Source organism: Kocuria sp. LHG3120, assembly GCF_049897445.1.
In the GTDB taxonomy this organism is placed as follows: domain Bacteria; phylum Actinomycetota; class Actinomycetes; order Actinomycetales; family Micrococcaceae; genus Kocuria; species Kocuria rosea.
The window spans coordinates 1-54,579 of record NZ_JAFCWG010000011.1 but is presented as its reverse complement, the minus strand read 5'-3'; the positions used below and the strand labels follow the sequence as shown (position 1 = coordinate 54,579).

Annotated in this window: 51 protein-coding genes and 1 tRNA gene (1 of these 52 only partly in view); 30 read left to right on the top strand and 22 right to left on the bottom strand. The window is 73.6% G+C overall.

Annotated elements, in window-relative coordinates; genetic code table 11:
• Both ACP7CD_RS17520 and ACP7CD_RS17515 read left to right on the top strand, forming a co-directional pair.
• Positions 1-1,399, top strand: the 3' portion of a protein-coding gene (locus ACP7CD_RS17520; RefSeq protein WP_109243694.1) for an MFS transporter. Its footprint begins 44 nt before the window's first position; 1,399 of the gene's 1,443 nt are visible here — the last part of the coding sequence; the start codon falls outside the window, past its left edge; its stop codon occupies positions 1,397-1,399.
• Positions 1,399-3,264, top strand: coding sequence for a bifunctional sugar phosphate isomerase/epimerase/4-hydroxyphenylpyruvate dioxygenase family protein (locus ACP7CD_RS17515; RefSeq protein WP_426120783.1), 1,866 nt, complete (start codon positions 1,399-1,401; stop codon positions 3,262-3,264). Before ACP7CD_RS17520 ends, ACP7CD_RS17515 begins: the two co-directional genes overlap by 1 nt.
• A 24-nt stretch (positions 3,265-3,288) precedes the next feature.
• Here the strand turns inward: ACP7CD_RS17515 and ACP7CD_RS17510 are convergent, their stop codons facing one another.
• A complete protein-coding gene (locus ACP7CD_RS17510) occupies positions 3,289-3,762 on the bottom strand; it encodes an acyl-CoA thioesterase (protein ID WP_109222271.1) in 474 nt (157 codons plus the stop codon).
• 211 nt (positions 3,763-3,973) lie between these two features.
• Here ACP7CD_RS17510 and ACP7CD_RS17505 point away from each other — a divergent pair, with 211 nt between their 5' ends.
• On the top strand, positions 3,974-4,621 hold the full coding sequence (locus tag ACP7CD_RS17505; RefSeq protein ID WP_115162264.1) for a YdcF family protein: 648 nt from the start codon (positions 3,974-3,976) through the stop codon (positions 4,619-4,621).
• A gap of 77 nt (positions 4,622-4,698) precedes the next feature.
• Positions 4,699-4,986: a hypothetical protein gene (locus ACP7CD_RS17500; RefSeq protein ID WP_035925795.1), complete on the top strand. Its 288-nt coding sequence runs from the start codon at positions 4,699-4,701 to the stop codon at positions 4,984-4,986.
• Positions 4,987-5,011: 25 nt separating this feature from the next.
• Here the strand turns inward: ACP7CD_RS17500 and ACP7CD_RS17495 are convergent, their stop codons facing one another.
• The gene (locus ACP7CD_RS17495; RefSeq protein ID WP_109268591.1) at positions 5,012-5,602 is read right to left on the bottom strand and encodes an alpha/beta fold hydrolase; all 591 of its coding nucleotides are present in this window, start codon (positions 5,600-5,602) and stop codon (positions 5,012-5,014) included.
• A 180-nt stretch (positions 5,603-5,782) separates the two neighbouring features.
• Here ACP7CD_RS17495 and ACP7CD_RS17490 point away from each other — a divergent pair, with 180 nt between their 5' ends.
• Positions 5,783-6,565, top strand: a complete 783-nt coding sequence (locus ACP7CD_RS17490) for a metal-dependent hydrolase (RefSeq protein WP_017834072.1) — start codon at positions 5,783-5,785, stop codon at positions 6,563-6,565.
• Between the two features lie 3 nt (positions 6,566-6,568).
• Here the strand turns inward: ACP7CD_RS17490 and ACP7CD_RS17485 are convergent, their stop codons facing one another.
• Positions 6,569-7,426, bottom strand: coding sequence for a formate/nitrite transporter family protein (locus ACP7CD_RS17485; protein ID WP_426120782.1), 858 nt, complete (start codon positions 7,424-7,426; stop codon positions 6,569-6,571).
• 147 nt (positions 7,427-7,573) lie between these two features.
• Here ACP7CD_RS17485 and ACP7CD_RS17480 point away from each other — a divergent pair.
• Positions 7,574-7,660, top strand: a tRNA-Leu gene (locus ACP7CD_RS17480).
• Positions 7,661-7,751: 91 nt separating this feature from the next.
• On the opposite strand, the gene ACP7CD_RS17475 is transcribed toward ACP7CD_RS17480, so the two are convergent.
• Positions 7,752-8,942: a M14 family zinc carboxypeptidase gene (locus ACP7CD_RS17475; protein WP_368828375.1), complete on the bottom strand. Its 1,191-nt coding sequence runs from the start codon at positions 8,940-8,942 to the stop codon at positions 7,752-7,754.
• A gap of 273 nt (positions 8,943-9,215) precedes the next feature.
• On the opposite strand from ACP7CD_RS17475, the gene serA reads away from it, so the two are divergent.
• The 3 genes from serA to ACP7CD_RS17460 all read left to right on the top strand — a co-directional run bounded on the left by serA (position 9,216) and on the right by ACP7CD_RS17460 (position 14,501).
• Positions 9,216-10,412 carry a phosphoglycerate dehydrogenase gene (gene serA, locus ACP7CD_RS17470; protein ID WP_095651311.1) on the top strand — a complete coding sequence of 399 codons (1,197 nt, stop codon included), beginning with the start codon at positions 9,216-9,218 and terminating at the stop codon, positions 10,410-10,412.
• A gap of 50 nt (positions 10,413-10,462) precedes the next feature.
• On the top strand, positions 10,463-13,456 hold the full coding sequence (locus ACP7CD_RS17465) for a glycosyl hydrolase family 65 protein (RefSeq protein WP_426120781.1): 2,994 nt from the start codon (positions 10,463-10,465) through the stop codon (positions 13,454-13,456).
• Positions 13,457-13,613: 157 nt separating this feature from the next.
• Positions 13,614-14,501 (top strand): endonuclease/exonuclease/phosphatase family protein, encoded by an 888-nt coding sequence (locus ACP7CD_RS17460; RefSeq protein ID WP_109268588.1) that lies wholly within the window; start codon positions 13,614-13,616, stop codon positions 14,499-14,501.
• Between the two features lie 3 nt (positions 14,502-14,504).
• Here ACP7CD_RS17460 and ACP7CD_RS17455 read toward each other — a convergent pair whose 3' ends face one another.
• Both ACP7CD_RS17455 and ACP7CD_RS17450 read right to left on the bottom strand, forming a co-directional pair.
• Positions 14,505-15,704, bottom strand: a complete 1,200-nt coding sequence (locus ACP7CD_RS17455; RefSeq protein ID WP_426120780.1) for a CapA family protein — start codon at positions 15,702-15,704, stop codon at positions 14,505-14,507.
• A 47-nt stretch (positions 15,705-15,751) separates the two neighbouring features.
• Positions 15,752-16,477, bottom strand: a complete 726-nt coding sequence (locus ACP7CD_RS17450) for a DUF1028 domain-containing protein (RefSeq protein ID WP_017834079.1) — start codon at positions 16,475-16,477, stop codon at positions 15,752-15,754.
• Positions 16,478-16,719: 242 nt separating this feature from the next.
• Between ACP7CD_RS17450 and ACP7CD_RS17445 the strand changes: the two genes are divergently transcribed.
• From ACP7CD_RS17445 to ACP7CD_RS17420, 6 genes are read left to right on the top strand one after another with little or no spacing between them, the layout of a single operon-like run.
• Positions 16,720-18,258 carry an ABC transporter substrate-binding protein gene (locus tag ACP7CD_RS17445; protein WP_426120779.1) on the top strand — a complete coding sequence of 513 codons (1,539 nt, stop codon included), beginning with the start codon at positions 16,720-16,722 and terminating at the stop codon, positions 18,256-18,258.
• A complete protein-coding gene (locus ACP7CD_RS17440) occupies positions 18,255-19,211 on the top strand; it encodes an ABC transporter permease (RefSeq protein WP_426120778.1) in 957 nt (318 codons plus the stop codon). Before ACP7CD_RS17445 ends, ACP7CD_RS17440 begins: the two co-directional genes overlap by 4 nt.
• On the top strand, positions 19,208-20,176 hold the full coding sequence (locus ACP7CD_RS17435) for an ABC transporter permease (protein ID WP_368828370.1): 969 nt from the start codon (positions 19,208-19,210) through the stop codon (positions 20,174-20,176). The genes ACP7CD_RS17440 and ACP7CD_RS17435 overlap by 4 nt, the downstream gene beginning before the upstream one ends.
• Positions 20,176-21,228 (top strand): ABC transporter ATP-binding protein, encoded by a 1,053-nt coding sequence (locus ACP7CD_RS17430; RefSeq protein WP_368828369.1) that lies wholly within the window; start codon positions 20,176-20,178, stop codon positions 21,226-21,228. The genes ACP7CD_RS17435 and ACP7CD_RS17430 overlap by 1 nt, the downstream gene beginning before the upstream one ends.
• Entirely contained in the window at positions 21,225-22,352 is a 1,128-nt protein-coding gene (locus ACP7CD_RS17425) for an ABC transporter ATP-binding protein (RefSeq protein WP_426120777.1), read from the top strand. The genes ACP7CD_RS17430 and ACP7CD_RS17425 overlap by 4 nt, the downstream gene beginning before the upstream one ends.
• A gap of 39 nt (positions 22,353-22,391) precedes the next feature.
• Positions 22,392-24,038, top strand: a complete 1,647-nt coding sequence (locus ACP7CD_RS17420) for an SLC13 family permease (RefSeq protein ID WP_426120776.1) — start codon at positions 22,392-22,394, stop codon at positions 24,036-24,038.
• A gap of 40 nt (positions 24,039-24,078) precedes the next feature.
• Here the strand turns inward: ACP7CD_RS17420 and ACP7CD_RS17415 are convergent, their stop codons facing one another.
• Entirely contained in the window at positions 24,079-24,846 is a 768-nt protein-coding gene (locus ACP7CD_RS17415) for an endonuclease/exonuclease/phosphatase family protein (RefSeq protein WP_426120775.1), read from the bottom strand.
• A gap of 83 nt (positions 24,847-24,929) precedes the next feature.
• Positions 24,930-25,493 (bottom strand): Dps family protein, encoded by a 564-nt coding sequence (locus tag ACP7CD_RS17410; protein WP_109243685.1) that lies wholly within the window; start codon positions 25,491-25,493, stop codon positions 24,930-24,932.
• A gap of 224 nt (positions 25,494-25,717) precedes the next feature.
• On the opposite strand from ACP7CD_RS17410, the gene ACP7CD_RS17405 reads away from it, so the two are divergent.
• From ACP7CD_RS17405 to ACP7CD_RS17390, 4 genes are all read left to right on the top strand, one after another.
• Positions 25,718-25,942, top strand: a complete 225-nt coding sequence (locus tag ACP7CD_RS17405; RefSeq protein ID WP_136341536.1) for a hypothetical protein — start codon at positions 25,718-25,720, stop codon at positions 25,940-25,942.
• Between the two features lie 29 nt (positions 25,943-25,971).
• On the top strand, positions 25,972-26,520 hold the full coding sequence (locus tag ACP7CD_RS17400; RefSeq protein ID WP_368828365.1) for a hypothetical protein: 549 nt from the start codon (positions 25,972-25,974) through the stop codon (positions 26,518-26,520).
• Between the two features lie 72 nt (positions 26,521-26,592).
• Complete coding sequence (locus ACP7CD_RS17395) at positions 26,593-28,629, top strand: FAD-dependent oxidoreductase (protein ID WP_426120774.1); 2,037 nt, start codon at positions 26,593-26,595, stop codon at positions 28,627-28,629.
• A gap of 128 nt (positions 28,630-28,757) precedes the next feature.
• Positions 28,758-30,386 (top strand): amidohydrolase, encoded by a 1,629-nt coding sequence (locus ACP7CD_RS17390; RefSeq protein ID WP_426120773.1) that lies wholly within the window; start codon positions 28,758-28,760, stop codon positions 30,384-30,386.
• Positions 30,387-30,412: 26 nt separating this feature from the next.
• Here ACP7CD_RS17390 and rraA read toward each other — a convergent pair whose 3' ends face one another.
• From rraA to ACP7CD_RS17375, 3 genes are read right to left on the bottom strand one after another with little or no spacing between them, the layout of a single operon-like run.
• Complete coding sequence (gene rraA / locus ACP7CD_RS17385; protein ID WP_426120772.1) at positions 30,413-30,892, bottom strand: ribonuclease E activity regulator RraA; 480 nt, start codon at positions 30,890-30,892, stop codon at positions 30,413-30,415.
• A 41-nt stretch (positions 30,893-30,933) separates the two neighbouring features.
• Positions 30,934-32,496 carry an MDR family MFS transporter gene (locus tag ACP7CD_RS17380; RefSeq protein ID WP_426120771.1) on the bottom strand — a complete coding sequence of 521 codons (1,563 nt, stop codon included), beginning with the start codon at positions 32,494-32,496 and terminating at the stop codon, positions 30,934-30,936.
• A gap of 4 nt (positions 32,497-32,500) precedes the next feature.
• The gene (locus ACP7CD_RS17375) at positions 32,501-33,193 is read right to left on the bottom strand and encodes a PepSY domain-containing protein (protein ID WP_426120770.1); all 693 of its coding nucleotides are present in this window, start codon (positions 33,191-33,193) and stop codon (positions 32,501-32,503) included.
• A gap of 172 nt (positions 33,194-33,365) precedes the next feature.
• Here ACP7CD_RS17375 and ACP7CD_RS17370 point away from each other — a divergent pair, with 172 nt between their 5' ends.
• Genes ACP7CD_RS17370 through pknB form a run of 7 tightly spaced genes read left to right on the top strand, consistent with a single transcriptional unit; the run spans position 33,366 to position 43,130 of the window.
• A complete protein-coding gene (locus tag ACP7CD_RS17370) occupies positions 33,366-34,142 on the top strand; it encodes an FhaA domain-containing protein (protein ID WP_095651319.1) in 777 nt (258 codons plus the stop codon).
• A complete protein-coding gene (locus tag ACP7CD_RS17365) occupies positions 34,143-34,640 on the top strand; it encodes an FHA domain-containing protein FhaB/FipA (protein ID WP_426120769.1) in 498 nt (165 codons plus the stop codon).
• Between the two features lie 3 nt (positions 34,641-34,643).
• Positions 34,644-36,140, top strand: a complete 1,497-nt coding sequence (locus ACP7CD_RS17360; RefSeq protein ID WP_017834091.1) for a PP2C family protein-serine/threonine phosphatase — start codon at positions 34,644-34,646, stop codon at positions 36,138-36,140.
• The gene (locus ACP7CD_RS17355; RefSeq protein ID WP_109243679.1) at positions 36,137-37,897 is read left to right on the top strand and encodes an FtsW/RodA/SpoVE family cell cycle protein; all 1,761 of its coding nucleotides are present in this window, start codon (positions 36,137-36,139) and stop codon (positions 37,895-37,897) included. Before ACP7CD_RS17360 ends, ACP7CD_RS17355 begins: the two co-directional genes overlap by 4 nt.
• Entirely contained in the window at positions 37,894-39,339 is a 1,446-nt protein-coding gene (locus tag ACP7CD_RS17350; RefSeq protein WP_126349812.1) for a peptidoglycan D,D-transpeptidase FtsI family protein, read from the top strand. The genes ACP7CD_RS17355 and ACP7CD_RS17350 overlap by 4 nt, the downstream gene beginning before the upstream one ends.
• The gene (locus ACP7CD_RS17345) at positions 39,336-41,081 is read left to right on the top strand and encodes a protein kinase domain-containing protein (protein WP_109222289.1); all 1,746 of its coding nucleotides are present in this window, start codon (positions 39,336-39,338) and stop codon (positions 41,079-41,081) included. Before ACP7CD_RS17350 ends, ACP7CD_RS17345 begins: the two co-directional genes overlap by 4 nt.
• Positions 41,082-41,084: 3 nt before the next feature.
• The gene (gene pknB, locus ACP7CD_RS17340; RefSeq protein WP_426120768.1) at positions 41,085-43,130 is read left to right on the top strand and encodes a Stk1 family PASTA domain-containing Ser/Thr kinase; all 2,046 of its coding nucleotides are present in this window, start codon (positions 41,085-41,087) and stop codon (positions 43,128-43,130) included.
• A gap of 22 nt (positions 43,131-43,152) precedes the next feature.
• Here the strand turns inward: pknB and ACP7CD_RS17335 are convergent, their stop codons facing one another.
• Positions 43,153-43,791, bottom strand: a complete 639-nt coding sequence (locus ACP7CD_RS17335; protein ID WP_017834096.1) for an anthranilate synthase component II — start codon at positions 43,789-43,791, stop codon at positions 43,153-43,155.
• A gap of 142 nt (positions 43,792-43,933) precedes the next feature.
• On the opposite strand from ACP7CD_RS17335, the gene ACP7CD_RS17330 reads away from it, so the two are divergent.
• Together ACP7CD_RS17330 and ACP7CD_RS17325 are read left to right on the top strand one after the other, a co-directional pair.
• Entirely contained in the window at positions 43,934-44,335 is a 402-nt protein-coding gene (locus ACP7CD_RS17330) for a cell division protein CrgA (protein WP_017834097.1), read from the top strand.
• Positions 44,332-44,562 carry a hypothetical protein gene (locus tag ACP7CD_RS17325; protein ID WP_126346562.1) on the top strand — a complete coding sequence of 77 codons (231 nt, stop codon included), beginning with the start codon at positions 44,332-44,334 and terminating at the stop codon, positions 44,560-44,562. Before ACP7CD_RS17330 ends, ACP7CD_RS17325 begins: the two co-directional genes overlap by 4 nt.
• A 93-nt stretch (positions 44,563-44,655) precedes the next feature.
• Here ACP7CD_RS17325 and ACP7CD_RS17320 read toward each other — a convergent pair whose 3' ends face one another.
• From ACP7CD_RS17320 to ACP7CD_RS17305, 4 genes are all read right to left on the bottom strand, one after another.
• Complete coding sequence (locus ACP7CD_RS17320; RefSeq protein ID WP_017834099.1) at positions 44,656-45,252, bottom strand: YceI family protein; 597 nt, start codon at positions 45,250-45,252, stop codon at positions 44,656-44,658.
• 127 nt (positions 45,253-45,379) lie between these two features.
• A complete protein-coding gene (locus ACP7CD_RS17315; RefSeq protein WP_017834100.1) occupies positions 45,380-46,096 on the bottom strand; it encodes a flavin reductase family protein in 717 nt (238 codons plus the stop codon).
• Between the two features lie 170 nt (positions 46,097-46,266).
• Positions 46,267-46,818 (bottom strand): flavin reductase family protein, encoded by a 552-nt coding sequence (locus tag ACP7CD_RS17310; protein ID WP_035930494.1) that lies wholly within the window; start codon positions 46,816-46,818, stop codon positions 46,267-46,269.
• A 22-nt stretch (positions 46,819-46,840) separates the two neighbouring features.
• Positions 46,841-47,536, bottom strand: coding sequence for an alpha-ketoglutarate-dependent dioxygenase AlkB family protein (locus ACP7CD_RS17305; protein WP_109222291.1), 696 nt, complete (start codon positions 47,534-47,536; stop codon positions 46,841-46,843).
• A 137-nt stretch (positions 47,537-47,673) separates the two neighbouring features.
• On the opposite strand from ACP7CD_RS17305, the gene ACP7CD_RS17300 reads away from it, so the two are divergent.
• Positions 47,674-48,693 carry an LLM class flavin-dependent oxidoreductase gene (locus ACP7CD_RS17300; protein ID WP_109222292.1) on the top strand — a complete coding sequence of 340 codons (1,020 nt, stop codon included), beginning with the start codon at positions 47,674-47,676 and terminating at the stop codon, positions 48,691-48,693.
• Between the two features lie 76 nt (positions 48,694-48,769).
• Positions 48,770-49,609 carry a GDSL-type esterase/lipase family protein gene (locus tag ACP7CD_RS17295; protein ID WP_109222293.1) on the top strand — a complete coding sequence of 280 codons (840 nt, stop codon included), beginning with the start codon at positions 48,770-48,772 and terminating at the stop codon, positions 49,607-49,609.
• A 100-nt stretch (positions 49,610-49,709) separates the two neighbouring features.
• Here ACP7CD_RS17295 and ACP7CD_RS17290 read toward each other — a convergent pair whose 3' ends face one another.
• The 6 genes from ACP7CD_RS17290 to ACP7CD_RS17265 form a co-directional block, all read right to left on the bottom strand.
• Positions 49,710-50,357: a DUF3618 domain-containing protein gene (locus tag ACP7CD_RS17290; RefSeq protein ID WP_017834105.1), complete on the bottom strand. Its 648-nt coding sequence runs from the start codon at positions 50,355-50,357 to the stop codon at positions 49,710-49,712.
• Positions 50,354-50,827, bottom strand: coding sequence for a phage holin family protein (locus tag ACP7CD_RS17285; RefSeq protein ID WP_017834106.1), 474 nt, complete (start codon positions 50,825-50,827; stop codon positions 50,354-50,356). Before ACP7CD_RS17285 ends, ACP7CD_RS17290 begins: the two co-directional genes overlap by 4 nt.
• On the bottom strand, positions 50,824-51,633 hold the full coding sequence (locus ACP7CD_RS17280; protein WP_126346566.1) for a hypothetical protein: 810 nt from the start codon (positions 51,631-51,633) through the stop codon (positions 50,824-50,826). The genes ACP7CD_RS17285 and ACP7CD_RS17280 overlap by 4 nt, the downstream gene beginning before the upstream one ends.
• A gap of 107 nt (positions 51,634-51,740) precedes the next feature.
• Entirely contained in the window at positions 51,741-52,679 is a 939-nt protein-coding gene (locus ACP7CD_RS17275; protein WP_017834107.1) for an SDR family oxidoreductase, read from the bottom strand.
• Positions 52,680-52,842: 163 nt separating this feature from the next.
• Positions 52,843-53,655: an alpha/beta fold hydrolase gene (locus ACP7CD_RS17270; RefSeq protein ID WP_115163523.1), complete on the bottom strand. Its 813-nt coding sequence runs from the start codon at positions 53,653-53,655 to the stop codon at positions 52,843-52,845.
• A gap of 102 nt (positions 53,656-53,757) precedes the next feature.
• Positions 53,758-54,354 carry a superoxide dismutase family protein gene (locus ACP7CD_RS17265; protein WP_244915847.1) on the bottom strand — a complete coding sequence of 199 codons (597 nt, stop codon included), beginning with the start codon at positions 54,352-54,354 and terminating at the stop codon, positions 53,758-53,760.
• Between the last annotated feature and the right edge of the window lie 225 nt (positions 54,355-54,579).

Below are 54,579 nucleotides of genomic sequence, written 5' to 3'. Positions count from 1 at the left end.
CTCCGGCCGGACGCCCCGCAAGGCCGCGCTGGCCAGCTGGATCGGCAGCGCCCTCGAGTACTACGACTTCGCGGTCTACGGCACCGCCGCCGCCCTGGTGCTCAACCACCTCTTCTTCCCCGCCGAGACGTCCCCCGGCGTGGCCATCCTCTTCGCCATGGGCACCGTGGGCGTGGCGTACGTCGTCCGCCCGCTGGGGGCCCTGGTCATGGGTCCGCTGGCCGACCGGTTCGGCCGCAAGTTCGTGCTCATGCTGACCCTGTTCATGATCGGCGGGGCGACCTTCGCCGTCGGCTGCCTCCCGACCTACGACCAGGTGGGGATGCTGGCCCCGGTGCTGCTCGTGCTGTGCCGCGTGGTCCAGGGGCTGTCCGCCGCGGGCGAGCAGGCCAGCGCCATCTCCATGTCGCTCGAGCACTCCGACGAGGACCGCCGCGCGTACACCACCAGCTGGACCCTGCAGGGCACCCAGTTCGGGACCCTGCTCGCCACCGCCGTGTTCATCCCGTTCACCCTCCTGCCGGAGGAGGCGCTGTTCAGCTGGGGCTGGCGCGTGCCGTTCTGGCTCTCCGCCGTCGTCGTGGTGGTGGCCTACCTGATCCGCCGCCACCTGGAGGAGCCCCCGGCCTTCCGGGAGGCCCGCGCCGAGACCCCCGCCGAGCAGCCGGAGTCCCCGCTGCGCGTGCTCCTGCGGCACCACCGGGCCGCCGTGGTCCGGATCGCCGCTGCCGCCATGATCAACACCGTCAACGTGGTGTTCACGGTGTGGTCGCTCTCCTTCGCCACCTCCGTGGTCGGCCTCGAGCGCTCCACCATGCTGTGGGTCTCCGTGCTGGCCAACGCCGTCGCCCTGTTCGTGATCCCGGTCGTGGCCGTGCTCGCCGACCGCATCGGCCGCAAGCCCGTCTTCCTCGCGGGGGTCCTCGGCCCCGCCGTGCTGATGTACCCCTACCTCTCGGCGGTCCACGCCGGGAACTGGCCGCTCATCTTCGTGCTCGGCGCCGTCATGTCCGGGTGCTTCTACTCGATGGCCAACAGCATCTGGCCCTCGTTCTACGCCGAGATGCTGCCGCTGCGGGTCCGGGTCACCGGCCTGGCCCTGGGCACCCAGATCGGCTTCGCCGTCTCGGGCGGCTTCGCGCCCGTCCTCGCCTCCGCCGTGGCCGGTCCCGCCGGCGACAACTGGCTGGGCGTGGCCGTGTTCGTCACGGTCGCGTGCCTGATCTCCGGCGGCGCCGCGCTCACCGCGAAGGAGACGGCGCGGAAGTCCCTCGACGAGATCGACGCGCTGCACACCTCGCGCACCGAGGCCGCCGAGCTGCGCGCCCTCGAGGCCCGGGGCCGGGGCGCCGAGAACGAGGGCGCCGCGGAGCCGGCCGCCGCCGGGGCGGCACGCTGATGCGCACCTCGATCGCCACGGTCTGCCTCTCGGGCACCCTCGAGGAGAAGATGCACGCCGCCGCGGCCGCCGGGTTCGACGGGATCGAGGTCTTCGAGCAGGACCTGGTCGTCTCCCCCTCCTCCCCCGAGCAGATCCGGGAGCTCGCCGCGCAGCTGGGCCTGAGCCTGGACCTCTACCAGCCCTTCCGGGACTTCGACGCTGTGGGCCCCGAGCGGCTGGCCGCGAACCTGCGGCGCGCCGAGGCCAAGTTCCGGCTGATGGACCGGCTCGGCACGCAGACCCTGCTCGTGTGCTCCAACGTGGCCACGGCCGAGATCGACGACGACGAGGTCATGGCGGGGCAGCTGCACCGGCTCGGCGAGCTCGCCGCGCGCCACGGCGTGCGCCTGGCCTACGAGGCACTGGCCTGGGGGAGGTTCGTCAACGACTTCGAGCGCGCCCAGCGGATCGTGGACCTCGCCGACCACCCGAGCGTGGGGACCTGCCTCGACAGCTTCCACATCCTCTCCCGCGCCTGGAACCCGGCCCCGATCGAGGACATCGCGGCGGAGAAGATCTTCTTCGTGCAGCTGGCCGACGCCCCGCTCCTGCACCTGGACGTCCTGTCCTGGTCCCGCCACCACCGGGTGTTCCCCGGGCAGGGCGACTTCGACATGGTCGGCTTCATGTCCCACCTGGTCCGCGCCGGCTACGACGGCCCCGTGTCCCTGGAGATCTTCAACGACGCCTTCCGCCAGGCCGACGTCAACCGCACGGCGGTGGACGGGCTGCGCTCCCTGCGCTGGCTCGAGGACCAGACCCGACGGGCCCTGGCCGGGGAGCGGACCCGGGACACGCTCGAGCTCCAGCCGCTGCCCGCGGTCGAGGAGCCGGCCGGCCACGACTTCGTGGAGATCCGCACCGGGCGGCTCGGCGAGACCACCCGGCTCCTGCACCAGCTCGGCTTCGCCCTGGGCGGGCACCACCAGTCCAAGGAGAACGTGCAGGTGTGGGTGCAGGGACCGGTGCGGGTCGTCGTCAACGACGCGGTCCCGGACGGCTCCCCCACCGAGGTCGCCGCGCTCGGCTTCGACGTCGCCGACCCGGACGCCGCCGTCGACCGGGCCGCCCGGCTCAAGGCCCTGCCCGTGCCCCGCTCCCAGCGCGACGACGAGCAGGTCCTGCGCGGGGTGTTCGCCCCGGACGGCACGGAGATCTTCTTCTGCGAGCGCACGGCGGACGGGGTCCCGGGGTGGCTGGGCGAGTTCGGCGCGGACGAAGAGCTCGACACGGGGGCCCTGGTCACCGGGGTGGACCACGTCAACATGGCCCAGCCGTGGCAGCACTACGACGAGGCCGTGCTGTTCTACACCTCGGTGCTGGCGCTGGAGGCGCAGGCCGCCCAGGACGTCCCCGGCCCCTCGGGGCTGGTGCGCAGCCAGGTGATGCGCTCGGCCAACGGGGCGGTGCGGATGCCGCTCAACGTGGCCCCGGCCGCCGCGGAGCAGGGCTCCTTCGTGGGCGCGGCCTACCCCGAGCACGTGGCGCTGTCCTGCACGGACGTCTTCGCCGCGGCCCGGCGCGCCCGCCGGCGCGGGCTGCGGTTCCTGCCCGTGCCGCAGAACTACTACGAGGACCTCGACGCCCGCTTCGACCTCGACGCCGGGTTCCTGGCGTCCCTGCAGGAGCTGCACCTGCTCTACGACCGGGACGCCGAGGGCGAGTTCCTGCACTTCTACACGGAGACCCTGGGCACGGTGTTCTTCGAGGTGGTCGAGCGCCGCAACGGGTACTCCGGCTTCGGCGCGCCCAACGCCCCGGTCCGGCTCGCGGCGCAGTACCGGCGCTCGCAGGCGGCCCACCGGGCGCGCACGGAGGCCTGAGCACCCCGCCGCGGGGCGCGCGGGTCAGCGGAAGACGCGCGGGCCCGCGTGCGGGGCGAGGAGCTCCTGCTGCTCCGCCGAGATGCGCAGCACCGTCCCCGTGGCGGGCACGAAGAACGCCAGCTGGGTCTCGGCCCGCACGCACGCCCGGCGCGAGACCACGTCGGTGATCTCGAAGCCCAGCGTCAGCGACCCGCCGCGGGCGGAGACGACCCACACCCGGACCTCCACCGGCGTGTTGCGGTACTCGAGGGGGCGGAGGTACCTGATCCGGTTCTCGGTGATCAGCGCCTGGGTGCCCTCCGGCAGCGCGGAGAAGAACGGGATCAGCGGGGGCTCCACCTGGTCGCCGGTGCCCACGGGCACGCCCAGGGCCGCGATCCGCGACTCCTCGAGCAGCCGCACGACCTCCACGTTGTTCACGTGCCCGTACGGGTCCATGTCGCCCCAGCGCATGGGCACCCGGCACAGCACCCCGGTCTCGTCCTCCACCGTCATGCGGTCCGTCCTCCTCGGTCCTCGACCTGCCGTGCGCACGGCACGTCCGCGCGGCACGCCCGCGCGCACCGCACCGGCGTGCTACATCGTAGGCCCGCACCGGCCCGCCCGGGCGGTCTCGGCCCGTCACACGGCGGCCGCGCCCAGCGGCGGGTGCGACAATGTCGGCTGATCCGGACTCCGTCCCCACGACCGGCGAGGAGCGGCCCCGATGCCCCGCAGTGCCCGCACCACCCGCCGCCCCGTCCACTGCTCTGCCCGGGCGACCTGGGTGCTCGTCCCGGTGCTCGCGCTGCTCCTGGTCTGGCTGGTCGCCGGCTGGACGGCGTTCCAGCACCCCCGGACCGACGTCCCGGCGCGCTCGGACGCCCTGCTCGTGCTGGGCCCGCCGGACCGGACCCGCATGGCCGAGGCGCTGCGGCTCATGGACGCCGGGGTGGCGCCCGTGCTGGTCGTGGCGAACCCCGGCACCGGCGACCTCGGCGACGCCTCGGGCCGGGTGTACTACACGCGGGCCGCGCAGACCTGCGCGGGGGGCGGCGAGCAGGACTACGAGGTGATCTGCTTCCGCCCCGACCCCTCGACCACCCAGGGCGAGGCCATGGAGCTGCGCGCACTCAGCGAGCAGCGAGGGTGGGAGCACGTCAGCGCCCTCACCTACCGTCAGCACGTCGCCCGCTCCCGCCTGCTGCTGGAACGCTGCTACGCCGGGGAGCTGGACGTGCTCTCCTTCGACTACCCGGCCGTGCCGCGGGGTCACCTGCGGGAGTTCATCTACCAGTCCGGCGGCTTCGTGAAGGCCTGGCTCACCCCCGGCTGCGACCAGCAGCTGCCGTGGCGGCCCAAGTCCCTGGACTGAGCGGTCGGCCGGGACCGGTGGCCGTGCTCTGCGGCTCCCGCCTTCCCCCGCCGCGGCGCGAGGGGAAGACTAAGGTCATGACCGACCTGCAGTGCCCGGCCACGGCCGTCCTCCTCGACGACGCCGTCCCTCCCCCGCCGTGGACCGCGCGCCTGCGCGTGGCCGAGCGGTTCACGGCCCGCGGCGCCGAGGAGCTGGTCTCGCTCGTCGAGGACTCGGCCGACCTGTTCCGCGGCGAGACCTTCGTGGTCGCCGCCCCCGCGGGTGACATCGAGGCGGCGCTGCGGCGGCGGAGCGTGCGCGGCCGGGCACCCGTCGTCGTCGAGGTGGACTCCGCGGGGTGGCGGTCCGTGGCAGCCCCCTGACGCCCCGCTCCCCGACGAGGCCCGCTCAGGCAGAGCGCTCGAGCTCGTCGGCCACCCAGCCGTGCACGATGCCCGCGAAGGTGTGCGGGTCGGTGAGCACGCCCATGTGCGCGGTGTCCGTGACGATCCGCGTGACATGGCCCTCCTCCGGGTCGAGCGCGTCGATCGCGGGGTCGTCGTCCCCCTGGATGAGCAGCACCGGCAGCTCGGTGTGCTCGAGCAGCAGGGGTGTGCGGTCCGGCCGGTCCCGCATGGCCTCCAGGGCCCGGACCACGGCGTCCTCCGGCCAGTCCCGGGCCTGCCGGAGCGCGGCCTCGACGTCCTCCTCGCGGGCGTCCTCCCGGAACGTCCGGGGCATCTGCCGGTCCGCGTAGGCGGCGACGCCGTGCTCCCGCACGGCGTCGAGCACCTCGCACACCCGGTCCGCGTACGCCTCCAGGTCGGCGGCTCCCTCCGGGAGGTCGCCGCCGCCGACGCCCGGCAGGTCCACCGTGAGCACGTCGTGGAAGGCCTCGAGCAGCGGCCGCGCCCGGTCCCACAGCCGCTGGGTGCACAGCAGCCCCGGGAGCAGCAGCAGGGTGGGCGCCCCCGAACCGGAGCGATCGGATCGGAGCACGGCGCTGTCCTTCCGTCGGCGGAGTCCTGGCCGTCAGCCTACGGACCCGGGGGATCCGGTGTCACCGGGCGCCCATCGGGCAGTCCCCGGCGCTGTGCTGTCCGGCCGGGACCCTAGTGTTTCCGCTGGTGGGGCCGACCGGCTCCCCGCAACCGGGAATCCGAGGAGGACATCACTCTCATGATGGGACCGAGCCATGCGGCCTGCGGGGCGGCCGCGTGGGTGGCGCTGACCGCCGACTACCAGCTGCACCTCCAGGACCTCACCGTCCCGATCGGCTGGGGCGTCCTGGACGTCGGCGACGCCGGTGTGCTCACCGGGGCGCTCGTCACCGCCGGGGCGGCCCTGCTGCCGGACCTCGACCACCCGGACGGGACCGTGGCCCGGTCCCTGCGCCCGCTGTCCACCTGGCTGGCCCGCGGGATCTGCCGGCTCTCCGGCGGGCACCGGCGCGGCACCCACTCCGTGCTGGGCGTGGCGGTGTTCACCGGCCTGGCCGCCGCGGCGCAGAAGATCGGGATCCCGGTCGAGGGCCTCGGCTGGGTGTGGCCGCTCGCCGCGGTGATGTCCGTGCTCCTCATCGCCTTCGCGGTGCAGGTGCTCGCCTTCGTGCCGGACCGGGTCGCGAAGCTCAACTGGGTCGTGGGGATCGGGCTGGGCGTCCTGGTGGGGCTGCACCCGCCCGCCCACGAGTGGTGGTTCGCCGCGGCCGTGGCCACGGGGGTGGTCGCCCACCTGGCCGGGGACCTGGTGACCACGCGCGGGATCCACCTGCTCTACCCGCTGCGGATGCCGCTGCCCCTGCCCCGGTCGGTGTACAAGAACCGGTCCTTCCTCACGGTGCCGCTGATCGGCAACGCCGGCTCGGCCGCGGAGATCGCGCTGCTCGCCCCGATCACCCTCTTCGCCCTGACGGGCCTGTGGGGGGCCTTCGCCCTGACCACCGGGCTCGTGGTCGCCTGAGCCTCAGACCACCCGCCCGTCGGCGGCGTGCTCGCGCACCTGCTGCCCGCGCTCCTTCATGATCAGCTCGAGCGTGCGGATGAGCCGCGGCATCGTGATGATGACGAGCCCGCCCACCATGTTCAGCGGGATGACCCACAGCATCCACACCAGCCACTCCGTGTAGGAGATGTCGGCGCCCGTGTGCATCGCCCCGAAGATGACCGCCGAGTTCAGTGCGCCGTGCAGCATGCCCAGCCCGACGACCAGCAGGCCGTCGATGAGCGCGATGGCGGTGTGCACCACCTCGTTGCTGGATCCCTGGCTCATCCGCGTCCCGAGCGTGATGGTGCTGCCGGCCAGCAGCGCCAGAGCGGCCGACTCCACGGTGAGGCCCCCCTCGAGGTACTTGGTCGCCGACTCCTCAAGGACGTCGTGGAACTGCGGGAACCCCGCCACGATCAACCAGGTGAACAGCCATCCGCCCAGGAGGTTGGTCAGCAGGGTCACCGTCCAGAAGCGCGCCAGCTGCCACCAGGTGCTGTGCCGGGAGACGACGGCGTAGATGGGCACCAGGAAGTTCTCCGTGAACAGCTCCGAGTGGGCGAGCTGGAGCGCGAGCAGCCCGAAGCCGAACGCCGCGCCGGCCAGCAGGTCCGATCCGGTGGCCTCCTTGACCGCCAGGTAGGCGAGGATGCCCACCCCCACGTCGATGCCCCCGAAGAGTCCGGTGATGGTCATCGCCCGCCACGTGCGGGTCAGGCGTTCCGCGCCCTCGGTGACCGTGTTCTCGAACTCCTCGACCAGCTCGTCCTCGAGCGGCTCGTCCGTCCTGCCCAGCTCCTTGCGCTTCTCCTCGAGATTCTCCCTGTCGGGTTCCATCCGTGCCCCCTGTGTGCCCTCGTCGACCCCTGACCGGGATGCGGCAAGCCTACTGACAGCAGGCCGGAGACCACGATTGGCCAACAGGGGCGACTGTGGGTAGGATTGTCGTCGTTGCCCACAGCGGTCCGCCGCTGTGATCCATCAGCGCGAGTGGCGGAATAGGCAGACGCGCACGGTTCAGGTCCGTGTGCCCGAAAGGGCGTGGGGGTTCAACTCCCCCCTCGCGCACCACACAGGCGAAGCGGGACATCCGACGGATGTCCCGCTTCGCCTTTTTGATGCCCCCGGACCGGCCGGAGCAGCCGGGCCCCGGCGGCCGGGCTCAGCCGACCGGGATCACCCCGGCGTAGTCGGTCTGGTAGCCGGTGACCGGGGCGTGCGGGATCTCGTCCCAGCGCTCCGGGTCCTCCTGCTGGACCTCCCCGGTGGCCAGGCCGAGCAGCAGCTCCTTCACGGCGAGCACGTTCTGCCGCACGCTCTTGCCGCGGGCCTTCTGACCGAGGCTGCCGTCCGAGGAGTTGCCCGAGGTCTCGAAGAACACCACCGGGTGGGAGTGCCCCTCGGGGTTGAGCCCGCCGTGGTCCAGGCCGAGCATCATCGCCGAGACGACACCGCCCTTGATGTCGATCTCGTAGCTGCCGCCCACCTGGTAGCGGTCGATGTTGATGGAGCCGTACTTCGAGAGCTCGTCGTAGACGTGCACGTTCATCTGCCGGGTGAGCCGGTCGTAGGCGCCGCCCTCGAGCCCCGGCAGGGTCGGTCCGCCGGGAGCGAGGGAGATGCCCAGGGACAGGGTGACGTCGTCGCCGGTCCCGTACTGCGTCTTGAGGCCCTGGTGGTGGATGTCGACGCCCCAGGCCGGGTCGACCGTCGTCCAGTACTCGTAGAAGGCGCGGGACTCGTCGGCCGCGAAGCCCTCGGCCGTCCAGTCGCGGTTGAGGTCGATGCGCTGCGGCGTCCCGCCCTCCGGCGCGCCGGAGACCTGGTCCCACAGGACGGTGTGCCGGATGTTGGCCTCGGCGCCGTCCGGGTTGTACATGGGGATGATGTGGAAGGTGAACCTCGAGCGCAGCAGCTCGTACTCGGACGAGCCGTCGGTGCCGAGCTCCTTGAGCAGGCTCAGCAGGGCGTCGGTGCCGTAGGGCTCGTTGCCGTGGATCCGGCCCTGGAGCCACACGTGCTCCGGCCCCGAGCCGACGGTCGCGACCCACAGGTCCCGGCCCTGCTCGGAGGTGCTCACCTCCATGCCGGCCTCGGCGAGGGTGAAGGCGTCGACACCGTGGCGGCTGGTCCGCTCCAGCTTCTGCAGCTCCCGCTCCACGTCGTCGGGGGTCAGGATGCTCGAGATGCTGGTCCTCCCCTCCGTGGCGGGGAAGTTCGCGTCCGCGGCGGCAGGTGCGGCGGCACCGAGGGGAAGGGCGACGGCGAGCGCGAGCGCCGCCGCGGTCCGGCGCCGGCGGCGCGGGCGGTCCGAGGAGCGTGCGGTCGCAAGGTCGCGGTGCTGAGGGATCATGTGCTGGTCCTCCTGGGGGATGGGGCTGCCGGTGCGGCCCGGGGGGCCGCGCCTGAGGGGGTGCTCGCGATGCTATTCGCGATGGCACACGTCCGTCACCGGCCGGCCCGCAACAATGGAAGTACTGCTCGGTAGACCTGCGTCCGCCGGCGGAACGTCCACGGGCTCCGCGCGGGCCGGTCCCCCACGGAGCCCGGTGATCCGGGCCACATCGGCCGCGGGGTGACGCCCGGCGTCGCGCTCCCCTGCGCCGTAGCCATAGACTGGGCGACTGTGAAAGCACTGCTCCTGGAGAACGTCCACCCCGAGGCCGAACGCATCCTGTCCGAGAAGGGCATCGAGGTCGAGACCCGCAAGGGCGCCCTCGACACCGGAGAGCTCGTCGACGCCCTCGAGGGCGTCGAGCTGCTCGGCATCCGGTCGAAGACCCACGTGACCCGGGAGGTGTTCGAGGCCCACCCGCAGCTGCTGTCCGTGGGCGCCTTCTGCATCGGCACGAACCAGATCGACCTGGCGGCCGCCACCGAGCACGCCGTGACGTGCTTCAACGCCCCCTACTCCAACACCCGGTCCGTGGTGGAGCTCGCGATCGCCGAGATCATCTCGATGGCCCGGCACCTCACGGACAAGAACAAGGGCATGCACGAGGGCGTGTGGGACAAGTCCGCCGAGGGCGCCCACGAGGTCCGCGGCCGCACCCTCGGCATCGTGGGCTACGGCAACATCGGCTCCCAGCTGTCCGTGCTCGCCGAGACCCTCGGCATGCGGGTCTACTACTACGACGTGGTGGACCGCCTGCCCCTGGGCAACGCCCAGCGCTGCGACACGCTGGAGGAGCTGCTGGAACGGGTCGAGACCGTCTCGCTGCACGTGGACGGGCGCACCAGCAACAACAACCTCTTCGGCCGGGATCAGTTCGAGCGGATGCGCCCCCGGTCCCTGTTCCTGAACCTGTGCCGCGGCATGGTGGTCGACTACAACGCACTGCGCGACGCCCTGGTCAGCGGGCACATCGCCGGCGCCTCGGTGGACGTCTTCCCCAACGAGCCCAAGGTGGCCGGGGACCCGTTCACCTCGGTGCTGCAGGGCCTGCCCAACGTGATCCTCACCCCGCACATCGGCGGCTCCACGCAGGAGGCGCAGGTGGACATCGGACGGTTCGTGGCCGGGAAGCTCTCGTCCTTCGCGACCTCGGGCTCCACGACCCTGTCGGTGAACATGCCGCAGGTCCAGCTGGACACCGCCGTCAACGGCACCCGCATCCTGCACCTGCACCGCAACGTCCCGGGCGTGCTGGCGACAGTCAACAGCGTGCTCGGCGACCACGGCATCAACATCGACCGTCAGCAGCTGTCCACCCGCGGGGACACCGGCTACCTCGTCACGGACGCCGGCAACGGCGTGACCCGGGAGGTCATCGAGCAGATCCTGGGGCTGCCCGAGACCATCCGTCTCAGCACCATCAACTGACGCACCGCCCGCCTCCGGCTCCTGACGGAGGCAGGTGGCACAATGACCGCATGAGCGGCGTCCTGGAGCAGCCTGCCGTCCACGGCAGGAGCACCTACGGAGCGGTGGTGCTCGCCCTCGCACCGGCGGGGGCCGCACCGGGCCCCGACGACACCGCCCGCGCCGGCGACGACGCCGCCCCGGTCCCGATACGCCCCGCCGGCGGAGTCCTGCACCCGCGCCACGAGGCGGGGGCCGCCGAGCTCTTCGCCCGCCTGCGCGCCGAGGGCGTGCTCACGGCCCTGGTCACCACCCACCCGGAGCTGGGCGCGGGACCGCCGGCGGACATCGTGGTCGCGGCCGATCCGCCGCGGGACGGGCCGGACCCGCACCCGCCGGCCGCCTCCCTGCTGCTCGCCTCCCGCCGGCTGGCGGTGGAGCCCGAGCACATCGTGGTGGTCAGCGACAGCGACCGCCTGGTGCGGACCGCCGTGACCCACGGCTTCGGGCTCGTCGTGGGGCTCGACGGCGCGGGCCGGCGGGGCCGGCTGCTCGCCGCCGGCGCCCACCTCGTGGTGGACGACCTCACGGACCTCGACATCCCGGTCGCCACCGCCCCGGGGGACTCCGACTGGGCCGGCGGCTGCGGCGGGGGCAGCCCGTGGAACCTGACCTACGCCGACCTCGACCCGCCGCGCGAGGGGATGCGGGAGTCGCTGTGCACCCTCGGCAACGGGTACATGGCCGTGCGCGGCGCCGCGAGCGAGTCCCGGGCCGACGGCACGCACTACCCCGGCACCTACCTCGCGGGCGTCTACAACCGGCTGCGCTCCGAGGCCGCCGGTCTCGTCCTGGAGCACGAGGACCTCGTGAACGCCCCCAACTGGCTGCTGGTGCAGTACCGCGTCCAGGACGGCTACTGGTTCGAGCCCACCCCGGACAACGTGCTGGAGCACCACCAGGACCTCGACCTGCGCACCGGGGTGCTGACCCGCACCCTGCGCTTCCGGGACGAGGCCGGGCGCACCACCCGCGTGACCACCCGCCGGTTCGTCTCCCAGGACCAGCGCCACCTGGCGGGGCAGGAGACGGTCTTCGAGGCCGAGGACTGGAGCGGGACCCTGACCGTGCGCAGCCTCGTGGACGCCGACGTCCGCAACCGCAACGTCGCGGAGCACGCCGCCCTGGCCGGCCGGCACCTGGCCGACGCCCGGCTCGAGGACCTGGGCCACGGGACCGCACGGGTCGAGGTGGCCACGTCCTGGTCCGGCGTCCGGATCGCCGTGGCCGCCCGCACCCGGGTGCTCCGCAGCGGCACGGAGGACCGGCTGCTCTCCCGGGTCCCGTCCCGGCCCGCGCCCGGCGTGGTGGGCCACGAGCTGCGGCTGCGGATGGACCCGGGGCGGGCCGTGCGGGTCGAGAAGGTCGTCGCCCTCGTGACCTCGCAGGACCGGGCGATCGCCACGCCCGCGCACGCCGCGTCCACGCTGCTGGAGCGGGCGGGCGGCTTCGACGAGCTGCTCTCCGCCCACGTGGTCGCGTGGCAGGCCCTGTGGTCCGCCTTCGCCGTGGCCACCGACGCCGGCGGCCAGCAGGGCCTGGCCGTGAACCTCAACACCTTCCACGTCCTGCAGTCGGTGGCGGCCGCGCACCCGGACCTGGACGCCGGCGTCCCGCCCCGCGGGCTGCACGGCGAGGGCTACCGCGGCCACGTGTTCTGGGACGAGATGTTCGTCTACCCCATGCTCACCCTCCGCCGGCCCGAGTGGACCCGGGCGCTGCTGGCCTACCGGTACCGGCGCCTGCCCGAGGCGCGGGCGGCGGCCCGCGCGGCCGGCCACGAGGGGGCCATGTTCCCGTGGCAGAGCGGCAGCGACGGCCGCGAGGAGACCCCGCGGGCGCTGTTCAACCCCCGCACCGGCCGGTGGATCCCGGACCACTCGCGGCTGCAGCGCCACGTGGGGCTGGCGGTCGCGCACAGCGTGTGGCAGTACTACCAGGCCACGGGCGACACCCGCTTCCTGATCGAGCAGGGCGCCGAGCTCGTGGTGGAGATCGCCCGGTTCTTCTCGAGCCTCGCGGTGTACGACCCCGAGGACGACCGGTACGTGATCACGGGGGTGATGGGCCCGGACGAGTTCCACGACGGCGCCCCGGGCGCGCCGGGCTCGGGGCTGCGCAACAACGCCTACACCAACGTCATGACGGCGTGGCTGCTCGCGCGGGCGGTCGAGATGGTCGAGCGTCTCGGCCAGGACTACGGCGGGCCCCTGTGGCGGCGCCTGGGCCTGCGGGAGGACGAGGTGGCCCGCTGGGAGCGGGTCCGCACCCGGCTGCGGGTGCCGTTCCTGGCCGGCGGCGTCCTCGCCCAGTTCGAGGGCTACGAGGAGCTGCCGGAGCTCGCCTGGGAGGACTACCGGACCCGCTACGGCTACATCGGGCGCCTCGACCTCATCCTCGACGCCGAGGGGCGCTCCACGAACGACTACCGGCTGGCCAAGCAGGCCGACGTCCTGATGCTGCTGTACCTGTTCTCCGCGGAGGAGCTGCGGGAGCTGCTGGGGCAGATGGGCTACGACTTCCCGGCGGAGGCGGTCCGGGCCACCGTCGCCTTCTACTGCGACCGCTCCTCGCACGGGTCCACGCTCTCCAACGTGGTGCACTCCTGGGTCGAGGCCCGCCGGGACCGCCCCAGCTCCTGGTCCTTCCTCACCCGGGCGCTCAACAGCGACCTCGTGGATGCCCAGGGGGACACGGTCCGCGAAGGGGTGCACCTGGGGGCCATGGCCGGCTCCGTGGACATCCTCACCCGCTGCTACACGGGCCTGGAGGTCCGGGACGACATGCTGTGGCTGCACCCGGCGATCCCCCCGCAGCTGCCCAAGGTGTCCTTCTCGATCAGCTACCGGGACCAGCCCATCCAGGTCGAGGTCACCCGCGCCGGGCTGCGGCTCTACCTCGCCCCCGGCCCCGCCGAGCCCGTGCGCGTGAACGTCGACGGCGAGGTCCACGAGCTCGCCGCCGGGCAGATCCGGCACTTCCCCGTGGCGGTGACCGATGCCTGAGCCGTGCACCGCCGGCCACGGGGCCGCGGTCCCCGTGGAGGACCCCACGAGTTCACCGGATGATCACCGGGGGTTCCCCCTCGGTGGCACCGTGGTCGGGCCGCCCGGTCCACCATGGGACGACGACGCCCCCGCACTCCCCCACCCTGGAGCAGTGATGTCCTCAGACACCGTCCTTCTCGACCGTTCCACGACCCCCGGCGTCGCCGATCCCGCGGTGCCGCTCATCGGTCCCGCCACGGGCCGCGCCCTGCACGTGATGAGCTACAACATCCGCTTCCACCACAGCGGCACGCACGCCGGGAACCCGGACCACTGGCCCGACCGCGCGCCCCGGCTGGCGCGGCTGCTGCAGCTCGAGCAGCCCACGCTGCTCGGGGTGCAGGAGGCCCTCCACCACCAGCTGCCGGCGGTGGAGCGGGCGCTGCCCGCCGGCTACCGGATGGTCGGCTACGGGCGCGCCGGGGGCAGCAAGGGCGAGTACTCCGCGATCTTCTACGACGCCCGGCGCCTGGAGCTGGTGGAGTGGGACCAGTTCTGGCTCTCCGGCACCCCGGAGCTCATCGGCTCCACCACCTGGGGCAACGACATCCCGCGCATCGTCACCTGGGGCCGCTTCCTGGACCGCGGCACCGGCACCGACCTCGTGCTCGTCAACACCCACTTCGACCACGACTCCGAGACCGCCCGGGACCGCAGCGCGGAGGCCCTGGTCGAGCTCGTGCACAGCTTCCACCCGCACACCCCCACCCTGGTCACCGGGGACTTCAACGCGGAGGCGGGGGACTCCGGGGCTTACGAGACGCTCGTGGGCTCCGGGGTGCTCGCCGACACCTGGACGGCCGCCGAGGAACGGCTCACCCCCGCGTGGGGCACCTTCCCGGACTACGGCGAGGCCGTGGAGGGCGAGGAGCGGATCGACTGGGTGCTGGCCGGCCCCGGCGTCCGGGTGCGCCGCGCCGCGATCAACACCGCCCGCTTCGCGGGGGGCCACCCCAGCGACCACGCCCCGGTGCAGGTGCTCGTCACCCTCGACCGGGACTGAGCGCTACTCCCCTGCGGGACCGAGGGCGAGCGGGCGCCACGGGCGGGCGCCGTCGGCCTCCGCCCCCATCGACCCCACGGTCCGCGCGGTGCGCGCCAGGGACGCCGCGTCCTCCTCGCGGGAGCGGCAGACGTCCTCGGCCGGCAGCGCGCACCACCGGATCGGGTCCAGGGTGAGGATGTGCGGGGTCCACACCGGGTCCCCGGCCACCCACTCCCCGTCCTCGCGCGCGAAGGACATGCTGACCGTCAGGCCCTCGTTGTTGACCGGCACCCGGGTGGCGTGCTCCGAGACGCTGTTGCCCAGGCCGTGCACGATCCAGGTGTCCCCGCGCTTCTCGATCGGCAGCACCGAGTGCGTGTGGTGGCCGTAGACGAAGTCGAACTCCCCGCTGTCGGCGAGCGCGTGCGTGACCTCGAACTGCTGCCGGTCGGGCGCCGAGGAGTACTCCTCGCCGGCGTGCACCGCGGCCAGCACGATCTCCGCCCCCGCCGCCCGGGCCGCGCGCGCCTTGCGGACCATCTCGGGGACGTCCAACAGGTCCACGCGCCACGCGGCGTCCGGGACGTTGCCGTTGAGCCCGTAGGTGCCGGTCACCAGGCCCACCCGCACGCCGTCCGCGTCCAGGACCAGCGGCTCCCGCGCGTCCTCGGCGGCGCGGTACGTGCCGGTGGTCGCGATCCCGGCGTCCGCCAGGACGTCGAGGGTCCGCTCGAGGCCCTCCGGGCCGGCGTCCACCGCATGGTTCGAGGCCGTGGTGCACGCGTCGTAGCCGAGGTCCGCCAGCGCCGGGACGATCTGCGGCGGCACCTCGAACGAGGGGTACCCGGAGAAGGGGCCCTCGGCCGCGGCGAGCGGGGTCTCCATGTTGCAGACGGCGAGGCCGGCGTCCTCCGTGAACGGGCGCAGGCCCTCCACGAGCGGGCCGAAGTCCAGCTCCCCGTCCCCGTCCGCCTCGGCCTGCGCCCACAGCCCCGGGTGGAGCAGGACGTCGCCGGTGACCACGACCTCCAGCCGGTCCGGGGCCGGCTCCGGCGCCGCGGGGGCCGACGACGGCGCCCCGGTCCCGTCCGGAGCGCCCGCCGGCGGCCCGGCCGGCTCCGGGGAGCAGCCGGCGAGGACCGTCGCCCCCGCCAGGAGGACCGCGGTCAGGCCCGCCGCGGGGCCGCGGCGCACCGGCGGGAGGACACGACGAGAGCTCATGGACCGAGGGTAGGCCACCCCGGCGGGGGCCGCCCACCCGCCGGAGGTCAGGACAGGACCGTCGACCAGAGCCCCTCGTCCTCGGGACGGTGCGGGACCTCGGTGCTGGGCACCACCTCGGCCGGCGCCGGGTGGGCCCTGCCCTTCAGCGCGAGCATCTCCTCCAGATCCTCCAGCGGGGTGGGCGAGTTGTCGGCCCGCAGGTCGACGTCGAGTAGCACAGGGTACTGGAAGCCCGCGAGCGTGTCGGCCACGAGCACCGCGGCGCTCTGCTGCCCCCGGCTGTCCCCGCCCGCGTCCCGGCCCGCGCGCAGACAGGCCAGGAGCGCGCCGGCCATCTCGGTGCTGGTCGGCCCGGACCCCGTGAGCGCCTCGTCCATCGCGGCGCGCATCGACTCGACGACCTCCGGGCCGGTCAGGTAGTTGCCGATCACCACGAAGTCGGCCCCGGCCACGCCCCCCGCCCAGGGCGTGCACAGGCTGCCGGTGAGGTGGGCACCGGGCCCCGCCACGGGCAGGACGGCCACCTGGCGCAGCGCCAGGTCCGGGTCGGCGTCGGTCAGGGCCGCGATCGCCTCCTCGGCCGTGCCCCCGTGGTGCAGGGTGCGGAGCATCTCGAAGCGCAGCCGCCGGTTGGTCCACGCCTGGGAGGCGACCACCCCTGCGGTGGGCACGAGGGCCGGCACGGCGTTGCCCACGGCGAGCGAGCAGCTCGCCGTGGCGGCGCCGAGCAGGCGGGAGTCCGCGCTCCGGGCGATCACGGTGTAGGTCACGAGCACCTCCTGGCCGGCACGTCCGTGCCGGCCGGTTCGTTGTCGATGGATGCCCCGCGCGGACCGGGGCGGGACGTCCTCCGCCCCGGCACGCCGGGCCCGCGGTGCTGGTGGCGGGCCGTCCCGGGTGCATAGGGTGGGACGACACCCACGACCGGGTGCGCATCGGGAGGGCGGCCGCACGGAGCACCTGCCGGGTGCTCCCGGGCGGACGGCTCATTCCTACCACCGGGAGGCGGCGGATGGCACGCGGAGCACGGATCGCCGCCCTGGGGAGCGCCGTGTGCCTCGCCCTGGGCGCCTGCTCGGCGGGCGAGGGCGTGGACCTGGCCGGGGCGGGGGACATCGACACCGACGGCTACCTCGAGGTGGCCATCGCCGGGGAGCCCGACCAGCTCGACCCCCACAACACGAGCGCCTACTTCTCCTTCCAGATCCTCGAGAACGTCTACGACACCCTGGTGGAGCCCGACGAGAACCTCGAGATGCAGCCCGCCCTCGCCGAGTCCTGGGAGGTCAGCGAGGACCAGCTCTCCTGGACGTTCCACCTGCGGGAGGGCGTCACGTTCCACGACGGCTCCGCGTTCACCGCCGAGGACGTCGTGTACTCCTACGACCGGATCATCGACGAGCAGCTCGCCAACGCCTACCGCCTGGCCGCCGTCGAGGACGTGGTGGCGGTCGACGAGCACACCGTGCGCATCGACGTGTCCCAGCCCACGCCCGCCCTGCTCGCCGCGATCGGCGGGTACAAGGGCATGGCCGTCGTCGAGCGACAGAACGTGGAGAGCGGGGACGTCCAGCTCGACCCGGTGGGCACCGGCCCGTTCGAGGTGGTGGGCAACTCCGCGAGCACGGCCGTGACGCTGCGGGCCAACGACGAGTACTGGGGCGACGGCCCCCACGTCCCCGGGGTCGTCTACCGGTTCATCTCGGAGGGCACCACGGCGCTCGCGGACCTCACCGCGGGCGAGGTGCACTGGACCGACTCCATCCCGCCGCAGCGGGTGAACTCGCTGCGGCGGAACCCCGACCTCGAGGTCGCCGGGGTCCCCTCGACCGACTACTGGTACGTGGCCATGAACCAGGCCCGCCCGCCCTTCGACTCCCTCGACGCGCGCCTGGCCGTGGCCCGGGCCATCGACCGGGAGGCGATCGCCCAGGTCACCTGGTACGGCAACGCGACCCTGAACCAGACCGCGGTCCCCGAGACGTCCGTGTGGCACCACGAGTACGCGCCCTTCGAGCAGGACCCCGAGCGGGCCAGGGAGCTCGCGGAGAGCTCCGGGCTGACCGGGGAGACCGTCGAGCTCATGGTCACCAACGAGTACCCCGAGACGGTCACGGCCGCCCAGGTGATCTCCGCGAACCTCGCCGACATCGGGGTGGCCACCGACATCCGGACCCTCGACTTCGCCACCTGGCTCGACGAGCAGGCCCAGGGGAACTTCGACATGCTCCTGCTGGGCTGGCTCGGCAACGTGGACGTCAACGACTACTACTACAACCAGCACCACTCCGAGGGCTCGAACAACGCCCAGGGCTACAGCAACCCCGAGGTCGACCGGCTCCTGGACGCGGGGCGCACCGAGACCGACCAGGACGCCCGCAAGGAGCTCTACGGCCGGGCGGCGGAGCAGATCGTGGACGACGCCAGCTACGTCTACCTGTACAACCCCGACGTGGTCCAGGCGTGGACCCCCGACCTGCAGGGCTACGAGGCCCGCCCGGACCGCGCCGTCCGGTTCAAGGACGTCCGGCTCGAGGAGGACACCGAATGAGCAGCCCGCTCCTGAGATTCCTCGTCAAGCGCCTGCTGCACACCGTGGTGGTGCTCTTCGGCGTGCTGGTCGTGGTCTTCGCCCTACTCCAGCTCGTCCCCGGTGACCCCGTGCGGGTGGCCCTCGGCACGCGCTTCACCCAGGAGTCCTACGACGCCCTGCGCGAGGCCTCCGGTCTGGACCGGCCCCTGCTCGTGCAGTTCTTCGCCTACGTCGGCAACGCCCTCACCGGGAACCTCGGCGTGAGCTTCCGCAGCGGCGAGCCCGTCACCCTCATCCTGCTGGACCGGCTGCCGGCCACGGTGTCCCTCGGCCTCGCCGGCATCACGATCGCCCTGCTCATCGCGTTCCCGCTCGGCACCTGGGCCGCCCTGCGCCGCGGCTCCGCGGCGGACGGCGGGATCCGCGCCGTGAGCCAGTTCGGCGTGTCGATCCCCGACTTCTGGCTGGGCCTGATGCTGATCATCGTCTTCTCGACGATGCTCGGGCTGCTGCCGCCGTCCGGGTACGTGCCCTTCACGGAGGACCCGTGGGGCTGGCTCCAGCGGGTGATCCTGCCGGGTCTCGCCGTGGGCGTGGTCTCCGGGTCGATCATGACCCGCTACGTCCGCGCCGCGGTGCTCGACGTCGCCGGCTCCAACTACGTGCGCACCGCCCGGTCCAAGGGCCTGCCCCGCCGCACGGTCATCGGCCGGCACGTGATGCGCAACGCGCTCGTCCCGATCCTCACGGTGGCCGGCGTCCAGGCCGCCACGATGCTGGGCGGTCTCATCGTCATCGAGGTGGTCTTCGCGTGGCCGGGCCTGGGCCGGCTGGTCTTCGACGCCGTCGCGGCCCGCGACTACCCGGTGGTCCAGGGCACCGTGCTGCTGATCGCCCTGATCTTCCTGCTGATCAACCTGCTGGTGGACATCCTGTACGCCGTCGTCGACCCGAGGATCCGTGTGTCATGAGCAGCCCCGAGACGCCCTCGCCCGACCGCCGCGCCCCGGGCGCCGGCGACGGCCGCACCGGGCCCGTCCCGCGGCCCGCCGAGCCGGCGGAGAACCCGGAGGAGGCCGCCCGCACCGGCACCCTGCGGATGCTGGTCTCGAACCGGGTCACGGCCGCCGGGCTGGTCATCCTCGTCGTCGTCCTCCTGCTCGCCGTGCTCGGACGCTGGATCGCCCCCTACGGGGCGAACGACATCGACGTGGTCAACGCCCTGCAGCCGCCCTCGGGCGCGCACCTGTTCGGCACCGACGAGCTGGGCCGGGACGTGTTCTCCCGCGTGGTGCTCTCCGCCCGGATCTCCCTGACCGTGGGGCTCGTGGCCGTGGGCATCGCCCTGGTGGTCGGCGTGGCCCTGGGGCTCGTGGCCGGCTTCTTCGGCGGCTGGCTCGACACCGTCGTCATGCGCAGCGCCGACGTGCTCTTCGCGTTCCCCATCCTGCTGCTGGCCATGGCGATCGTGGCCGTCCTGGGCCCCGGGCTGACCACCGCGATGATCGCGATCGGGGTGGTCTACACCCCCATCTTCGCCCGCATCACGCGGGCCTCCACCCTGGCCGTGCGCGAGGAGCTCTACGTCACGGCCTCCCGGTCCATCGGCGCGTCCGACGGCCTCATCCTGCGCCGCCACGTGCTGCCGAACATCATGGGGCCCATCACCGTGCAGACCTCCCTCTCGCTGGCCTTCGCGATCCTCTCCGAGGCGGCGCTGTCCTTCCTGGGGCTCGGCGTCCAGCCGCCCGAGCCCTCGTGGGGACGGATGCTCTACGACGCCCAGGCCTTCATCTACGACGCCTGGTGGATGAGCGTGTTCCCGGGCCTGGCCATCTTCTGCACCGTGCTGGCGTTCAACCTCGTGGGCGACGGCATGCGCGACGTCCTCGACCCGCGGCAGCGGACCGCCGACGAGATCCGGAGGAGCGCCTGATGCGCACGACCGAGCCCCACCGACCCGCCGCCCCGGCGCCCGCCGACCGGGACGTGCTGCTCGACGTGCGGGACCTCGCCGTCCGGATCGGCCCCGCGGAGATCGTCAACGGCGTGTCCTTCACCGTCCCCCGGGGCGGGACCCTGGGCATCGTGGGCGAGTCCGGGTCCGGCAAGTCCATGACGGTGCTCGCGGCCACCGGGCTGATCGACTCCCCGCCCGCCCGGGTCAGCGGGCAGTCCCTGCTGGACGGTCAGGACATCGTGACGATGAGCCCCCGGCGGCTCCGCGGCGTCCACGGCAGGCGGGTCGGCTTCATCTTCCAGGACCCCTCCACGTCCCTGAACCCGGTGCTGACCGTCGAGGAGCAGCTCACGGAGGCACCGCGCTTCCACCTCGGCCTCACCCGCCGCGACGCCCGGCGCCGGGCGCTCGAGCTGCTCGAGGCGGTCGGCATCCCCGACCCGCCGTCCCGCCTCTCCTCCTACCCCCACCAGCTCTCGGGCGGGATGAAGCAGCGCGTGATGATCGCCGTGGCCCTGGCCTGCGACCCCGAGCTGCTCGTGGCGGACGAGCCCACCACCGCGCTCGACGTCACGACGCAGGCCCAGATCCTCGAGCGCGTCAAGGAGCTGCAGGCCTCCCGGGGCATGAGCGTGATCTGGATCAGCCACGACCTCGGCGTGGTCTCGGGGATCGCGGACCGGGTGGCCGTGCTCTACGGCGGGCAGATCGTGGAGTCCGCGCCCCTCGAGGAGCTCTTCACCGACCCCCGCCACCCCTACACCCGGGGGCTCATGGCCGCCCGGCCGCAGACGGCCCGCGGCAAGGGCGAGCTCGCCGTGATCCCCGGCAGCCCGCCGGACCCGAAGCACCTGCCCCCGGGCTGCCTGTTCTGGGACCGCTGCCCCGTCCGCGGCGACCCCCGCTGCGAGACCGAGCGCCCGCCGGAGACCGTGGTGGGACCGGACCACGTCGCCCGCACCTTCTACGGCGGGGGCGCGGCCGGCACCGGCGCGGCCGGCACCGGCCGGCGAGGAGGCTCCCGATGACCGGCGACCACCGGCCGCTGCTGAGCGTGCGGGACCTCCAGGTCCGCTTCCCCGTCCGCACCGACCGCGGCAAGGGCGTGGTGCAGGCCGTGGCCGGGATCGACTTCGACATCCACCGGGGGCAGACGGTGTCCCTGGTCGGCGAGTCCGGCTCGGGGAAGTCCACGGTGGCCAACGCGCTGATGCACCTGGTGGAGCCCAGCGCGGGGACCGTGCTGCTCGACGGCCGGGACGTCACCTCGGTGCGGGGCCGGGAGCTCAAGGCCCTGCGCCGGCGGATCGCCATGGTCTTCCAGGACCCCTTCGCGTCCCTGGACCCCCGCCAGCACGTCTCCCGCGCCGTGGCGGAGCCCCTCGAGGTGCACGGCCTCGGCGGGGACCGGGACGGGCGCCGCCGCCGGGTGGCGGATCTCTTCGAGCAGGTGGGCCTCTCCCGCCGCTTCCTCGACCGGTACCCGCACGAGCTCTCGGGCGGGCAGCGCCAGCGCGTGTCCATCGCCCGGGCGCTCGCGGGCGAGCCGGACCTCATCGTCCTCGACGAGGCGACCGCGTCCCTGGACGTCTCCGTCCAGGCGCAGATCATGAACCTGCTCAACCAGCTGCAGGGCGAACTGGGGCTCACCTACCTGTTCATCGCCCACGACCTCGCGGTCGTGGAGCACATGAGCGACCACGTCCTCGTGATGTACCTCGGCCGGCTCATGGAGGACGGCGGCGTGCGGGACGTCTTCGACGCCCCCGCCCACCCGTACACCAGGGCGCTGCTCGCCTCGGCCCCGTCCGCGGACCCGGTGGCGGAGCGCCGCCGCAGGACCGCCCCGCTCGAGGGCGAGGTGCCCTCCCCCCTCGACCCGCCGTCCGGCTGCGTGTTCCGCACGAGGTGCCCGTGGGCGGCCGACGAGTGCGCGCGGACGGTGCCCGCGCCCGTCCCGCCGCCGGGCGCCCAGGGCGCGGCCCCGGGGACCGTGTCCTCCGACCCCCGGCAGGCCGGACCGGCGCACCTCGCCGCCTGCATCCGGCTCCCGGAGGTGCAGGCGTCCGCGCGCGGGCCCGCCCCCGCGCCCGATGGCCTGCCGGGGCCGGCACGGACCCCGCCGTGGGCCGAGGCCCCGCCCGATCCCTGACCGAGAGCACGACCGACGCCGACCAGACCTGGAGCCGACATGAGCGACCGACCGTCCGTCCCCGCAGCCACCCGGGAGCAGCGCCGCCACCCGCCGCGGGACCCGGAGACCGCCGAGCACCGCTCCCCCGGGGAGGAGGCGGCCCCGGTGCACGCCAAGACGCACCGGATCAGGTGGGCGGGACTCGTGGTGGGCCTGGTCCTGGCCCTGCTGGTCTACGTCGTCATGCCCGCCGACCTGGCCCACCCCGCCAAGCTCACCGCCGCCACCGCGGTGCTGATGGGCGTGTGGTGGATGACGGAGGCGATCCCGATCCCGGCCACCGCCCTGCTCCCGCTGATCGTCTTCCCCGTGCTCGGGGAGGACGTCGCCGTGGACGACGTCGGCGCCTCCTACGGCAGCAACATCATCTTCCTGTTCATGGGCGGGTTCCTGCTGGCGCTGGCCATGCAGCGCTGGAACCTGCACCGCAGGATCGCCCTGCGCACCGTGCGCGTGATGGGCACCAAGCCGGCCCAGATGGTGGCCGGGTTCATGCTGGCCACCGCGTTCCTCAGCATGTGGGTCTCCAACACGGCCACCGCCGTGATGATGCTGCCCATCGGCGTGTCCGTGCTGCTGCTGCTGCCCAAGCTGCTCGAGGACTCCGGTGCGCCGGCCGGCGGCACGGACGGCGGCGCGCTGGAGGACGCCGATCTCGAGGGCGCCGACCCGCAGAGCGCCGAGGTGAAGGAGGCGGTCATCGCCTCCAACTTCGGCACCGCGCTGATGCTGGGCATCGCCTACGCCGCCTCGATCGGGTCCCTCAGCACGATCATCGGCACCCCGCCGAACACCCTGATGGTCGGCTACCTCCAGGAGGCGCACGGCATCGACGTCGGCTTCGGCCAGTGGATGCTCGTGGGCGTGCCGCTGTCCGCCGTCATGCTCGTCGTCGCCTGGTTCCTGCTCACCAAGGTGCTGTTCAGACCGGAGATCGACGAGATCCCCGGCGGCCGGAAGCTCATCAGCCAGGAGCTGGAGAAGCTCGGCCCGATGTCCACCGGTGAGAAGCTGGTGCTCGCGGTCTTCGCGCTGGCCGCGCTCAGCTGGGTGTTCGTCCCCATCGTCTTCGACTCCCCGCCCATCAGCGACGCCGGCATCGCCATGGTCGTGGGGCTGCTGCTGTTCCTGCTCCCCGCCGGGGCCCGGCGGGGAGTGCGGCTGCTGGACTGGGAGTCCGCGGTGAAGCTGCCGTGGGGCGTGCTGCTGCTCTTCGGCGGGGGGCTGGCCCTGTCCGCGCAGTTCACCTCCTCCGGCCTGACCGACTGGATCGGGCAGGCCGCCGCGGCGCTGGGCGCGGTGCCGGTCGTCCTGGTCGTGGCGATCTTCGCCGCCGGCATCCTCTTCCTCACGGAGCTGACGAGCAACACCGCCACGGCGGCCACGTTCCTGCCCGTCTCCGGGGGCGTGGCCCTCGGCCTGGGACTGGACCCCGTGCTGCTGGCCATCCCGGTGGCCCTCGCGGCCACGTGCGCGTTCATGCTGCCGGTGGCCACCCCGCCCAACGCCATCGCGTTCGGCTCCGGCTACGTGACCATCGGGCAGATGATCAAGGGCGGGCTGTGGCTGAACCTCATCGGGATCGTCCTGATCACCCTCGTGACCATGACGCTGGGCGTCTGGGTGTTCAGCATCGTGTACTGACCGGCCCACCCCACCGGGCGGGCGCACGGCGGCCCCGGCCTCAGGAGGCGGGGCCGCCGTCGTGCTCGAGCTCGGCCAGCACCGGGAAGTGGTCCGAGGCCCACACCCCGCGCGGGCGCTCGGCCAGGACCCGGGCGTCGAGCACGCGGACCGGGCCGCCGTACAGGATCCAGTCCAGGCGCGGCGTCCTGGCCCCGGGCTCCCGGTAGCGGGGGAAGGTCCCCGCGGCGTCCGGGGGCAGGGTGTCCCGCAGCCCGCCGGCGAGCGCGGCGTCCCAGGTGCGGGAGCGGCCGGCGGCCGCGTTCATGTCCCCGAGGAGCACCAGGGGGCCGTCCCACCCGAGGAGGAGGCCCTGGAGCGCGGCCAGCTGGCGCAGCCGCGCCCGCTCCGGCCACGGGTCGAGGTGGGTGGCGCCCACCCGCCAGGACACTCCCGTGCGCCGGTCCGTGAGGTCGGCCAGCACCAGGGTGCGGGGGAAGAGGTCCCCCGGCACCTTCGACCCCGGGATCTCCGGCAGCGCGGACAGCCACCGCTGCTGCCAGCGCTCGATCCGGAAGCGGGCGGTGTCCACGGCCAGCAGGCACCGCTCGCCGCCGCCGTCGGCGTCCCGGCCCCCGCCCAGGAGAACGTGGTCCGGGCCCAGGGCCTGCCGGACGTGGTGCAGCTGCTCCGGGAGGACCTCCTGGAGGGCGGCCAGCTCCGGCCGGTGGGCCCGGAGCAGGGCCTGCACGGCGGGGGCCCGGGTGAACCACGCGTCCGGCGCCGTCCGGCCGTACTTCGGCAGGGGACGCCGGACGTTGAAGGTCATGGCCGTGAACGCGCCCCGGCCCCGCGGACCACGGGGGTCGGCGGGGCCGGGGCGGGCGTGGGCTGCCACGGTCGCGGGACGGACTACTGGGCGGCGGACTCCGCCGCGCCCTGCTCCGTGCGGGCGCCGCCGTGCTGGAGGTCGCCGCCGCTGTTCTCGAGGTGGGCGCGCATGAACCACTGGAAGAGCTCGAGCTCCTTGACCTGGCCGATGAGCATGTCCTCGGTGACGGGATCGAGCTCGCCGACCTTCTGGATCGCGTCGCGGTGGTCCTCGATCACGCCGTTGTAGACGATGTCGAGGGCGGCGAGGTGCTCCACGCCGGTGGCGCGGTGGACCGAGTAGTCGTCCCAGGTGCGGGCCTGGACGAGATCGCCCGGCAGGCCGGAGGGTCCCACGCCCAGGGTGGCCATGCGCTCGGCGAGCTCGTCGACGAAGCCGCGCACGAGCTCGATCTGCGGGTCCAGCATCTCGTGGACCGAGATGAAGTTGGGGCCCACCACGTTCCAGTGGGCGTGCTTGAGCGTGAGCTGGAGGTCGTTGAGGGCGTGCAGGCGCTGCTGGAGCGTCTGGGCGACCTCGTGACCGTTCTCGGTGGACAGGCCGGGCACGGTGTAGGGGGCGGTGCGCTGGTTCGGGGTGGCCATGAGTTCGTCTCCGTGTTTCCGGCCGCCGCGGGGCGGCGACCTGGCTCGACAACTGCGGACGGCCCGCGGGACGGGCCTCTGCCCCCACTATGGCACGACCCCCACCCACTGTCAGCACCCTGTCCATTCGCTTCGCTGTCCGCGATATCCAGGGGATGCGCGCCCGCCGCCGGACCCCTGATCGGGTCCTTGCCAGGACGCGGAGCCACTGATTGGCTGGTCCCATGGACACGACTCCCGCCTCCGGCGACCAGCTCCCCGACGATCCGCACCTGGCCGACGACGTCGGCATCCCCGACACCCCGGCGCGCGACCTCGAGACGGCCCCGGACCCCCTGGGCCAGACCAACGCCGGCCAGCGCGTGCCGAGCGCGGGGAACGCCGCGGACCCCGCCGACCCGGACTTCGGCGCGGGCGCGGGCGGCCCCGGCCCCACGGCCGGGGACTGACCCGGCGCGCCGCCGCTGCCCTGGGTCCCATGAGCACCCGCAGCACCAGCACCGCCGGGATCGCGCGGGCCACCGGCGTCCCGTGGGAGACCTGGACGGCGCGGCTCGACGGGCTCGGCGCCCGGACGATGGGCCACGCCGAGCTCGCCCGCCGGGTGGCGGAGCAGCTCGCCGGCGTCGTCGAGAACCACGAGTGGTGGGCGCAGTCCGTCGCGGTGGCCTACGAGCAGCACACGGGAGCCCGCCGGCCCGGGCAGGCCGGGGACGGCACCTTCGGGGCGAGCGCGAGCCGCACGGTGGCCGGCACCCCGGACGAGGCGCTCGCCCGGTGGACGGCGCTCATGGCCTGCCGCACGGAGGTCGGCGGCGTCCCGTTCCAGCAGCCGCCCACCACCGCCGCCACCGAGAAGTGGCGCTACTGGCGCGTCCGCCTCGCCGACGGGACCAGGGTCTCCGCGAACATCGGCGCCAGGGCGGGCGGCCGCGCCACGGTGGCCCTCGCGCACACCGGACTGGCCTCCGCGGAGGACGTCCTGCGGTGGCGCGCGGCCTGGAAGGACCTGCTGGCCGCACTCTGAGCCCGCGCCGCGCTTGTGAGGCGGCTCACTCCTCGCCTACGGTGACCAAGTACCTGAGACGAGGAGTATCACATGACTGTGCCGTATCCGCGCCTGCTCGCACCCCTGGACCTGGGCTTCACCACCCTGCCCAACCGGGTGCTCATGGGATCGATGCACACCGGTCTCGAGGAGCTGCCCGGAGGGTTCGAGCGGCTCGCGGAGTTCTACGCGGAGCGCGTGCGGGGCGGGGTGGGGCTCATCGTCACGGGCGGCGTGGGGCCGAGCCCCGAGGGCGCCACCCGGGCCGGGGGCGCCCTCCTGCGCACGCCCGAGGAGGTGGCCCGGCACCGCCTGGTGACCGGCGCCGTGCACGCCGAGGGCGGCAGGATCGCCCTGCAGATCCTGCACTCCGGCCGCTACGCCAAGGCCCCGGACGCCGTGGCCCCGAGCCCCCTGCGTGCCCCCATCAGCCCCGTGGTGCCGCACGAGCTCACCGCGGAGGAGATCGAGCGGACCATCGAGGACTTCGCCCGCACCGCCGCGCTCGCCCGGGAGGCCGGCTACGACGGCGTGGAGATCATGGGCTCCGAGGGCTACCTCATCAACGAGTTCGTCGCCGCCGAGACCAACCACCGCACCGACGAGTGGGGAGGGTGCTACCCGAACCGGATGCGCCTGCCCGTGGAGATCGTCCGCCGCGTCCGCGAGCGCACCGGCCCGGACTTCGTCCTCATCTACCGCCTCTCCATGCTGGACCTGGTCCCGGGCGGCTCCACGCTCGAGGAGGTCGTGGCGCTGGCCCGGGCGGTCGAGGCCGCCGGCGCCACCCTGCTCAACACCGGCATCGGCTGGCACGAGGCGCGCATCCCCACGATCGCCACGGTCGTCCCCCGCGGCGGCTTCTCCTGGGTGACGCGCCGGCTCAAGGGCGAGGTCGGGATCCCGCTGATCGCCGTGAACCGGATCAACACCCCGGAGACGGCGGAGCGGATCCTGGCGGACGGGGACGCCGACATGGTGTCCCTGGCCCGGCCCCTGCTCGCGGACCCGGACTTCGTGGTCAAGGCCGCACGCGGCCGGGCGGACACCATCAACACCTGCATCGCGTGCAACCAGGCGTGCCTGGACCACACCTTCGCGGGCCGCACCGCGTCCTGCCTGGTCAACCCGCGGGCCGGGCACGAGACCCTCCTGCGCCTCGGCCCCACCCGCCGGGCCGAGCGGATCGGCGTGGTCGGCGCGGGCCCCGCGGGGCTGGCCTTCGCCGTCGGCGCCGCGGAGGCCGGGCACGCCGTCACCCTCTTCGAGGCGGCGGACCGGATCGGCGGGCAGTTCCTGATGGCGCTGCGCATCCCCGGCAAGGAGGAGTACGCGGAGACGCTGCGCTACTACGGCGTGCGGCTCGCCGAACTGGGGGTGGACGTGCGGCTCGGGACGGAGGCCGGGCCCGGGCACCTGCGCGGCTTCGACCGGCTCGTGCTCGCCACCGGTGTGGAACCGCGCGTGCCCGCGATCGAGGGGGTGGAGCACCCCTCGGTCGTGGGCTACCGGGACGTCCTGCAGCACGGGGCGCCCGTGGGCCGCCGGGTCGCGGTCCTCGGCGCCGGGGGCATCGGCTTCGACGTCGCCGAGTTCCTCCTGCACTCCGACGGCACGGACTTCTACCGCGCGTGGGGCGTCGACACGACGCTGTCCGCCCGGGGCGGGCTGGTCCCGCCCCGGCCCGGGCGCCCGGCGCGCGAGGTGACGCTGCTGCAGCGCTCCCCCGGCAAGCTCGGGGCCGGCCTGGGCCGCACGACCGGCTGGATCCACCGCACCTCGCTCCGGGCCGGCGGCGTCCGCACCCTGAGCGGGGTCGTGTACCGGCGGATCGACGACGACGGGCTGCACCTCACCGCGCCGGGACCCGACGGCACGGAGCCGGTCGAGCAGGTGCTGCCGGTCGACACCGTGGTGCTGTGCACGGGCCAGGAGCCGCTGCGGCGGCTGCACGACACGCTGCTCGGGACCGGCCACGACACCGGCGCCGTGCCGGTGCACCTCATCGGCGGGGCGGACGTGGCGGCCGAGCTGGACGCCAAGCGGGCCATCCGGCAGGCCACGGAGCTCGTCGCCGCCCTCGGCTGACCCCCGGCCCCGGGCCCGGCCCCGCCGGACCGGCCCGGGCGGGGCCGGATGCGGCCCGCGCCGTGCGGCGATGTGCGGGGCCGGGCCCCGGGTGCCACGATGGGGTCACTCCCGCGGAAAGGATCCCCATGCTGCTCGACCTCCTGCTCGTCAACGCCACGGTCCTGACCATGGACCCGGACCGCCCGACGGCGTCGAGCCTCGGCGTGCACGGCGGGCGGATCGTGGTCCTCGACGACCCGGACGTGCCGGCGGCCGAGACCGTGGACCTCGGCGGGGCCACCGTGCTGCCGGGGTTCGTGGACGCGCACTGCCACACCGCGTGGTTCGGGCTCGGCCTGGCGGAGGTGGACCTCTCCGGCTGCACGTCCCTGGACGAGCTGTACGCGGCCCTGGAGCACGGCATGGCCGCGAAGCCGCGGGACGAGGAGTGGCTCATGGCCACCGGCTTCCTCCCGGCCACCGTGGGCGGGACGCTGCCCGACATCGACGTCCTCGACCGCATCACGGGCAGCACGCCGCTGTTCGTCCGGCACACGTCCGGCCACGCGGCGGTGGTGAACTCCGAGGCGCTGCGGCGGGCGGAGATCTTCACCCCGGGGACCCCGGACCCGGTGGGCGGACGGGTGGTGCGGGACGACACCGGCCGCGCCACGGGCCTCGTCGAGGAGACCGCGCAGGCCGTGGTGCAGGAGCTGTTCCGCCCCTACCCGGTGGACCGGATCGTGGCGGCGCTCGACCGCGCCACTGCCCGCTACGCCGCCGAGGGCATCACCACGTTCGCCGAGGCGGGGGTGGGCGCCGGGTGGATCGGGCACAACCCCTCCGAACTTCAGGCCTACCAGCAGGCCAGGGACGCCGGCGTCCTGCACGCCCGGGCCCAGGTGATGCCCGTGCTGGACGTCCTGCACGGGATCGGCGGGCTCGGGGACGGCTCCGAACGCGGGCTCGACCTCGGGCTGCGCACCGGCTTCGGTGACGACGAGCTCAGGCTCGGACCGGTCAAGGTGTTCGTGGACGGCTCGCTGCTCGGGGAGACCGCCGCCGTGACCGAGGCGTTCTGCGGAGGCCACTCGACGGGCTACTTCCAGGAGAACCCCGAGCAGATGGCCGAGTCGATCCACGCGGCGTACCGTGCGGGCTGGTCGGTGGCCGCCCACGCGATCGGGGACCGGGCCATCGACTTCGCGATCGACGTGATCACCCGCTGCCAGGACGAGCACGGGCGCCACCGGCTGCCGAACCGGATCGAGCACGCGAGCATCACTCGCCCGGACCAGCTGCCGCGGCTCGCGGCCGCGGGGATCGTGGTGACCCCGCAGATCGGCTTCCTGCGCCCCATGGCCGCCCAGTTCCGCCGGCTCCTGGGCCCCGAGCGCACGGACTGGACCTACCGGGGCCGCAGCTTCCTGGACGCCGGGGTGCGGGTGGCGGGCAGCTCCGACCGGCCGGTCGCCGACGGCGACGTGCTGCGCTCGGTCCAGGCCTGGACCGACCGCCTCGACGGCGACGGGCGGCGGTTCGGTCCCGCCGGGGAGCGGCTCGACGTGCTGCAGGCCCTCGCCGCCTACACGTCCGAGGCCGCGAAGGCGCTGGGGATGTTCGACCGGATCGGCTCGCTCGCCCCGGGCAAGCTCGCGGACCTGGTGGTGCTGGAGGAGAACCCCCTCGAGGTGCACCGGCGGGGCGGGTCGGTGGAGCACATCGGCGTGCGCGCGACCTACCGCGGCGGCCGGCTCACCCACCGCGCCGGCTGAGCGGCGCCGGACGGAGCGGACGGCGCTCAGCCCTCCACGAGGATCCCGTCCTCGTCGGCCCACACCGTCCGGCCCGGGCGGAAGGTCACGCCCTCGATGACGACCGGCACGTCCTGATCCCCGACGCCGTCCTTGGCGGACTTGCGCGGGTTGGAGCCCAGGGCCTTGACCCCGAGGGGCAGCCCGGCCAGGGCGACCCGGTCCCGCACGGGGCCGTTGATGATGACCCCGGCCCACCCGTTGCGCACCGCGGACTCGGCGATCATGTCCCCCATGAGCGCGGTGCCCATGGAGCCGTGGCCGTCCACGACGAGGACCGCGCCCTCCCCCGGGGAGTTGAGCACGGCCTTCACCAGGCCGTTGTCCTGGAAGCAGCGGACCGTGCGCACCGGCCCGGTGAACGCGGCCGTCCCGCCCAGGTCGAGGAACTGGCGCGGGCAGGACATCAGCTGCTCCCCGCGCTCGTCGTAGAGGTCTGCGGTGGTGAACGGGCGCGGATCGGTCATGAGCTGCTCCTGAGGCATCCGGTGGTGGTTCCGGCACCAGCCTAGCCAGCGGAACCGCCGCGCTCGGCCCCGGCGGGCGCCGCGGCCGGCCCCGGCGCCTCCTCCCGCGCGGCGGGCACGGCGGTGCCCAGCGGGATCTCCTCGATGAGCAGGGACAGCACGAGGCACGCCGCCGCGACCGGAAGACCCCACAGGAAGATCGGCGGCAGGGACTGGGCGAAGGCCTGCGCGACGGCCTCCTGCACCGGGGCGGGCAGTCCCGCGAGCACCTGGGGGCTCAGGGCGTCGAGGTCGAGGGCGGGCACGGCGCGGCCCGCGAGCGCGTCGTCGAGCCGGGCGACGAAGACGGAGCCGAACACGGCGATCCCGAAGGACGCCCCGATCTGGCGGAAGAAGTTCGACGACGACGTCGCGGCCCCCAGCTCCGCGGGCGGCACCGCGTTCTGCACGATCAGGACGAGGTTCTGCATGAGGCAGCCGATGCCGAGACCGGTGACGGCCATGCCCGCGGCCGTCAGGGCGTACGGGGTGGTCTCGTCGATCAGCGAGAGCAGCGCGAGCCCGGCGGCCATCACCGCGGAGCCCAGCACGGGCCAGTGCTTGTAGCGCCCCGTGCGCGCGATGCGGCGGCCGGTGCCGATCGTGCCGACGAGCATCCCGGCCGTCACGGGGATCATCATCAGGCCGGCGGTGGTGGCCGAGGCGCCGTCGACCATCTGCAGGTAGGTGGGCAGGTAGGTGATGGTCGCGAACATGATCACGCCCATGCCGACGGCCGCCGCGGTGGGCACCACGAAGTTGCGCACCCGGAACAGGTGCAGCGGGATGATCGGCTCCGCGGCGCGGCGCTCCACCAGCACGAACAGCACGCCGAGCACCAGGACCGCCCCGGCGAGGCCGAGGATCCGCGGGCTCGACCACGCGTACGCCGTGCCGGCCCACGTGGTGAGGAGCACGAACGCCACGCTGCCCAGCGCCAGCAGCGCCGTGCCCAGCACGTCGAGGCGCCCCCGTCCCCGGGGGACGTGCGGCAGGTGCAGGAAGCGGGGGATGAACAGGAGCGTCACCAGGCCCAGCGGCAGGTTGATGTAGAACACCCACCGCCAGCTCACGAGGTCCGTGAGGAACCCGCCGACCAGCGGCCCGCTCACCGAGGCGAGACCGAAGGCCGCCCCGATCACGCCCATGTACCGGCCGCGCTCGCGGGCCGGCACGAGGTCCGCGATGATCGCCTGCGCCCCGATCAGGAGGCCGCCGCCGCCCAGGCCCTGCAGCGCGCGGAGGACGATGAGCTGCGTCATGTCCTGGGCGGCGCCCGAGAGCACGGAGCCGAGCAGGAAGACCACGACGGCCACCAGGAAGATCCGCTTGCGCCCGTAGAGGTCGCCCAGCTTCCCGTAGACCGGCAGGCCCACGGTGGCGGCGAGCACGTACGCCGTGACCACCCAGGAGATCCGGTCGAGCCCGTCCAGGTCCCCGACGATCGAGGGCAGCGCCGTGGCCACGATCGTCTGGTCGAGGGCGGCCAGCAGGACCGCCATGAGCAGGCCCAGGAACGGCAGCCGCAGCCGGCGGCGCTCCGTGCGGCCGGGGTCCGCGACCACGGGGTCAGCGGTCGATCTTCAGCACGGAGCCGTCCTCGACGTTGACGAACACGTCCACGGAGTTGCCGTCCGGCTCGTCGATCTCGACCTCCCACACGGTCGTGCCGTCCTCCGTCTCGAGCTGCGCCTCGTCGACCGTGCCGTTGACCGTCTCCAGCGCCGTGGCCAGCCCCTCGTCGAGGGGCACCTGGACCTGGGCGAGCTTCTCGCCGTCGTCGCTGTCGAGGCCGCCCTCCTCCTCCTGGCTGATCACGTCCTCGCCGTCCTGCGAGACGTACACCTGGTGCTCGCGGTCGTCGGCGGCGACGGTGATCTCCCAGCTGGCCGGGCTGTCCTCCCGTCCGATCTCGAAGGCCTGGGCGTCACCGCCCACCGCGTCCTCGGCCGCGGCGACCGCGGAGGCCACGACGGCCGCCTCGCCGCCGGGCCCGCCGGTGGCGTCGTCGCCGGGGCTCGCCGAGGGCGAGGCCGAGCCGGAGGCCGTGGCGGTGCCGTCGTCGTCGGGCGTGGCGCTGTCGTCCGGGCTCGCGCTGTCGTCCGGGGTGGCGGTGTCGGCCGGGGCGCTGGTCTCCGCCGGGGCGGTGGTGCCGTCACCTCCGGCGCCGCCGTCACCCCCGTCGCCGCCGCAGCCCGTGAGGAGCAGGGCGGAGAGGGCGAGCGCCGCCAGGGACAGGTGCCTTCGGTCAGTGTGCTTCATACCCGGGATTCTTCTCCCCTGCAGAGCCCCTGGCAAGGACGTGACCGGGGCGCTGACCCGCCGGGCGCGGACCCCCCACCGGGCTCACAGGCGTCGCGTCTACTATCCTGGAGAACGCCTGACCCGGGACCGGGTGCATGCGCACCGTGATCGACGCCAGGAAGGAGGCGGCATGGGATTCCTCGAGAGCCTCGAGAAGAACATCGAGAAGGCCGTCCGCGCCACCTTCTCCACCGGCTCCCGGAAGCGGGTGGAGGCCGTCGAGATCGCCAGCGCCCTCCGGCGGGAGCTCGACCAGGAGGCGTTCACGATCTCCGCCGGCCGCACCATGGCCCCCAACGTCTTCGTCGTGGAGTTCTCGGACGAGGACTTCCCGCGCGCCCAGGACTGGGGCACGCCGCTCGCGGAGGAGCTGTGCGACGTCGTCATCAAGCACGCCCGCAGCCAGGCCTACACCCTCCAGGGGGCGGTGAAGGTGTCCTTCACCCGCAACCCGGAGGTGGAGGCCGGCGAGTTCCGCGTCCACTCCTCGGCCCAGCGCACCGCCGAGTCCCCCAACACCCCCGCCACCCCGAGCGGGCAGCGGATCGCCCGCGGCCACCGCCGGGAGGAGGACGAGGGGGAGCCGACGCGCTCCGTGCCCGCGCAGCACTGGATCCCGGTGCTCGACGTCGACGGCGCGCGCTACTCCCTCAACGCGGACTCGATCGTGCTGGGCCGCTCCGCCGAGGCGGACATCACCGTGGAGGACACCGGCGTGTCCCGCAAGCACCTCGAGATCCGGCGGCAGGGCGAGCACTTCGTGGCCGTGGACCTCGGCTCCACCAACGGTTCCTACGTGGACGGGGAGCGGGTGATCGGCCGCACCGAGCTGGTCAACGGCTCCGTGATCACCATGGGTCGGACCAGGATCACGTTCCGCCTCCTGACCCCGAAGGGGAACCGCTGAATGTCCGAACTCACCGTCACCCTGCTCCGCTTCGGCTTCCTGGCGCTGCTCTGGATCTTCATCTTCAGCATCGTCGCCAGCCAGGGTCGTGACCTCGCGGTCGGCGGGAAGCTCCCGGCGGTGCTCACGAGGTCCCGCGCCGAGCGCCGGGACGCCGCGGAGGACCCGGTGCCGCCCGCCGCCGGCCCCGGCACCGGCCAGCGCTCCCGCCCCCAGACCCTGGTCGTCCTCGACGGCCCGCTGCGCGGCCGCAGCTACCCGCTGGGCAACGCCCCGGTGCTGCTGGGCCGCTCCCCCGAGGCCACCGTGCCCCTCGGCGACGACTACGCCTCGGGGCGCCACGCCCGGCTGTTCCCGCAGGGCTCCCGCTGGTTCCTCGAGGACCTCGGCTCCACCAACGGCACCTTCGTCGGCCAGCAGCGCCTCTCCCGGGCCGTGCCGCTCGACCCCGGGACCCCGTTCCGGGTGGGCAAGACCGTCCTGGAACTGAGGTCCTGACGCATGGCGATCGCTTTCCGCTACGCGGCGCGCTCCGACGTGGGCCGCGTCCGCTCGAAGAACGACGACTCCGCCTACGCGGGCCGCCACCTCGCCGTGGTCGCCGACGGCATGGGCGGGCACGTGGGCGGGGACGTCGCCTCGGCGTCCGCGGTCATGGACCTCACGAGCCTCGACCGCCCGGACCACCACGGCGACGGAGCCACCGTGCTCACGGACGAGATCCAGAACGCCAACCAGAACCTCGCCAAGCTGGTCCTGGGCAACGCCCGCCTGGGCGGCATGGGCACCACCGTCACGGCCCTGCTCGCGGACCAGGACGAGCTCGTCGTGGCCCACATCGGGGACTCCCGCGCGTACCGGCTCCGGGGCGACGAGTTCCGCCAGGTCACCAAGGACCACACCTTCGTCCAGCGGCTCATCGACGAGGGCCGGCTGCGCCCGGACGAGGCCGAGTCCCACCCGCACAAGAACGTCCTCATGCGCGTGCTCGGGGACGTCGACGCCTCCCCCGAGATCGACGTGGAGACCCTCCGCCCGGAGCGCGGCGAGCGCTGGCTGCTGTGCTCCGACGGGCTCAACGCCGTGGTCCGCCCGGAGACCATCCACTCGGTGCTGGGCTCCACCGACGACCTCAACCAGATTGTGGACACGCTCGTGGAGCTGACCCTGGACCGCGGGGCCCCCGACAACGTGACCGTGGTGGTCGTCCAGGTCTTCGAGACCGACGACACCGCCCCCGTGCCGCAGGCCGGCGAGGCCCGCGGCGCCGTCCCGGACCCGGAGTTCGCCCGCACCTCGGACGAGATCACCGGGGACGCCGGGACGCAGGGGACCGCCGAGGCCGAGTCCTCGGCGGCCGCGCTGCGCCGCGACCTCGCCGCGCGCCCCCACCTGTTGGTGGGCGCCGCCGCCAACGCCACCCAGACCGGGCGCATCCCCACCGTGAGCGACAGCGTCCTGGAGCGCCGCGCGACCCTCCTGCAGACCTCCGCCCCGGACACGCTGGCCGATCCGCGGGACGTCGAGTCGGCGCTGCACCGGGCCGACGCCACCGTCCCGTCCCCGCGCCGGCGCCGCCACCGGCGCGCCGTGGCCGTGCTCGCGCTGGCCACGGCAGGGCTGCTGCTCGTGGCCGGGGGCTGGCTGACGAGCGGCTGGATCAGCTCGCAGTACTACGTCGGCGAGCAGCAGGGCAACGTGGCGATCTACAACGGCGTCTCGCAGTCGCTGGGGCCCGTGAGCCTCAGCGACCTCGAGCGCGCCACGGACCTGCGGGTCGAGGACCTCCCGGGCTTCGCCCAGGAACGGGTCCGCAACGCCATCCCCGCCGGCAGCCTCGAGGAGGCGGAGCGGATCGTGGGCGAGCTGCGCGAGTCCGTGCCCGAGGAGACGCCCGGCCCGGAGCCGCGCCCGACGGGCACCGTCCAGCGGGCCACCGCCTCCCCCACCGCCTCGCCCACCCCCTCGCCCGCGGCCTCTCCCGGGGGTGACGGATGAGCGCCCCCGCCGCGACCTCCCCCCGGGAGGAGCAGGCCGAGCCCCGCCAGAAGCCGCGGCGGCTCACCGAGCTGCTCCTGCTCGTGCTCGCCGTGGGCATCGGCGTGGGCGCGAACGTCCTCGTGGACCCCGACCAGGTGGGCTCGGGGGACCCGCACCTCCTCGTCTCCGGGCTGGTCCTGGGCATCGGCGCGCTGGTCCTGCACGTGGTGCTGCGGCTGCGGGCCAAGTACGCGGACCCCTATGTCCTGCCGATCGTGGTGGCCCTCAACGGGCTGGGCATCGCCATGATCCACCGGATCGACCTCACCACGGACCAGACGGCCGCGGGCTCCCAGGTGGTGTGGACGGCCTTCGCCATGACCGCCGCTTGCCTGGTGCTCTGGTTCCTCAAGGACCACCGGGTGCTGCGGCGGATCACCTACATCTGCCTGGTGCTCAGCGGGCTGCTGCTGCTCCTGCCCCTCCTGCCCGGTCTCGGCCTGGAGCTCAACGGCGCCCGGATCTGGATCTCCGTGGGCGGGCGCACCTTCCAGCCCGGGGAGGTCGCCAAGATCACCCTGGCCGTCTTCTTCGCCGGCTACCTCTCGACCAACCGGGACCTCATCCTGCTGGCCGGCAAGAAGATCGGCCCCGTGCGCCTGCCGCGGTTCCGGGACATGGCGCCGATGTTCGCGGCGTGGATCATCGCGATCGGCGTGCTGGTGTTCCAGCGGGACCTCGGCTCCGCGATCCTGTTCTTCGGCCTCTTCCTGGCCATGATCTACCTCGCCACGAGCCGGCTCAGCTGGATCGTCATCGGGCTGCTGCTCGTGGCCGTCGGAGGGTTCTTCGCGAGCCAGACCTTCGGCCACGTGGCGGCACGCCTGGACTCCTGGCTCAACGCGTTCGACCCGGAGGTGTACAACCGGGCCCCGGGCGGCTCCGGGCAGATCGTCCAGGGCCTGTTCGGGCTCTCCTCCGGCGGGCTCTTCGGGCAGGGGCTCGGCCAGGGCCGGCCGGACCTCGTCTCCTACGCCAACTCGGACATGATCATGACCGCGTTCGGCGAGGAGCTGGGGCTCATCGGCCTGAGCGCCGTGCTCGTGCTGTTCTTCCTGTTCGTCACCCGGGGCTTCCGGGCCGCCCTGGGCACCCGTGACTCCTTCGGCAAGCTGCTGGCGGCGGGGCTGTCCGCGGTCATCGTGCTGCAGCTGTTCGTGGTGGTGGGCGGGGTCACCCGGCTCATCCCCCTGACCGGGCTGACCACCCCGTTCATGTCCGCGGGCGGCTCCTCGCTGCTGTCCAACTGGATCATCGCGGCGATCATCCTGGCGATCTCCCACACGGCCCGCCGGCCCGTGGTCACCGGTCCGGCCACCGAGGCCGACCTCGCCGAGATCGCCGCCCACGAGGCCGCGCTGCGCGAGGCGGCGCGGCGCGACGAGCAGGAGCGCGCCGAGCGCCCGGGACGCCGCCGGGACCGCCGTCCCGGGACGGATCCGGACGGGCCCGAGCAGGACGCGGGGCAGGCGGACGGGGTGGACCGCGCCGCCGGAGGGCGGGGCACCGGGGCCGACACGGCCCGCGGCCCGGCGGTGCCCGCCGACACCGCCGCCACCGAGCCGATCGCCGCTGCGGGCCTCGACGGGCACCGGGACGCCGAGGACGCGGACCACCACGGCGGCACCCCCACCGAGGCGATGTCCCGCCTCACCGACAAGGACCGCAGGGGCCCCGGCGGGTCCCGGAGCACCGAGAACGGAGGAGCATCGTGAACCGGGCGATCCGACACACCTGGGTGGCCGGCGTGGCGATCTTCACCGTGCTGCTCCTCGCGCTGACCTACGTGCAGTTCGTCGCGGCGCGCAGCCTCGAGGCGCACCCGTGGAACAACCGCAGCCTCTACGACCAGTTCGGCGCGGACCGCGGGGCGATCCTCGTGGACGGCGACCCGAAGGCGTCCTCCGTGCCCTCGGAGGACGACTTCGAGTACCAGCGTGTCTACGCGGACCCGCTGACGTACGGGCACCTCACGGGCTACTTCTCCCTCGTCTACGGCGCCACCGGGCTCGAGGCGGCCCTCGGCGAGGAGCTCTCCGGCGCCTCCGACGAGCAGTTCTACGACCGCGTGGTCTCCATGTTCTCCGGGAACCAGCCCACGGGCGCGTCGGTCGAGCTCACCATCGACCCGGTGCTGCAGCAGACCGCGGCCGAGGTGCTCGAGGGCCGGAAGGGCTCGATCGTGGCCCTCGACCCGGAGACGGGCGCGATCCTCGCCATGGTCTCCACCCCGGGCTACGACCCCAACGAGCTGGCCTCCCACGACTCGGGCTCCGTGATCGCCGCCGCGGAACGGCTCAACGCGGATCCCGACGCGCCCCTCGTCAACCGGGCCGTCGCCGGTGACCTCTACGCCCCCGCCTCGACGTTCAAGATCATCGACACCGTGGCCGCCCTCGAGTCCGGGGACTACACCACGGAGACCCTGATCCCGAACCCCCAGGAGCTGCCCCTGCCCGCCACCGACGTGACCCTGCCCAACTACGTGGGCGGCGGCTGCACCGCCCGTGCGGAGGCGGACCTGGAGTTCGCGCTCGAGCAGTCCTGCAACACGCCGTTCGCCTCGATCGCCCTGGACCTCGGGGAGGACGCGATCCGGGAGACCGCCCGGAACTTCGGCTACGGGGAGCCCCTCTCGGTGCCGCTCAAGGTGACCCCGTCGGTGTTCCCCGAGGAGCTCAACGAGGCCCAGCTCGCGCTGTCCTCGATCGGCCAGTACGACGTGCGCACCACGCCCCTGCAAGTGGCCATGATGAGCGCCACGATCGCCAACAACGGCGTGCAGATGAAGCCCCAGCTCGTGCGCACCGTGCGCTCCGCCGACCTGTCCGTGATCGAGGAGCTCAACCCGGAGCAGCTGCGCCGTTCCACGAGCGCGGACGTCGCCGGGACCGTCTCGGACCTGATGGTGCAGGTCGTCGAGGACGGCATCGCCCGTGGCGCGGCCGTTCCGGGGGTCGAGGTGGCCGGGAAGACGGGCACCGCCGAGATCGGCTCGGACGAAGGCCTCAACGACTCCTGGTTCACGGGCTTCGCGCCGGCCGACGACCCCCAGGTGGCCCTCGCCGTCGTCTTCGAGGACGTGGACGTGGCGACGGGCGCCTCCCTGACCAGTCCCGGTGCCAAGCGACTCTTCGAGGCGGTGTTGAACAAGTGAGACCATCGTCGAGCACCGTCCTGGGCGGACGCTACGCACTGACCGATCGGATCGCGATCGGCGGCATGGGTGAGGTGTGGAAGGCCAAGGACCGGGTCCTGGGCCGGATCGTGGCCGTGAAGATCCTCAAGGAGGAGTACAACGGGGACCCGAACTTCCTGCAGCGCTTCCGCGCCGAGGCCCGGCACACCGCGCTCCTGAACCACCCCGGGGTGGCCAACGTCTTCGACTACGGCGAGGAGGAGGGCTCCGCCTTCCTCGTGATGGAGCTGGTCCCGGGCGAGCCGCTGTCCAACATCATCGAGCGGCAGAAGACGCTCGCCCCGGACACCGTGCTCAACTACATCGGGCAGACCGCACGGGCGCTGGCGGCCGCGCACGCCCAGGGCCTGGTGCACCGCGACGTGAAGCCCGGCAACCTCATCATCACCCCGGACAACCGGGTGAAGGTCACGGACTTCGGCATCGCCCGTCTCGCGGACCAGGTGCCCCTCACCGCCACCGGGCAGGTCATGGGCACCGCCCAGTACCTCGCGCCCGAGCAGGCCACGGGTCAGACCGCCACGGGATCCTCGGACATCTACTCGCTGGGCATCATCGGCTACGAGTGCCTGGCCGGGCGCCGCCCGTTCACCGGGGAATCGCAGATCGCGATCGCCCTCGCGCAGGTCAACGACCCGCCGCCGCCGCTGAAGGACAGCGTGCCCGAGACCGTGCGGGCGCTGCTGATGTCGATGCTGGCGAAGGACCCCAAGGACCGCCCGGCCACGGCCGGCGCCCTGGCCACCGCCGTGGACGCCATCCGCCGCGGGGACGAGGACGCGGCGGTCGCGGCCGTCCCCGGGATGCGCCCCTTCCTCGACCTGCCCGACGACGACGCCACCCAGGCGTTCGAGCCCGTGCGCGACGAGCCGACGCAGGTGCTGGACCGGGACCGCACCGCGGCCGCCGCGGCGACCGGTGCCGCCGCCGCCGGAGGACCACGGCCCATCACCGCCGAGCTGGACGTCGTCGACGGCCCGGAGGACTCCGGGGAGGACCCCGGCACCGGTCCGGCCCGTCCCGAGGAGCGCCGGGAGCGCCGCTCGGTGTGGGCCTGGCTGCTGCCGGTGCTTCTGGCGCTGCTCCTCGTGGCGGGGCTGCTGTGGTTCTTCCTGCTGCGCGAGCCGGCGCCCGTGAGCCAGGAGCCCTCCCCCACGGGCACCGTCTCGACCTCGACGGTCCCCGGCGAGCCGACGCCCCCGGCGGCGGAGCAGCCCGGCGCGGACACCGTGGAGGTCCTCGCCGCCCGCTACGAGGGCCGGCCCGTGGACGAGGTGGTGCAGGAGCTCTCCGACCTGGGCTTCCCCGTGGAGCGGGAGGGCCGCACCGCGGACGAGGAGCAGAACACCGTCCTGTCCCTGAACCCCGTGGGCCAGGTGGCGCGGAGCACCACCATCACGGTGGTCTACTCGACCGGCCCGGACACCGTGGAGCTCCCCTCGGGGATGGTCGGCCGCCCGGCCGACCCGCTGATCGACGAGATCCGGCTCCTGGGCGTGAACATCATCCGCTACGACGAGACCACCGAGGACGCCGAGCCCGGGACCGTGCTGCGCACCCAGCCCCTGGGCGGGTCCACCGTCCGCCCCGGCGACACCATCGAGATGTGGGTCGCCGCCGCACCCGAGACCACCACCGCCCCCACCACCGGATCGCCCTCGCCCACCGCGACACCGACCGGGCCCGGCCAGGAGGGCTGAGCCGTGCCGGGCCGGAACCCCGTCCCCTCCCTCATCAACGACCGCTACGAGGTGGGCGAGACCATCGGCCGCGGCGGGATGGCCACCGTCCACCTGGGGCGGGACCTGCGGCTGGGCCGGCGGGTGGCCATCAAGGTGCTGCGCCCCGAACTGGCCCGGGACGGCACCTTCCACGAACGGTTCAAGCGCGAGGCCCAGTCCGTGGCCGCCCTGAACCACCACTCCATCGTCTCGGTCTACGACACGGGCGAGATCCTCGCGACGACCGACGAGGGCGTGGACCGGCCGTTCATCGTGATGGAGTACGTGCCCGGCCGGACCCTGCGGGAGCTGATCCACGAGAACGCCGTGACGCCCCAGGAGGCCGTGGACATCGCCCTGGGCATCCTCGACGCCCTGGAGTACAGCCACCGGGCCGGCATCGTCCACCGGGACATCAAGCCCGCCAACGTGATCGTCACCCCGGAGCGGCAGATCAAGGTCATGGACTTCGGCATCGCCCGGGCCGTGGAGGACACCTCGCCGGCGCTGACCCAGGCCCAGGCCGTCCTCGGCACCGCGCAGTACCTGTCCCCGGAGCAGGCCCGGGGCGAGTCCGTGGACGCCCGCTCCGACCTCTACTCCGCCGCGTGCGTGCTCTTCGAGATGCTCACGGGCCGGGCGCCGTTCGTGGGCGGGTCCTCGGTGGACATCGCCGCCCAGCACGTCCGGGACCATCCCCCCGCGCCCTCCGAGCTGGACCCCCGGCTCGGCGGGCGCGTCGACGACTTCGTGGCGAAGGCCCTCGCCAAGGACCGTTCCGCCCGCTTCCAGGACGCCGGGCAGATGCGCCGGGCGCTGCGCGAGCTGCGCCCCGCGGTACCGGGGGACCTGGACGCCACCCAGCCCCTGCACGCGGTGCGGCAGCGGGACGAGGACACGAAGACCCTCCCGCCCGTGCCCGTCCCCGTGCCCGCCGGGGCGGCCGCTCCGCCGACGGCGGCGGGCACGGCGGTCGCCGCGGCACCGGTGCCGGCGGACGACCCCGGGAGCGGCTCGACCCCTGCGTGGGACCGCCGACGGCGACCGCTGCGCGCGGCGCTGATCGGCCTGCTCGCCCTCGCGGTCCTCGCCGTCCTCGGGGTCGTAGCCCTCCAGTGGGTCCAGGACCAGCGCGGCGGATCCGCGCTCGTCGCCGTCCCCTACGTGGCGGGGATGGACGCGGCGGTGGCCGAGACGGCGCTGCGCAACGCGGAGCTCGTGCCGCAGCGCGAGGAGGTCTTCGACGACGAGGTGCCCGAGGGCGACGCCGTGGGCACCGATCCCACGGCCGACACGCAGGTCGAGGAGGGCTCCACCGTGGTCCTCGCGGTCTCGCGGGGGCCCGCCGAGGTGGAGGTCCCCGACGACCTCGCGGGCCGGTCCGAGGAGGACGTGCGGGACGCCCTGGAGGCCGCCGGGCTCGAGGCCGGGGCGACCCGCACGGCGAACAGCCCATGGGTGCCCCAGGGGATGCTGGTCGCCACCGACCCGGCCGGCGGGACCACCGTCCCGAGCGGTTCGGAGGTGCAGCTCGTGCTGTCCACGGGGCGGGTGACCGTGCCGCAGCTCGTGGGCCTGAGCCGGCAGGAGGCGGTCGCGGCCCTCGGCGCGGACGCGGTCCGCCTCTCGTCCGAGGTCGTCACCACCCCCCGGGCCGGAGTGCCCGCCGGGCAGGTCGTGGACCAGAGCGTCGACGCCGGACAGTCCGCGCCGCAGGGCTCGACGATCACGCTCACCGTGGCGGTCGCCCCGGAGCCCGAGCCCGCTCCGGAGCCGACCCCCTCGCCCACCCCGTCCCCCTCCCCGGAGGCGACCGAGGACGAGGAGGAGCCCGAGGAGACCGCCGCACCGGAGGAGGAGTCCGAGCCCGGCAGCACCCCGGACGACTCCGCCGAGACGTCCCCGGAGGACTCCCCCGAGACCGAGGCGCGCGACGACGACGAGCAGGACGGGATCCCCCAGCAGGCGGCCGACCGGGCCCGCGAAGCGCTCGAGCAGGGCGCGGACCGAGGGCCCCGGCGCGACTGACGTCCGGGCCGGCGGCCGAGGGTCAGACGGCGATCAGCGGGGACAGCGACATGGCGGCCCGCGCCGCGCCCTTGAGCCCTACGAGCTCGAGCCAGTTGCCGAGCATGAGGTAGCCGCCCTCGGTGAGGACGGACTCCGGGTGGAACTGCAGCCCGTGCAGCGGGGCGCTCTTGTGGCGCAGCCCCATGATCACCCCGTTCGGGGTGCGGGCGGTGACCTCGAGGACGTCGGGCACGGACTGGTCCACGACGGCGAGCGAGTGGTAGCGGGTCGCGGTGAACGGACTGGGCACGGCGCCGAAGACGCTCGTGCCGTTGTGCTCCACCCGGGAGGTCTTCCCGTGCATGAGCTCCTCGGCGTGGGTGACGGTTCCCCCGTACGCCTCCGCGAGGGCCTGGTGGCCGAGGCAGACGCCGAGCAGCGGCTGCCCCGTCCGCTCGGCGTGGCGGATCAGGGCGGTGCACACGCCGGCGTCGGCGGGAGCGCCCGGGCCGGGCGAGAGGAGGACGCCCTGGTGCTCGTCGGCGAGCGCGCACGCGGCGGTCTCGTCGAGGTCGTCGTTGCGGATGACCGTGGTCTTCGCACCGAGCTGCTCGAGGTAGCCGACGAGGGTGTAGACGAAGCTGTCGTAGTTGTCCACGACGAGGATCTTGACGGTCACAGGATCTCCTGGGAGTGGGGTGCCTCTCGGCGCGTGCGCCCGTCCAGCTTACGCGTCCGCAGGAGGGCGCGCACCGGGCGGCTAGACTGGTGCACCGGACCCCCCGCCGTGAAGACGGCCCGCTTGGTGATCAGGAGGATCAGTGCCCGAGTCCAAGAACCGCCGCAAGAAGCCGGCCCGCCGTCCGGGCGGCTCCGGACGGTCGACGCCGGCCGCCGCCCCGCCCGTCGACGCGGAGCTGGCGCGGCTGGCGGCGGAGGGGCTGCCCGGCGGCTCCACCGCGTTCGACCCGGAGGCCGCCGCGAACGCGGTGGCGCAGGAGCTCACCGAGCGCTCCCGGCACGGCTCCCCGGAGACCCACGCCCCGACGCCCACCTGGTACAAGGCCATCATGCTGGGCCTGCTGGTGGCCGGGCTGCTGTGGCTCATCGTCTACTACCTCTTCCAGGGCACCTATCCCGTGCCCGGGATCGGCACGTGGAACATCGGGGTGGGCCTGGCCCTGATGATGGTGGGGCTGATCATGACCACGAAGTGGCGGTGACCTCGGTGCCCCCTGCCGGCACCGGCCCCGAGGACCCGCACCAGGACCCGCACGAGGAGTCGCAGGAGCCCTCCCCCAAGCCGCTCGAGGACGAGATCGCCGAGTCCCGGCCGAAGGACGGGCGGCGGTTCAACGCCGCCACGTTCGAGGTGCGGCTGCGCCGGTGGGCGCTGCTGCTGCTGGTCGCGGGTCCCGCGATCTGGTTCCTGGTGCAGCAGCTCCGCTAGCCGCACCGGCCCGCGGCACCGGTCACGGCGCGCACGGGAGCGGCCCGCACCCCTGCAGGGGTGCGGGCCGCTCCCGTGCGCGCCCGTCGGGGATCAGGCCTGGGCCGAGGCGGCCTCCTGGCCCTCGACGGTCTCCTCGGGGTCGTTCTGCGGCGCGGTGAACGCCACGTCGAGGCTGATGACGACCTTGTCGGAGACGAGGACCCCGCCGGCCTCCATCGCGGCGTTCCAGGTGATGCCGAAGTCCTTGCGGGAGATGGTGGTCTCGGCGGAGAAGCCGGCGCGGGTCACGCCGAAGGCGTCGACGACCACGCCGCTGAAGTCGGTGGCGAGCTCGACGGTGCGGGTCACGTCCTTGATGGTCAGCTCACCGGTGATCGTGCCCTCCTCGCCGTCGAAGGCCACGGCGGTCGAGGTGAAGGTCATCGTGGGGTGCTCCTCGACCGCGAAGAAGTCGGCGCTGCGCACGTGGGCGTCGCGGTCGGCGTTCTTGGTGTCGATGCTCGCCATCTGGACCGTGGCGTTCAGGGTCGAGCTCTCGACCGGGTCGGTGACCTCGAGCTGCGCGTCGACCTCGCCGAAGGTGCCGCGCACCTTGGAGATGCCGGCGTGGCGGACGGTGAAGCCGACCTCGGAGTGGGCGGGGTCGAAGGTCCAGGAACCGGGGACGAGACCGTTGAGCTGGGACATGGTGTTCTCCTTGGGGATCGGTGGCGAGCAGGTTGTTGCTTCGTCAACTACTCTAGGAGCACCTTGGTGATGTGTCAACAACAAAGTCCGAAGTTCTTCCGGGACTTCGGGGCCCGTCTCCGGGTGCTCAGGCCTCGGGGTCCAGGGCGGAGCGGTCGTTGAGCTCGTGGAACCGGCGGCGGTGGTAGACGAGGGGGACGCCCGTGCCCTCGTGGCCGAGGACGTCGACCACGGCGGCGTTGAACACGAGGGCGGGCCCGGCCTTGATCCGGGCCAGCGGGACCGCGCGCAGGACCCGGGCGACGTTGAGCAGCCGGGGCTCCCCCGTCTCCAGGTACTCCCAGGGCATGTCCGCCCCGAAGCGCGGCGCCCCGGAGACGGCGAAGGACCGGGCGAGGTCGAGGTTCTCGGCGTCCAGCAGGTGCACCAGGAAGGAGTCGGCCTCGGCCAGCAGCGCGGCCGAGCCCTGACGGGCCTGCAGGGAGAAGCCGAGGATCGGCGGCACGGCCGACACGGAGGACACCGAGGACGCCGTCAGGCCCACCGGCCCCTCGGGGCCCCGCGCGGTGATGATCGCGACCCCCGCGGGGTGGTGGGCGAAGGCCGCCTTGAACGCCTCGCCCACGTGCTCCAGGTCCTGGAGGTGGTCTGCCGGGACCTCGAGGTCGGCGACCGACGCGGCCGCGCGCTCGGCCGGGGGGCCGGGCCGCGGGACCGCGCTCAGCCGCGGCTCCTCCGCCGTCCGCTCGGGCGTCCGCGCAGGGCTCTGCTCCGGTGCGCCGCCGGCCGGCGCGTCGTCGCCGTGCCCCCGACGAGGCCGGCGTTCGTGGTGCTGGGCCGCCATGAGTGTCCTTCCGTGGAGAGCCGTGGGAACGGTGCCGCCGGGCGGCCCCACCGGTCCACGCTACGTCCGGAACCGGAGCGGAAGTCAATCGATTCCGCCGCTGACGGGGCGGGAGAAACCCGACGTCACAGTCTTGCACGGGGGCCGTCGTCGTGTCCGGCGCCCCCGGGTCACCGGGTCAGGCCCCGGTAGCCGCGGGCGTAGTGCACCAGCGGGTCGTCGGCCTGGGCCTCCGCGACCCCGCGGCCCATCGCGGTCACCTCGCCGACGACGACCCGGTGCGTCGCGGCGGTGTGCACGGCCACGGTGGAGAGCTCGAACCACGCGAGCGCCCCGTCCAGGACGGGCGCCCCCGAGCGCGGCGCGCGCCGGAAGGGCACGCCGTCCAGCAGGCCCTCGACCGGATTGCCGGGGCTCGCGAGCCAGTTGGCGATGCCCTCCTGGTCCCGGCGCAGCACGGAGAGCGTCCACGCGCCGGAGGACTCCACCGCGTCGCAGATCCGCCCCTCCTCGAAGAGGCTCACGAGCATGGTGGGCGGGTCGTAGGAGACGTCGAGGAACCCGGTCACGGTCGCGGCGACGTCCCGCCGCCGGTGCCGGGCGGCCACGACCGCCACGCCGGAGGCGATGTCCGCGGCGAGCAGGCGGTAGGCGCCGACGTCCTCGGCGTCCGGCGCCGCCGGGTCGATCAGGTGGGCCGGTGCGGGATCGGGGAGCTCCATCCCGCCAGTCTGGCACGGGGACTCAGCGCTCCGGCCGGGACCGTCCCGTCATCCGGAGGGTCAGGTTCAGCCGCCCGCCCTTCATGCCCAGCGCGGCCGCCCCCGTGCCGGGGCGGATGCGCGGCACCCCGTGGAACGCGTAGCGGGAGGGTCCGCCGAAGACGAAGAGGTCGCCGCTGCGCAGCTCCACGTCCCGGTACGGCGCCGAGCGGGTCTGCGTGTTCCCGAAGCGGAAGACGCAGGTGTCCCCGAGCGAGAGGGAGACGATCGGCGCGGCGGAGGCCTCGTCCCTGTCCTGGTGCATGCCCATCCGGGCGTCCGCGTCGTAGAAGTTCACCAGGGCGGTGTCCGGCCGGTAGTCCTGCGCGTCCGGGCTGCCGGGGCCGTAGGCCTCCCGGGCGGCCCGGCGGCCCAGCTCGGTCAGCCACGGGGGCATGTCCGGTGCCCGCTTGCGCTCCCCGGTGCGAAGATAGCGGTAGGGCGCCCAGTCCCAGCCCAGGGTCGTGGAGCGCACCGACATCCGGCCGCCGCCCGGGAGCACCATGTGCCGCATGGGCACCGGGCCCACGGCCCACTCCCGGCAGCGGAGCACCAGGTCCCGCTGCTCCTCGGGCCCGAGCCACCCCGGCACGTGGACGGCGCCGGGGGCGATCTCCGCGCGCTCCCGGGGCAGCTCGAACAGCTCGGGCGCCGAGAACGGGGTCGAGGGGTCGATCATGCTGCCGAGCGTAGCCGCGACCGCCGACACCGCGCACCGGCACCGCGGGCGGCGGCACCGGTGTGCGCCCCGCCACGGCGGTCCCGGGCGGAGAGGAGTAGCGTGGAGGGTCTCCCGATCACCGTGAAAGGTCCGCCGTGCCGCTGCCCCTGTCCGTCATCGACTTCGCCACCGTCCGCAAGGGCGCGTCCGTGGGCGAGAGCTTCGCCGACTCCGTGCGCCTCGCCCAGCACGCCGAGCGCCTGGGGTACCTGCGGGTCTGGTACTCGGAGCACCACAACATGCCCACGATCGCCTCCTCGGCCCCGGCCGTGCTGATCGCCCACGTCGCCGCGCACACCTCCACCGTCAGGTTGGGCGCGGGCGGCGTCATGCTGCCCAACCACTCCCCCCTCGTGATCGCGGAGCAGTTCGGCACGCTCGCCGAGCTGCACCCCGGACGGATCGACCTGGGCCTGGGCCGGGCCCCCGGCACGGACCTGCGGACGGTGCGGGCCATGCGCCGGGACCCCTCCGCCGCCGAGCAGTTCCCGCAGGACGTCCGCGAGCTGCAGGGCTATCTCAGCGGCCGCTCGATCGTCCCGGGGGTCAGCGCCGTGCCGGGCGCCGGGACGGACGTGCCCCTCACGATCCTGGGCTCCTCGCTGTTCGGCGCCCAGCTCGCCGCCGCCTACGGGCTGCCCTACGCCTTCGCCTCCCACTTCGCCCCCGACGCGCTCGTGGACGCCGTGGCCGCCTACCGCGCCGGGTTCCGTCCCTCCGAGCAGCTCGCGGAGCCGTACGTCGTCGCGGCCGTCAACGTCATCGCCGCGGACACCACCAAGGACGCCGCCGAGCAGCTCGGGACCGCCCGGCGCGAACGGGTGCGCGCCATGGTGGGCCGCGGCCGCGAGCTGAGCGAGGCCGAGCTGGACATGGTGATGGACAGCCCCGCCGGGCAGCAGATCCTGCACATGCTGCACTGGTCGGCCGCGGGCACGGGCGACGAGGTCCGGTCCGCCCTGGAGGACTTCGCGGCCACGGCGGACGCCGACGAGCTCATGATCGCCCCCGCGTCCCCCACCCAGGAGCAGGTGCTGCGCTCCCTCGAGCTCCTGGCCGGGTCCTGGGGTCAGGACGCCGGGACAGACCTTCCCTCCGCCGCGTCGCGACTGTAAATTCAGGGAGTCACCGGCGTCCGCCGTCACGGCGCCGCCCCCGGGAGGCGCCACCGCCCCCCGAAAGGTCCCCGCCATGTCCTCAATCATCGCCCGACGCACCGTCACCGCCCTGGCCGCGGCGCTCGCCCTCTCGGGCGCGGCCGCCTCCCCCGCCGCCGCGGCCCCGCGCACCGTCGAGGTCGTCAACCTCGGCGACTCCTACTCCGCGGCCTTCGGCACGGGCGGGCTCCAGGCGGTCGAGGGCGTTCCCGGCTGCGTCCAGGGCACGGGACGGGACCACGTCGACAAGCTGGACGCGCACCCCCGGATCGAGGTGACCCTGGACGCGGCGTGCGCCGGCTACGAGACGCACCATGTGCGGAAGCTCGTCGCCACGGAGCCGGTCGCCGACGCCCTCGACTCGGCCGACCTGGTGACACTGACCCTGGGGGGCAACGACATCGGGTGGGGCGGGTTCATCGAGGCGTGCAGCGCCCCCGCCGAGGCCGCCTACGGTCCGGCGCCGTGCGACGCCAAGCTCGCGGAGGCCCCCGCGCTCATCGCGTCCGCCGCCGCCTCCGCGGGCAAGACCGTCGCGGCCGTCGACGCGGCGTCGGACGCGCGCATCGTGGTGCTGGGCTATCCGCACCTCTTCGACGACCGCGCGGACAGCCCGCTGATCTCCGCCGAACGGGCCGCCCAGCTCAACGACTGGACCGACGAGCTCAACGCGGCTCTCGCGGCCGGCGTGGAGGAGGAGGGCGCCGTCTTCGTGGACGTCACCGACCGCTTCCGCGGCCACGGCGTCGGCTCGGCTGACCCGTGGATCCTCTTCGGCCCCGACGCCGGCAGCCACAACCTGCACCCGACCGAGCGCGGCTACCTGTCCGGCTACTTCCCGGGGCTCCTCGGGCACGCCGCCCGGGCCCGCTGACCGGTCCCCGGGCACGACGAGGCCCCCGGACCGTCGGTCCGGGGGCCTCGTCGTGCCCGGTGCGCCACCGGCTCCCGGCCGGGGTGCGGCCGGGCGCGGGTCAGGCGTTCTTCGTCTCGTCCTTGACGGACTGCGCCGAGTCCTGTGCGGAGGACTTCAGGTGCTGGGCCTCGCCCTGGCCCTGCTGCTTGACCTCCTGGGCGCCCGACTGCGCGGTCTCCTTGACGGACTGCGCGGCCTCCTGGGCCGGCTCCTTCAGGTCCTGGGCGACCTCCTGCGCCGCGCCCTTCGCGGACTCGACCACGTGCTGGGCGTGGGGCTGCACCCGGTCCGCCGCGTCGGCGACGAGCTCCTGCTCCTTCTGCGTGGAGGGCAGCAGCGAGCCGACGAGCCAGCCGGCGCCGAGGGCGATCAGACCGGCGGCCAGCGGGTTGCCCCGGGTCTTCGCCCTGGCCGTGGCCGGGGCGTTCTGCACGGCGCCGCGGGCCTGGTCGGCGCGGTACGCTGCCTCGTCCCTGACGTCACCGGTGGAGTAGCCGCCCACCGTGAACTCGTCGTCGGAAGAACCCATGACTCGCTCCCTCACTCCGTGCACGGTGTCCTGGACCTTGCCGCGGACCTTGTCCTTCTGCCGCTCGACGACGCGCTCGGGCGTCACCTTCTCCGCGACGGCGTCGACGTCGGAGCCGAGCCGAGCGCGGGTGGCCTCGATGTCGGCGCGGATCTGTTCGGGGTTCTGCTGGCTCATCGGTTCTCCTTCTTGGAGGGCTTCACGGTGTCCGGGATCTCGGAGACGGTCTCGCGGGTGAGGGGCAGCGGATCCTGGGTCGCCTCGGTCATCTCCCGCTTGCCCTCGTTGAGGTTCTTCTTGCCCATCGCGGCGAGGATGCCGGCGATGACGGCCCAGAGCACGGCCACGATGACCGAGGACCAGGCCAGGCCCACGAGGTTGCTGAGTCCCCACATGAGCGCGAGGGACAGGAAGAGCAGGACGAAGTGTCCGGCCACGCCGGCCCCGGCGAGCATGCCGGCGCCCTTGCCCGTGTCCTTGGCGGACTGCTTGGCCTCCTGCACCGCCTGCGTCGTCTCGGCCTTGGCGAGCGCGATCTCCTGCTGGATGAGGGTGGAGAGGTTGGTGCTCAGCGACTTGAACATCTCACCGAGCGACTCGTGCTCCGCCCTGTCCTCGGCGTCCGAGGGGGGAATGGGATGGCTCATCGACGGTCGCCCTCCTGATCGGGATAGACGGTGCCGGGCACGCGGTCGGTGTAGGTGCGGGCCGCCTCGCCCTGCTCGTCGGAGCGGTAGGCGTAGGGGTCGGCCGGGGTGTAGCCCGAGGTCTCGGTCGCCGTGAGGTTGCGGTCGTAGCCCTGGTCGTAGACGGCGCCGGTGGCGACGCCCGTCCCGGCCGCGGTGCCCTGGTCCTGCCGGCCGGAGACGCCGAAGTACTCCTTGGCGCCCTGGCGGTCGGTCGCGATCTCGTCGCTGTCCTTGACGCCGCGGGTGGCGCGGCCGGCGAGGAGCCCGATGCCGGCCGCCAGGGCCAGGAAGGTCCCGGGGCGGCGGGCCGCGAACCGGCGGACGTCCTGCAGCAGGTCCTGGGCGTCCTTGTTCTCCAAGGAGGAGGCCATGGAGTCGACGCGCCCGGAGACGCTGCCGAGCAGACCCGTGACGAAGTCCGTCTCGGGCTTCTCACCGCGGGACAGGGCGTTGATCTCGTCGCTGACGGAGCGGACGCTCGAGGCGATGCGCTCCTGCTGGGGGGCCACCTGGTCCCTCAGGTCGCTCCGGAGCTGGCCGAGGAGGTTCTGCGCCTGGGTGGTGGCCTCCTGCTTGACGGCTCCGGCCTGCTCCTTCGCCGTCTCCTTGACGCGCTGGCCGGAGCCGGCGGCCTCGTGCTTCAGCTGGTTCGCCTCGGCCTTGCCCTGCTCCGCCGCGACGTCCTTCTTGGACGAGGTGCCGGTGTCGGCCGCGTGGCTCGAGCCGGCGTCGTAGGGGGTCGGGTCATAGGGGTTGGTGGTCATGATTCCGCCTTTCTGGAACATTTCATAAGTCCACTGATGGTGCGGGCTGGTTCTAGCCTAGGTCGAAGGCTCCACGGAGCCAAGACCTTCGCCGGATCGGCGCGTCCTCACGGCGACGGGCTGCCGCCGTTGACGTTGAGGGTCTCGCCGATGACGTAGCTCGACTCGGAGGAGGCGAGGAACACGTAGGCGGGGGCCAGTTCCGTGGGCTGGCCGGCCCTGCCGAGGGGCGTCGACTGCCCGAACTCGGGCAGTGCGTCCTTCGGCTGCCCGTCCGAGACCTGGAGAGGCGTCCAGAACGGTCCCGGCGCCACCGCGTTGACGCGGATGCCCTTGGGTGCCAGCTGCTGGCCGAGGCCCTTGGTGAAGTTGTTGATCGCCGCCTTGGTCGACGCGTAGTCGAGGAGGTCCGGCGACGGCTGGTACGCCTGGATCGACGTCGTGTTGATGATGGAGGAGCCCGCGGGCAGATGCCGCAGCGCCGCCTTGGTGATCCGGAACATCGCCACGATGTTGACGGTGAAGGTGTCGACCAGCTGCTCGTCGCTCAGGTCCTCGAGGCTCTCGACCGCCACCTGCTTGCCGGCGTTGTTGACGAGGATGTCGAGCCCGCCCAGCCCGTCCACGGCGTTGTCGACCAGGGCCGCGCAGAAGTCCTTGTCGGTCAGGTCCCCGGGGAGGAGGACGGCCGTGCGACCGGCCTTCTCGATGGCGGCCTTGACCACCTGCGCGTCGGGCTCCTCGTCCGGGAGGTAGTTCAGGGCGACGTCGGCGCCCTCCTTGGCGAACGCGATGGCGACGGCCGCGCCGATGCCCGAGTCCGCCCCGGTGATCAGGGCCTTGCGCCCCTCCAGCCGACCGGTCCCCCGGTAGGAGAGCTCCCCGCGGTCGGTCCTGGGCTCGAGCTCGACGTCCAGGCCCGGCTCGGGCTGGTCCTGCTTCGGGGGCGACAGGACGGGGTATCGCGTCACGGGGTTCTGGAACGCGAGCTGGTCCACCGTCTCGCGGTCGGCGTTCTCCGGGTTGCCGCTGTTCGTCTCGGCCATGCTCCACTTCCTCTCGTCGTGCACTGATCTGGACAGCATACTGATGATACGGTCGGCAGGACAACGGCTTCTCTGTGGGAGAACAGACACCCCGCGCCACCGTGACGGAGGGACCGCCGAGGGGCACGGGGTGCAGGAACGTACCGCCGCGGGGTGACCGCGCTCAGGCCTCGAGACGGTGCAGGAAGTTCTCCAGGGCGTCGTCGAACGCGGCCGGCTGCTCGAGGTTGGGGGTGTGCCCGGCGCCGTCGACGACGACGAGCTCCGCCCCGGGGGCCAGCTCGGCCATCCGCTGGCCGGCGCCGCCGTCGAAGGCGTCGTCCGCGCCCACCACGACGAGCACGGGGATCCGGGCGCTGCGGAGCAGCTCGGTGAAGTCCCGGCGCTCGGCGCGCCCGCGCATGGCCGCGGCGGCCCCCTTCGCGGGAGCGTTCTGCAGCATGGCCAGCACTTCGGCCGCCACCCCGGGGCGGGTCTCCACCGTCGACTCGGCGACCATCCTGCCCAGGACGTTGCGGCCGTAGGCCTCCATGCCGCCGGCCAGCATGGCGTCCGCGGCGACGTGGCGGCGCCTCCTGCCGGCGGCGTCCTCCGCCTCGGGGACGGTGTCGTTGACGACCAGCGCCCGGACCCGGCCGGGGTGCCGGTGGAGGAGCTCCATGGCGATCTGGCCGGACATCGAGAACCCGACCACCACTGCCCGGTCGACGCCCAGGTGCTCGAGCAGCGCGGCGACGTCGTCCGCGAACTCCTCGGTGTAGACGATCCCCTCGGTGACCTCGGACCCGCCGAAGCCGCGCAGGTCGGGGGCGACCACCCGCCAGCCGCGGTCGGCGAACACCTCGACCTGGCGGGCCCACATGCTGCGGTCGTAGGCGTGACCGTGCAGCAGGAGCAGCACCGGCCCCTCCCCCCGGTCGGTGTAGGTCATGGTGACCCCGTTGATCCGGGCGGTCGCGGAACTGACGTCGGGCATGGTGGGAGACCCCTCTCTCGGGCGTACGGCAGGAACGCTCCCAGAGTAGCGAAGGACGCCGCCGCAGGGCCGGGTCTCACCCGCGGCCGGGACGGCCCGCGGTCATTCGACGACGCCGCAGGCCAGCCGCGACCCGGCGTCGCCCGTGCCCAGCGTGGCCTCGTCGGGACCGTCGGGGGCGTAGCGCTCCGGGACGTTGGCGTGGTTGTCGGGGCCCGAGTGGACTATCACGGCGCTGCCGTCGTCGTCGGCCACGAGGTCCTGGACACCGAAGCGGTCGGTGACCGTCGTGAGGAAGCCCGTCCCCTCCTCCGTCACCAGGAGGGCGGGGAGATCACCCCGGTGGTCGGGGTGCTCGGCGTCCTCGCTCCCGAGGTGGCCACCCGCGGAGAGGAACGCACCCGTGGTGCCGGGGTCCCCCGGGGCCGCGCTGTCGGGCTCGCAGAGGCCGGTCGCGTGCACGTGCAGTCCGTAGAAGCCGGGCTCGAGCCCCTGCACCTCGGCCACGACCTCCGTGCCGGCGGCGACCTCCGCGAAGCTGACGCTGCCGACCTCCGAGCCCTCGGTGTCCTGGAGGACGGCGCGGGAGCCGGCAGCCGCCTCCGAGGCGGCCGACGTCTCCTCGACCACGGCGCTGTCGTCACCGCCCCCGTCGCAACCGGCGAGCACCAGGGCGGTCGTTCCGATCACTGCTGCCATCAGCCTGCTCCGTCGCACGGCTCCTCCTCGTCGTCACCGGGTCCTGGTCCTCGACCATAGGCCGTGGTCGGAGGGGATACAACGAGGACGGGGGTGTTAAATGTGGGGAGCCCCCGCACCGTGTGGTGCGGGGGCTCGACCCTGGTGGTGTGGTCCGGCGGTGTCCTACTCTCCCACACCCTTCCGGGTGCAGTACCATCGGCGCTGCGGGTCTTAGCTTCCGGG

Bases quoted from the DNA above. Each gene is read 5' to 3' on its own strand.
- ACP7CD_RS17515 (WP_426120783.1), top strand. From the start codon at position 1,399: ATGCGCACCTCGATCGCCACGGTCTGCCTCTCGGGCACCCTCGAGGAG.
- ACP7CD_RS17510 (WP_109222271.1), bottom strand. From the start codon at position 3,762: ATGACGGTGGAGGACGAGACCGGGGTGCTGTGCCGGGTGCCCATGCGC.
- ACP7CD_RS17505 (WP_115162264.1), top strand. From the start codon at position 3,974: ATGCCCCGCAGTGCCCGCACCACCCGCCGCCCCGTCCACTGCTCTGCC.
- ACP7CD_RS17500 (WP_035925795.1), top strand. From the start codon at position 4,699: ATGACCGACCTGCAGTGCCCGGCCACGGCCGTCCTCCTCGACGACGCC.
- ACP7CD_RS17490 (WP_017834072.1), top strand. From the start codon at position 5,783: ATGATGGGACCGAGCCATGCGGCCTGCGGGGCGGCCGCGTGGGTGGCG.
- ACP7CD_RS17485 (WP_426120782.1), bottom strand. From the start codon at position 7,426: ATGGAACCCGACAGGGAGAATCTCGAGGAGAAGCGCAAGGAGCTGGGC.
- ACP7CD_RS17475 (WP_368828375.1), bottom strand. From the start codon at position 8,942: ATGATCCCTCAGCACCGCGACCTTGCGACCGCACGCTCCTCGGACCGC.
- ACP7CD_RS17465 (WP_426120781.1), top strand. From the start codon at position 10,463: ATGAGCGGCGTCCTGGAGCAGCCTGCCGTCCACGGCAGGAGCACCTAC.
- ACP7CD_RS17460 (WP_109268588.1), top strand. From the start codon at position 13,614: ATGTCCTCAGACACCGTCCTTCTCGACCGTTCCACGACCCCCGGCGTC.
- ACP7CD_RS17455 (WP_426120780.1), bottom strand. From the start codon at position 15,704: ATGAGCTCTCGTCGTGTCCTCCCGCCGGTGCGCCGCGGCCCCGCGGCG.
- ACP7CD_RS17445 (WP_426120779.1), top strand. From the start codon at position 16,720: ATGGCACGCGGAGCACGGATCGCCGCCCTGGGGAGCGCCGTGTGCCTC.
- ACP7CD_RS17440 (WP_426120778.1), top strand. From the start codon at position 18,255: ATGAGCAGCCCGCTCCTGAGATTCCTCGTCAAGCGCCTGCTGCACACC.
- ACP7CD_RS17435 (WP_368828370.1), top strand. From the start codon at position 19,208: ATGAGCAGCCCCGAGACGCCCTCGCCCGACCGCCGCGCCCCGGGCGCC.
- ACP7CD_RS17430 (WP_368828369.1), top strand. From the start codon at position 20,176: ATGCGCACGACCGAGCCCCACCGACCCGCCGCCCCGGCGCCCGCCGAC.
- ACP7CD_RS17425 (WP_426120777.1), top strand. From the start codon at position 21,225: ATGACCGGCGACCACCGGCCGCTGCTGAGCGTGCGGGACCTCCAGGTC.
- ACP7CD_RS17420 (WP_426120776.1), top strand. From the start codon at position 22,392: ATGAGCGACCGACCGTCCGTCCCCGCAGCCACCCGGGAGCAGCGCCGC.
- ACP7CD_RS17415 (WP_426120775.1), bottom strand. From the start codon at position 24,846: ATGACCTTCAACGTCCGGCGTCCCCTGCCGAAGTACGGCCGGACGGCG.
- ACP7CD_RS17410 (WP_109243685.1), bottom strand. From the start codon at position 25,493: ATGGCCACCCCGAACCAGCGCACCGCCCCCTACACCGTGCCCGGCCTG.
- ACP7CD_RS17405 (WP_136341536.1), top strand. From the start codon at position 25,718: ATGGACACGACTCCCGCCTCCGGCGACCAGCTCCCCGACGATCCGCAC.
- ACP7CD_RS17400 (WP_368828365.1), top strand. From the start codon at position 25,972: ATGAGCACCCGCAGCACCAGCACCGCCGGGATCGCGCGGGCCACCGGC.
- ACP7CD_RS17395 (WP_426120774.1), top strand. From the start codon at position 26,593: ATGACTGTGCCGTATCCGCGCCTGCTCGCACCCCTGGACCTGGGCTTC.
- ACP7CD_RS17390 (WP_426120773.1), top strand. From the start codon at position 28,758: ATGCTGCTCGACCTCCTGCTCGTCAACGCCACGGTCCTGACCATGGAC.
- rraA (WP_426120772.1), bottom strand. From the start codon at position 30,892: ATGACCGATCCGCGCCCGTTCACCACCGCAGACCTCTACGACGAGCGC.
- ACP7CD_RS17375 (WP_426120770.1), bottom strand. From the start codon at position 33,193: ATGAAGCACACTGACCGAAGGCACCTGTCCCTGGCGGCGCTCGCCCTC.
- ACP7CD_RS17370 (WP_095651319.1), top strand. From the start codon at position 33,366: ATGGGATTCCTCGAGAGCCTCGAGAAGAACATCGAGAAGGCCGTCCGC.
- ACP7CD_RS17365 (WP_426120769.1), top strand. From the start codon at position 34,143: ATGTCCGAACTCACCGTCACCCTGCTCCGCTTCGGCTTCCTGGCGCTG.
- ACP7CD_RS17360 (WP_017834091.1), top strand. From the start codon at position 34,644: ATGGCGATCGCTTTCCGCTACGCGGCGCGCTCCGACGTGGGCCGCGTC.
- ACP7CD_RS17355 (WP_109243679.1), top strand. From the start codon at position 36,137: ATGAGCGCCCCCGCCGCGACCTCCCCCCGGGAGGAGCAGGCCGAGCCC.
- ACP7CD_RS17320 (WP_017834099.1), bottom strand. From the start codon at position 45,252: ATGTCCCAGCTCAACGGTCTCGTCCCCGGTTCCTGGACCTTCGACCCC.
- ACP7CD_RS17315 (WP_017834100.1), bottom strand. From the start codon at position 46,096: ATGGCGGCCCAGCACCACGAACGCCGGCCTCGTCGGGGGCACGGCGAC.
- ACP7CD_RS17310 (WP_035930494.1), bottom strand. From the start codon at position 46,818: ATGGAGCTCCCCGATCCCGCACCGGCCCACCTGATCGACCCGGCGGCG.
- ACP7CD_RS17305 (WP_109222291.1), bottom strand. From the start codon at position 47,536: ATGATCGACCCCTCGACCCCGTTCTCGGCGCCCGAGCTGTTCGAGCTG.
- ACP7CD_RS17295 (WP_109222293.1), top strand. From the start codon at position 48,770: ATGTCCTCAATCATCGCCCGACGCACCGTCACCGCCCTGGCCGCGGCG.
- ACP7CD_RS17290 (WP_017834105.1), bottom strand. From the start codon at position 50,357: ATGAGCCAGCAGAACCCCGAACAGATCCGCGCCGACATCGAGGCCACC.
- ACP7CD_RS17285 (WP_017834106.1), bottom strand. From the start codon at position 50,827: ATGAGCCATCCCATTCCCCCCTCGGACGCCGAGGACAGGGCGGAGCAC.
- ACP7CD_RS17280 (WP_126346566.1), bottom strand. From the start codon at position 51,633: ATGACCACCAACCCCTATGACCCGACCCCCTACGACGCCGGCTCGAGC.
- ACP7CD_RS17275 (WP_017834107.1), bottom strand. From the start codon at position 52,679: ATGGCCGAGACGAACAGCGGCAACCCGGAGAACGCCGACCGCGAGACG.
- ACP7CD_RS17270 (WP_115163523.1), bottom strand. From the start codon at position 53,655: ATGCCCGACGTCAGTTCCGCGACCGCCCGGATCAACGGGGTCACCATG.
- ACP7CD_RS17265 (WP_244915847.1), bottom strand. From the start codon at position 54,354: ATGGCAGCAGTGATCGGAACGACCGCCCTGGTGCTCGCCGGTTGCGAC.